Consider the following 56,058-nt stretch of genomic DNA (forward strand, 5'->3'; position numbering starts at 1 on the left):
GCGAAGCGCGGCTTGTATCGCGATCTGGCCGGAGGGCTGCCGTCGTAGCGCCGGGCTCTGCCCGGCGAGCGCGAAGCGCGGCTTCATCGCGATCTGGCCGGAGAGCTGCCGGGCAGAGCCCGGCACTACGGGGCGCGCGCAGCGCGCTTCGATTCGAGCTGGCCGAAGGGCAGCCGGCATTGGCGCGCCGGCGCGGCTGGGCCTACCATCGGCGGTCCCCACCCCCACCGCCCCTTCCCATGACCGCTCCCGCTCCCGCCGCGAACCGGCGCTGGTTCGTCGCTGGCGATTTCAACGGCTTCTTCGGCCTGGTCGTCGACAACCTCTCCATCCTTGGCTTCATCGCAATGGCCCTGATCGGCCTGTTCCAGTTCCCGGCCGATGTGGTGTTCACCCGCATGTTCCCCGGCACTGCGCTGGGCGTGCTGGTCGGCAACCTGCTCTACACCTTGATGGCGCGCCGCCTGGCCGCGCGCAGCGGGCGCGACGACGTCACCGCGATGCCGCTGGGACTGGATGCGCCGACGAGCATCGGCATGGCCCTGCTGGTGCTCGGCCCGGCGTTTCTGGGCTTCAAGCAGCAGGGCATGGACCCCAACGCAGCGGCCATCGCGACCTGGCAGCTGGGCATGGCCGCGCTGGTGATCATGGGCGTGCTCAAGCTGGTGCTGTCCTTCTTTGGCGAAGCGGTGACCCGTGCCCTGCCGCGTGCCGCGCTGCTGGGGTCCATTGCCGGCATCGCGCTGGTGTTGATGGGCCTGCTGCCGCTTCTGGAAACCCTGCGCTCGCCACTGGTGGGCTTCACCACGCTCGGGCTGCTGCTCTACGTCCTGATCGCCAAGGGACGCCTGCCGGTGCGCGGGCCCGGCGTGCTGCTCGCCTTCGTGTTCGGCACCGCGCTCTATTACGGGCTCGGTCTGGCCGGACTCGGCGTTCCCGGTTTCCAGGTGCCGGCCTGGGTGCCGCCGCAGGTGGTGCTGCCATTGCCGACGCTTGGCTTCATCGACGGCCTGCCCACCGCGATGACCTACCTGCCGCTGCTGCTGCCGTTCGGGCTGCTCATGGTGGTCGGGGGCATCAACGTTTCCGAAAGCGCACGCGCGGCCGGGGATGACTACCGCACCCGCGACATCCTGCTGGTTGAAGCCGTTGCGACCCTGGTGGCCGGTGTCTGCGGCGGCGTCGCCCAGACCACGCCCTACATCGGCCAGCCAGCCTACAAGCATATGGGCGCGCGCAGCGGCTATACGCTGCTGACCGGCCTGTTCGTCGGCATCGGCGGCATGCTGGGCGTCATCTCCGGTCTGGTGCAGTGGCTGCCGCTGGCGGTACTGGCGCCGATCATCGTCTATGTCGCCATCGACATCACCACCCAGGCATTCCAGGCCACCCCGCGCCAGCATGCCGGGGCGATGGTGCTGGGCTTTCTGCCGTCGGTGGCCTACCTGCTGACGATCAAGGCGCCAGGGTGGATCGGGCCCGAACAGCTGCCGGCACTGTTGTCCCAGGTCGACGGTCACGGGCTGCCGGAGCTGGCGGTGATCTTCGCACTGGGCAACGGCTTCATCATCACCGCCATGTTGTGGATTGCCACGGTGGCAGCGATGGTCGACGGCCGCCTGCGGCGCGCCAGCGGTTTCCTGCTCGTCGCTGCTGCGCTGACGCTGTTCGGCCTGATCCATTCGGTCGATCCGCGCGGCGGCATCTATCTACCGTGGTCGCTGCAGGGCCTGCCGCGGATCATAAGCTGGCAGTTCGCCGGAGCCTACGTGGCGCTGGCGTTGATCCTCTCGCTGCTGTCGTTGCAGAAGCAGCCGATGGACCGCAGCTGAACCGGCGAGGAACCGTCGCCGGGCCGCCGGGTCTCACTTACTTAACGTTCGTGAGGCAACGATGGCATGCGCAATGAGAAAACAGCGGTCTGGCCGTGGATGGCGGGGGTGGTACTGGTCGGCGGAGTAGGATTCCTGCTGCTGCGCGACCGTTTCGATACCGGCGCGTCTGGACGCGCCGATCCACCTGCGGCAGGCGCGCTGGCCGGCGGCGCAGCGGCGCCGGCCGCTGGCGCCGATCCGGCGGTGGCGCCCACACCGGTGCAACACCCGCTGGATATCGAGGCCGCGGCTGATCCCGCGCTGCCGCCCCTGCAGGACAGCGATGCAGCCGCGCTGGAGTCGCTGGCCGGGCTGCTGGGCGGCGAGGGCACGCTCGCGACGTTGCTGCGCGACCATGTCATCGCGCGGCTGGTCGGGCACATCAATCTGCTGGACAAGCCCAGCGTGCCGTCCAACGCGATCGCCGTCGCGCCATTGCCCGGTGGGCTGCAGGTTGACGCCGGTGCGGACGGGGAGCAGATCGCCGCAGCCAACGGCGCGCGCTACGCACCCTACGTGCAGGCCTTCACCGCCGTGGATGCTCAAGCACTGGCGCGCGCCTATCTGGGGTTCTACCCGCTTGTGCAGCAGGCCTACGGGGATCTGGGCGTGCGCGATGCATATTTCAACGATCGCCTGGTGGCTGTGATCGACCATCTGCTGCAGACTCCGCAGCCAGCGCGCCCCCTGGCCGTCACGCGTGACCCGCGCGGCCGCTACGCGTTCGTGGACCCTGCGCTGCAGGCGCGCTCGGTGGGACAGAAGGCCCTGCTGCGGCTCGACCTGGCCCAGCAACAGGCGGTGATGCAGCAGCTGCGTGCGCTGCGCGCGGCGATCACCCGCGGTTGAGCGCCGCGCGAAGGTGGCGGGGCAGGCCCCTGCCATCACCACGGGGGCTCGACAGGGCAGGGGCGATGCTGGCCGTTGGCTGACCAGTGCCGGACGCTCGTCGCAGACCCCCTTGAAACTGGCAGGGGCGCATCCGCATCTGATCGGTAGTGCCGGCGCGGCCGGCGTTTTCTGATTCGAGGGACTGACATGCGGATGGACAAGCTCACTTCGCGCTTCCAGCAGGCGCTGGCAGACGCCCAGTCGTTGGCCGTAGGCCGCGACAACACGATTGTTGAACCGGTGCACGTACTCCACGCCCTGCTGGAGCAGGCCGGTGGCAGCACGCGGCCATTGCTGGCACAGGCTGGCATCAATGTGCCTGTGCTGCGCGAGCGCCTGGACGAGGCGCTGGAGGCGCTGCCCAAAGTCACCGGCCAGGCTGGCAATCTTTCCATCGGCAATGACCTGGCACGCCTGCTCAACCAGACCGATAAACTGGCCCAGCAGCAGGGCGACGCGTTCATCGCCAGCGAGTGGTTCGTGCTGGCTGCGTTGGAAGACGGCGGTTCGCTGGGCATGGCGCTGCGCGCTGCTGGCGCCGACAAGGCACGCCTGCAGGCGGCCATCGACAAACTGCGCGGCGGCGAGAGCGTCCAGAGCGAGAACGCCGAAGAGCAGCGCCAGGCGTTGGAGAAGTACACCATCGACCTGACCGCGCGTGCCGAGAGCGGCAAGCTGGACCCGGTGATCGGCCGTGACGAGGAGATCCGCCGCACCATCCAGGTGCTGCAGCGCCGGACCAAGAACAACCCGGTGCTGATCGGCGAGCCCGGTGTGGGCAAGACCGCCATCGTTGAAGGCCTGGCCCAGCGCATCATCAATGACGAAGTGCCCGAGGGCCTGCGTGGCAAACGGGTGTTGTCGCTGGACATGGGCGCGTTGATTGCCGGTGCCAAGTTCCGTGGTGAGTTCGAGGAGCGCCTGAAGGGCGTGCTCAACGACCTGGCCAAGAACGAAGGTCAGATCATCCTGTTCATCGACGAGCTGCACACCATGGTCGGTGCCGGCAAGGCCGATGGCGCGATGGATGCCGGCAACATGCTCAAGCCGGCACTGGCACGTGGCGAGCTGCACTGCATCGGCGCCACCACGCTCGACGAGTACCGCCAGTACATCGAGAAGGATGCTGCGCTGGAGCGCCGCTTCCAGAAGGTGCTGGTCGGTGAGCCGAGCGTGGAGGACACCATCGCCATCCTGCGTGGGCTGAAGGAAAAGTACGCGCTGCACCATGGCGTGGAGATCACCGACCCGGCCATCGTTGCAGCGGCTACGTTGTCCAACCGTTACATCGCCGATCGCCAGCTGCCGGACAAGGCCATCGACCTGATGGACGAGGCGGCCTCGCGCATCCGCATGGAGATCGACTCCAAGCCTGAAGAGCTGGATCGCATCGAGCGGCGGTTGATGCAGTTGAAGATCCAGCGCGAGATGCTGAAGAAGGAGAAGGACGAGGCCTCGAAGCGGCGCCTGGCCGACCTGGAAGCGGACATCGATACGCTTGAACGCGAGTTCTCCGACCTCAACGAAATCTGGAAATCCGAGAAGGCGGCTCTGCAGGGCACCACGAAGGTCAAGGAACAGCTGGAGAAGGCCAAACTCGATCTGGAAGCGGCGCAGCGGCGGCAGGACTTCGCCAGGATGAGCGAAATCCAGTATGGCGTGCTGCCCAATCTGGAACGGCAGCTGCATGCCGCGCAGGAAGTGGAACGCAAGGATTTCAAGCTGGTGCAGGACCGGGTGACCGACGAGGAAATCGCCGAGGTCGTTTCGCGCTGGACCGGCATTCCGGTCAACAGGATGCTTGAGGGCGAGCGTGACAAGCTGCTGCGCATGGAGCAGATGCTGCACACCCGCGTGGTGGGCCAGGAGGAAGCGATCCGCGTCGTGTCCGATGCAGTGCGGCGTTCGCGCGCCGGCCTTTCCGACCCGGACCGTCCGAGCGGCTCGTTCCTGTTCCTCGGCCCGACCGGCGTGGGCAAGACCGAGCTGACCAAGGCGCTGGCCGATTTCCTTTTCGACTCGGCCGATGCCATGGTGCGCATCGACATGAGCGAGTTCATGGAGAAGCACAGCGTTGCGCGCCTGATCGGTGCGCCCCCGGGTTATGTCGGCTACGAGGAAGGCGGCTACCTCACCGAGGCCGTGCGTCGTCGGCCGTACAGCGTGATCCTGCTCGACGAGGTCGAAAAGGCGCATCCGGATGTGTTCAACATCCTGCTGCAGGTGCTGGATGATGGCCGCCTGACCGACGGGCAGGGGCGCACCGTGGACTTCCGCAACACGGTGATCGTCATGACCTCCAACCTGGGCTCGCACCAGATCCAGGACATGAGCGGCGATGACAGCCCGGAGGCCTACACCCAGATGAAGGCGGCGGTGATGGGGGTGGTCCAGGCGCATTTCCGCCCTGAGTTCATCAACCGGCTCGACGACATCGTGGTGTTCCATCCGCTGGACAAGCAGCAGATCCGGCAGATCGCGCGCATCCAGATGCGCGGGCTGGAAAAGCGGCTGGCCGAGCGCGGCCTGACGCTGTCGGTCAGTGATGCAGCCTTTGACCTGCTCGGCAATGTCGGCTTCGATCCGGTGTACGGCGCCCGTCCGCTGAAGCGGGCCATCCAGGCCCAGCTGGAGAACCCGCTCGCGCAGAAGATCCTCGGCGGGGAGTTCAGCAGCGGCGACACCATCGCGGTCGATGCCGCGGCGGGCAGGCTGGCGTTTGAACGCCGTTGAACCGCCTGCAGGCGCCCGTGCCCCATGCACGGGCGCCCCCGGCTGGCTACACGGCGACCGCTTCGCAGGTGGTGCGCCCGGGTGATTCGCGCACACAGGCTATGTCCTCTCCACGTGCCAGCGCACGCAGCTGCTGCGGCTCCAGGCTGTGCAGGCCCAGCCTGCGCAGTGTGCGGCTGCCCGAGGCCAGGGCGATGCGGTTGGCCTGAGCGGTCAGCTGGATCACCGCATCGATGGTAGGCGTCGCGACCCCCATGCGCCGCGCGAGTGCGCGCCACGGCGCCAGCACGTACGGCACGTCCTGCATCAGATAGCGGTGGGTGAGGCTCGCCGGCGCGCTCTTTCGCGAATTGTGCTCCACGCTCTCGCGGGCGAATTCGGCCAGCGAGCCGAAGCTTTGCCGGTAGTAGTCGTTCATCAGATCCAGCGCGGGCGACAGGGTGACCCCGAGACTGTCGGCGATCAGCAGACGCTCGGTATCCACCGACGCCATGACCCGGGCCACGCCGGCGGTCATACCTTCCCGGTAGAAGTGAAAGTCGCCGCCGGTGCTCTCGATGCGACCGGCATTCATCAGCACCGGGGTGGGGTGCATGACGCCGGTCACACAGCTCAGGCTGTTGGCCAGCACACTGGGCAGCCAGACCAGTGGCTGCGGGAACAGCGCTTCCACCGCCTGGCGCTGCTGCAGCCCCAGCGTGCCGAGTGCGGCGGCATACATCATGGCCTTGCGCCCTTTGATGTACACGGTGTGCCCGTTGGCACGGCACGAGAACGGCGAGGTGCTGGTTTCCACGATGGCCTGTGCATCCAGCCGATGGCGCGCGGCCAGCGCGAAGAAGTTGCCGGTGATGCAGACCAGCGTATGGCGGCGCAGGTCATGGCAGGCCAGAGATGTGATCAGTTCCTCGTGTGCGTAGGCGGGCAGGGTGATCAGCAGGCGGTCGGCATGTTCAAGGGCGCGCTGCAGGGAGGTGGTGGTGGCCGGTCGGCAGGTCGCCGAGCAGAGACCGTCGGCGCGCAGCAGCCCGGCGTGCTCGATGGCATCAAGCTGCCGCCGGTGGCAAGGATGGGCATGCAGCAGCACGTCGAAGCCGCGTGCGTGCAGATCGACCGCCAGTGCACAGCCACTGTGTCCGGCACCAAGGATGGAGATGCGTGGAAGCATGTCAGTCGCTCACCTGTGGGAAAGGAGCTCATCTTCATCAGCGTCCTGGCGGGCAGGCATCGGGGCACTGTGCTCCTGATGATCGGCGCAGTTCCGATTGCGTCGTCGGCAGGCCTAAAGCGTTGTCCGTTTTCGGACCGGAAGTGCCGCTTCCGTGATCGCCCGCCCGCATGGCCCGTGCGATGGCGCGCGTTCGAGTTGCCGCCGCCCATGTCGCGTTTGACCTTAAGGCCGCCCGGCGGCGCCGGCCGGGCCGGATGCAAGGCCATATGCGGCCTGAACAGGTCAATGTGTGCGCTGCGCGCCCACGCAACCGGCCGCAGCCGCAGCTGGTGGCGGGCAAGGCCTTGGGATGCAGCGCCTTATGCGGTAGCCGCTGTCGGGCAGGGCTGACAGACGTGGGTGCATCGCCGACGTCCCGCGCTGTTCGGTTCAGTCAGCGTGCATGGGGGCGCGCAGCCGGGCGATGATACTGCGCGTTCTCATGTCCCTGAAAGGAAGCCAGCGATGGCCCTGTTCCGTAGATCTTCATTGCTGCCGCTGTGGCTTCTGCTGACCGCTTCGTGCGCGGCTGTGGCGATGCCGCCGACCAAGGTGTCGGAACGGCTGGTCATGCCACCCACGCCCGGCTACGTCGCGCTTACCGAGTCGGTCAACCCGAGTGGCTCGCGCGTCATGCAGATGGTGCCGACCCATCAGTCTGCACAGAACTGGACCGATATGCTCAGCATCCACCAGGTGCTGGACCCATCGGGACAGGTGCCCGCGCCGCGCCAGTTTCTGACCCCCATCGAGGCCGGCTGGTTGAGGGCGTGCCCGGGGTCGACCAGCACCTGGCTGCGCGAGGGCGAGGAGGACGGCCATCGCTTCGCGCTGCTGATGCTGACCTGCCCGAACAACCCGGCCACGGGCAAACCGGAGCACGCCTGGTTGAAGGGCCTGCAGGGGGCGCACTCGCACTACGTGGTGCAGAAGGCGTTCCGCTATGTGCCACAGCGTGAGCAGACCCTGGAGTGGATGGCCTGGCTGCGTGGTACCGGCCTGTGCCGCCCGCGCGCCGATGGCCAGTGCCAGACCAGCGTGAGCGCTGCGCCCGCACGCTGAACCGTCCGCTCATGCCCGCGTGCCGGGTCCATATGGCCGTATGCCATCACCGGGCTGGTTGGCGTGTGCCAGGATGAAGATGCCTCTCCAAGGGCGTGGCAACGGGGTACCCGGCCGGTGCGGGCCGGCCGGGTACCCGTCCATCAGGTCGGCTCAGACCACCGGGATGCTGTCCTTGCCCAGCCCGCGATAGGGCGGCGTGGAGAGGATCATCTCGGCCAGTGAGTACGCGAGCTCGCGCTCGGCCATCACCGTGCCGTCGGCCCCGTGTTCCAGCAGATGCTTGACCTCCGCGTCGCTGTGCGCACGCGCCAGCAGGGTGAGGTTGGGATTGATCGCGCGCAGCTTGGCCAGCGCTTCGCCCGCCTCCAGCGGCTGCGGGATGGCCAGCACGGCGATCTTGGCGCGCTCAGGATGGGCCTCGGCCAGTACCTTGTCTGCCGCCGCGCTGCCACGGATGGCCGCGATGCCCTTGGCATGCGCGCTTTCCACGTGATCCTTGTTGTCATCGATGACCAGCACCGGCACGCCGCGATCGCTGAGTACCTGGGCAAGTTCACTGCCGACCCGACCGTAGCCGATCACGATGGCGTGTCCCTGCAGGTCGCGCGACGGACCAATGGCTTCCACCGGCTCGGCGGCCGCAGGCTGGCCCGCCAGCTGCCTGGCCTGCCAACGATCCAGCAGGCCGAATACCAGCGGATTGAGCATGATCGACACCAGCGCACCGGCCAGCACCAGCGACTGGCCGCTGGGTGGCAGGATCTTCAACGCAACGCCGAGGCCGGCGATGATGAAGGCGAACTCGCCGATCTGCGCCAGGCTGGCCGAGATGGTCAGCGCCGTGCTGGTGGGATGGCCGAACGCACGCACGATGAAGAACGCGGCGGCTGACTTGCCGACCATGATGATGGCGACGGTGGCCAGTACCTGCCAGGGGTGCTCAATGAGGATGTTCGGGTCGAACAGCATGCCGACCGACACGAAGAACAGGACCGCGAATGCATCGCGCAGCGGCAGCGAGTCATGGGCAGCCTTGTGGCTGAGCTCGGACTCGTTGAGCAGCATGCCGGCAAAGAACGCGCCCAGCGCGAACGACACGCCGAACAGCATGGCCGAGCCGAACGCCACGCCCAGCGCGATGGCCAGTACCGACAGGGTGAACAGCTCGCGCGACCCGGTACCGGCGATGCGCTCGAGCACCCACGGGATGACGCGCCGGCCGACCACCAGCATCACCGCGACAAACAGACCCAGCTGTACGAAGGTCCAGCCGATCTGCGCCAGCACACTGCCGACACTATGGTTCTGCTGGCTCGCATCCTCGCCGAACACGCCCGCCAGCACCGGCATCATCACCAGGGCCAGCACACACGCCAGGTCCTCGACGATCAGCCAGCCCACCGCGATCTTGCCGCGCAGCGTTTCCAGCAGCCGGCGTTCTTCCATCGCGCGCAGCAGCACAACGGTACTGGCGGTGGCCAGCGAGAACCCGAACACGATGCCATGGATTGCCGGCCAGCCCATCAGGCTCGCCACACCCCAGCCGAGCAGCGTGGCCACCGTGATCTGGCCGATGGCGCCGGGAATGGCGATGGCCTTGACCGCCATCAGATCTTTCAGCGAGAAATGCAGGCCGACGCCGAACATCAGCAGCATCACCCCGATCTCGGCCAGCTGGTTGGCCAGCGCCTGGTCGGCGACGAAGCCCGGTGTGAAAGGACCGACGACGATGCCGGCGACAAGGTAGCCGACCAGCGGCGACAACCGCAGTTTGTTGGCCAGGGCGCCGAACACGAAGGCGAGACCAAGGCCGACGGCGATCATGTTGATCAGGGCGGTGTCATGGTGCATCGGCACTCGCAGGCAGGAACGGGGGTGTTCCGATTTTCACCGATGGCGCCGGATCCGGCAAACCGGCAGCGCATGGGGGGGCAGCCAACGGCTGGGCCCCTGGTGGCTGGCGGTTGGAGCCAGAGCCGAAGCCGAAGCGGTTTCATGGGGAGGCCGGGCGGGTTGGGTTGCTGGGGATCGGCAAGAACTGCATCCATGCGTGCCTCGGCGAGCGCCATCCAGGCGCTCGACGTCCCCATCAACCCAACCCGCCCGGCCTTTGACAGGTCTGCGCGTGTGCCAGCCCCCGAAGATAAGAAGAAAATCAGAAACACGGCCGACCGAGGTCGGCCGCCAATCAGAATCAGAATCAAAAGCTGGATCCAGATCCAGATCCAGATCCAGATCCAGATCCAGATCCAGATCCAGATCAACATGGGTGACGACCGTTCGCCGGCGCTGCCAACCGTCGCCGGCATGTGTCGAAGGTGGGACGGGATGGGTTTGTGGGGGTGTGGAGCGCCAGGGGCCGGACGCATGCGTCCGGCGGGTTGGGCAGGAGCCCAACCCCGGTCTTGCCGTATGCGCAGGACGGCGCATACGCGCAAGGCGCGAGACAAGGCCCGCAGGGTGAGGGCGCTTTGCTTGCGAAGCACTGCTTCGCAAGCGCCCGAACGCACAGCCGCCATGCGGCTGGGCCGGACCCCGAAGGGGCAGTTTTTGCCGTCCCCCACAAGCCCATCCCGTCCCGCCAAACGCAGAACAGCGCAGAGCCGACGCTTCGGCTCTACGCTGTTGCTGTTGCTTGGGCTGTTGCTTGGGCTGTTGCTGCAGGCGGGTGCAGGGCCGCAGGCCCTGCAACCCAATCCAACTTACCAGGTGTACTTGATCCGGCCGTACACGTAGGCACCATTGAACCCGAACGGCGAATAGTTGCTGTAAGGCAGCATCCCCCACGTCGAGTTCTGCAGGTCGGCGGTGCGGTCCGGGTACTCGTCCAGCAGGTTGTCCGCGCCGAGCGTCAGTGTCCAGTTCTGGCTCGGCTTGTAGCTGGCCGATGCATCGAGCACCCACTTCGCATCGTAGGTCTGGTCACGTGCCGCGGTAGCCGAATTGCGCACCGTGAAGCTGCCGTAACGCGTAGCGGCCAGGCCGACCTCCCAGTGGTCCGAGCGCCAGGTCCCGCTCAACACCGATTTGTCGTGCGGGTAGCTGTCCTCGATGCGGCCCAGCTCGTCGCGGCCGATCAGCGACTGGGTGATGCCCAGCCCGGCGAACACCGCCGGCGAGCCGCTCACCTTCTTCACTTCGGTGTCGTTGTAGCTGTAGGCCGCCGTCAGTTCCAGGCTGCTGGCGGTGAAGGGCACGGTGTAGCTGGCCACCGCATCGACGCCGCGGGTGCGCGTGTCCAGACCGTTGGTGAAATAGGAGAAGGCAGTGACCTGCGGCAGGCCCAGGCCGCTGAGCAGGCTGGCCACCGCCGGGTTGCCGCTGACGGTGACGTTGGACGACAGCGCGATGCGGTCGTCGATGTCGATCTGGTAGGCGTCCACGGTCAGGTACAGGCGGTCCACCGGCTGCAGCACCAGACCCAGGCTGTAGGACGTTGAGGACTCGGCCTTCAGCGGTGCCGAGCCCAGCGCCTGCGCCGCGGCGCTGGCGGCCGGGAAGGTGCCGCGTTCGACGAACTCGCCGTTGACGATGGTGCTGGTCACCGCCTGGTAGCCCTGCTGGGCCAGTGCCGGCGCGCGGAAGCCGCTGGCCGCGGTGGCGCGCAGGGCCAGCTTGTCGGTGAATGCATAGCGCGCCGACAGCTTGCCCGAGACCTTGTCGCCGAAGTCCGAATAGTCTTCGTAGCGACCGGTGATGCCCGCCGAGAAGCGATCGGTCAGGTCGGCTTCCAGGCCGGCATAGACCGCGTAGTTGTCGCGGTCGGTGTGGACCTCGTTGATCGGGGTGAAGCCGGCAAAGCCCTGCGCACCGCTGCCGGTGTAGGAGCTGAGCTCGCCTGCGGTCTGGTCCCACTTCTCGCGACGGTATTCACCGCCGAAGGACAACGTGACCGGATAGGCCAGTCCCCAGTCCAGCGCTCGGGTGAAGTCGGCATTGAAGATGTCCTGCTGGTACTTCAACGCGCCATCGTAGAAGTCGCGCGGGCTGTCCACGCCCAGTGCGTAGTTGATCGAGTTGCGCGTGTTGAACTTCAGGCTGTTCTCACCGTGGTTGACGCTCACATCCCAGGTCCAGCCTCCGGCGGTGCTGCCTTTCACCCCGGCTACCACCGAGCGGTCCCTGGCATCCTGGTTGATCTGCGGCACGTAGCCGTCCGGGTAGATCTGCGCCAGCAGGGCGCTCTGACCACTGTGGTTGGGCGAGCGGTAAAACGCGAAGGAGGTGATGTCGCGGTTGCTCACCAGCGCATTGGCGTACGCGCTGACGTTGTCGGTGAAGGCGAAGCTGGCGTTGGCCGAGGCCGCGACCGTATCGACCTGCGGGTCGCCGACCACAAAGGTGGTTTCACCCACGGCGGGGAAGTTGCCGGTGTTCGGCGTGGTGCCGCGGTAGGGGCCCGCGCGGTTGCTCTCGTCCTGCTGGCTGATCTGGCCGGCCACATGCAGGCTGCCACGGCCCTGGCCGAAGCTCACACCGGCATCGCCGGAAAGCTGGTTGCGGTTGCCGTCGCCGGCCGAGTACTGGCCATGGTCGATGGCCAGGCTGCCGCCGCTGTCGCTGCCCTTGAGCACGATGTTGACCACACCGGCGATGGCATCGGAACCGTACTGGGCCGACGCGCCGTCACGCAGCACTTCGACCCGTTCGATGGCCGCGATCGGAATGGCATTGATGTCCACCGGTGCCGAGCCGCGACCGATCGTGCCGCTGACGTTGATCATGGCCGAGCTGTGGCGGCGCTTGCCGTTGACCAGCACCAGCACCTGGTCCGGTGACAGGCCGCGCAGCTGCGCGGGGCGCACGCCGCTGGTGCCATCTACCAGCGCAGGGCGCGGAAAGTTGAGCGAGGGCAGCGCGCGCGACAACGCCGTAGCCAGCTCGCCGGTGCCGGTAGCGGTGAGCGTCTCGGGCGTGATGATGTCGATCGGCGACTGCGACTCGGCCACGGTGCGGTCGGCCACGCGGGTGCCGGTGACGATCACCGTGTCGAGGGTGTTGGGGCTCTGCTGGGCCATCGCCGGTGCGGCGCCAGCGGCGAGGATGGCGATGACGGCGGAAGCGAGTGGACGGGTCTTGCGGTTCATCAGGACGTGGCTCCGGGGGCGGGGGAGACACCGGGGTGGGCGCGGACCAGCGCAAGGCCGGTCCTGGAGGCGCTGGCCACCACGGTGTCCATTATCGGAACATGCGCTGCTGGTACAGCTTGTCAAATCCCGCGAGCGGTAAGAAACCTTGTAGTAGCGGTGATCTGGCGCGCTGTTCACGCGGGGAGGGCAGTTCCCCGGAAGCGCGACCGGCGGCCAGGGAGGAGAGATGGACCGCCGGCACGTGCTCCGGGATACGTCAAGTATTCGTTAACGCTAGAATTACGTCGCAGGAACTGTGCTCACGAGCATATTCCATTCCGTTATATGGACTCCCCAGAATGATCTCCCTTCGTAATTTCGCCTTGCGCCGTGGCGAGCGGCTGCTGTTGTCCAACGTCGACCTGACCCTGCACGCCGGTTACCGCGTGGGTGTCGTCGGCCGTAACGGAGCCGGCAAGTCCAGCCTGTTTGCTGCGGTCAAGGGCGAGCTGGAAGCCGACAAGGGCGACGTCGATCTGCCCGGCAAGGTGCGCATCGCCAGTGTCGCGCAGGAAACGCCTTCCCTGCCTGATCCGGCCCTGAGCTTCGTGCTCGGCGGCGATGTCGAGGTGGCGGCCGTGCTCGCCGAAGAAGCGGCCGCAACCGCGCGCGAGGACTGGGAAGCAGTGGCCGAGGCCCATACGAAGATGGCCGAGCTGAATGCCTACGACGCCGAGGCGCGTGCCGGCAAGCTGCTGCACGGCCTGGGCTTCCCGGCCGAGACCCATTCGCGGGCGGTGTCTTCGTTCTCCGGCGGCTGGCGCGTGCGGCTGAATCTGGCGCGCGCGCTGATGATGCCCAGCGACCTGCTGCTGCTCGACGAACCCACCAACCACCTTGACCTGGATGCGGTGTACTGGCTGGAACAGTGGCTGCTGAAGTACCCCGGCACGCTGCTGCTGATCTCGCACGACCGCGAGTTCCTCGACAACGTGGCCACCCACACCCTTCATCTGCATGGCGGTGGCGCCAAGCTCTATACCGGCGGCTACACCGACTTCGAGCGCCAGCGTGCCGAGCAGCTGCGCCAGCAGCAGATCGCCCACGAAAAGGAACAGGCCGAGCGCGCCCATCTGCAGAGCTTCATCGACCGTTTCAAGGCCAAGGCATCCAAGGCCGCGCAGGCGCAGAGCCGGATGAAGCGGCTGGAGAAGCTGGCGGGCACCGAGGCGGTGCGCGCCGAGCGCGAGTTCCGCATCGAGCTTTCGCCGCCGGCCAAACTGCCGTTCTCGCTGATCCGTCTCAATCACGTCGAGGCCGGCTACGGCAGCGATGCCGTCATCCTGCACAACGTAGGCTTCGGCCTGGAAGCCGGTCAACGCATCGGCCTGCTGGGCCCCAACGGCGCGGGCAAGACCACCCTGGTCAAGACCCTGGTCGGCGAGCTGCAGCCCATTGCCGGTGAGCGCATGGCCCACCCGGACCTGCGCATCGGCTACTTCGCCCAGCACACGGTGGAGTCGCTGCATGAAGGCCAGTCGCCGATGGATCACATGCGCGAGATCGACAAGGAGGCAACCAACCAGTCGTTCCGCGATTTCCTCGGCAAGTGGAACTTCCCCGGCGACCGCGCGTTCGAGCCGGTGGACGGCTTCTCCGGTGGTGAACGCGCGCGCCTGGCGCTGGCACTGATCGCCTGGCAGCAGCCCAACGTGCTGCTGCTCGACGAACCGACCAACCACCTTGACCTGGAGATGCGCGAGGCACTGGCCGAGGCGCTGAGCGATTTCGACGGCGCGATCGTGATGGTCTCGCACGACCGCCACTTGATCGGTCTGGTCTGCGACACCTTCTGGCGCGTGGCCGATGGCGTGGTCGAGCCGTTCGACGGTGACCTGGACGAGTACGCGGCGTGGCTGCGCACGCGGCCGCAGGCACAGGGCACCAAGGTGCGCATGGAACAGGCGGCTGAGCCGGTGGTGGCGGTGAAGACCGCCCCCGTAGCGCAGGTGGTGTCGAAGAAGCCGGTCAATCCGCACAAGCTGGCCACGGCCGAGGCCAGGGTCGCCGAACTTGAAGCGAGCCTGGCCGAGCTGGACCGTCAACTGGCCGACCCGGCCAACTACGCCGATGCCACGCGCATGGCGGTGCTGGGGCGCGACCGCGAAACGACGGCCTCCCAGCTGGAAAAGGCCGAGGCGGCGTGGATGGAGCTGATGGGCTGACGGCGCCACGGCGCGGGCGATGGCTGTCGGTTGGTGACGACCGTTGGTCGTGGTAGGTGACGACCGTTGGTCGTCACGCTGTTGCCCCGGCTCCTGCGACGCGGTGCTCTGCTTTTGCCGCCGCAGGCTGCGAAACAGATAATGAGCGTCCGCAAGCAGGAGGTCACCCATGATCGCGCGCCGTCAATTTCTGCACTACACCGCGGCTGCGGCGACCGCGCCGCTGCTCGGATCGACCTCGGTGCAGGCTGCAGCGCCATCGTCGCCCGCGCGCACCTTTGCCACCGCCACCGGGTTTGCGGCGCTGGAACAGGCCTGCGCAGGTCGCTTGGGCGTGGCGGTACTGGCGGCCGGTGCCGAGGGCAGCGGACACGTGCTGGGCGGGCACCGGCTGGATGAGCGCTTCCCGCTGTGCAGCACCTTCAAGGCGTTGCTGGCGGCCAGCATGCTGGATCGCGCGGCGCAGTCGCCGGCGCTGCTCGAACGGCGCCTGTCCGTGACCGCTGCCGATCTTCTGGAGTACGCGCCGGTGACCCGGCGCCACGTCGGCAAGACCATGACGGTGCGTGACCTGTGCCGGGCCACGGTGACCACCAGCGACAACACCGCGGCCAATCTGCTGCTGGATGCGTTCGGCGGGCCGCCGGCACTGACGGCATTTCTGCGCGGCCTGGGCGACACCGTGACCCGGTGCGACCGTCGCGAACCCGAATTGAACCTGTTCACGCCCGATGATCCGCGTGACACCACGACGCCGCGGGCGATGGCAACCACGCTGGCACGGCTGGCCAACGGGGCGGTGCTGGCACCGGCCGCGCGTCAGCAATGGGCCGATTGGCTGATCGACAACCAGACCGGTGATGCCTGCCTGCGCGCCGGGCTGGGCAGCCGCTGGCGGGTAGGGGACAAAACCGGCGCCAACGGCGAAGGCGCGCGCCACGATGTGGCAGTGCTGTGGCCGCTCGGCGGTGGGTCCACCCACGTGGTCGTTGCCTACCTGCAGGCCGGCGGCATCAGTTTTGACGAGCGGGCCGATGTACTGGCCCAGGTCGGGCGCATTGCCGCGGCAATGATCGGGTAGCGTGCGGACCGGAGCACCGACGGGGTAGCAGCGGGGCAGAGCCCCGCTCTACGTGGGGGACGGTCAGTTGGCTTGATCGCTGGCCTGTACGGCGTCGAGGAAGTCACGGCCCCAGCGGTCCACGTCGTAGTACTCGACGATGCCCTGCAGCTGGCGCAGGCGGCCGACCGCTTCTTCTTCCGGCATCGACAGCGCCTGCATCAGCCCAGCGGCCAGATCAGCCGGATCGTGTGGATTGGTCAGCACGGCGCCCTTCAGTTCGGCGGCGGCACCGGCGAACTCGCTCAGCACCAGTACGCCGCTGGACCCTTCGATGCCCTGGGTGGCGACAAACTCCTTGGCCACCAGATTCAAGCCGTCGCGCAGCGGGGTGATCCACATCACCTGGGCGGCGGCATAGTGCGCCACCACCTGCTCGAACGGCAGCGCCTGGGCGAAGAAGCGCACGGGGGTCCAGTCCAGCCGCGAGAAGCGCCCGTTGATCCGACCCACCGCCTGCTCGATCTGGTTCTGCAGCGTGCGGTACACAGTCATCTCGCGCGCGGCCGGCACACAGACCATCAGCAGGGTGACCTTGCCCTGCTGCTCGGGATGCTGTTCCAGCACGCGCTCGAAGGCCTCCAGCTTGGCCAGTGTGCCCTTGGTGTAGTCCAGCCGCTCCACCGAGAGCACCAGCTTGCGCGCACCGATTTCGCGGCGCAGCTTGAAGATGTCGTTGCGCACGTCGCTGCGCGCCAGCACCTGCCGGATGCGGCCGATATCGGTGCCGACCGGGTGCGCACCGAGGGCCACGTCACGGTCGCCGACACGCAGGCGGGTGGTCATCGTGTCCAAGCCCACCGCACAGCCGAAGGTGAGGAAACGCGGTGCACAGTTCTCCCATGCCAGCCGCTCGGCGGGCATCGCACCGCGCACCACGTCCACGAAGTTTTCCACCTGGCGCGGAATATGGAAGCCGATGTAGTCACAGCACAGCAGGCTGCCGATGATCTCGCGGCGCCAGGGCACCACGTTGAACACATCGGCCGAGGGGAAATAGGTGTGATGGAAGAAGGCGATCTTCACGTCCGGGCGCAGTTCGCGCAGGTAGGCCGGCACCATCCACAGGTTGTAATCGTGGATCCAGACGGTGGCGCCATGCGCCGCTTCGGCGGCGGTGGACTCGGCAAAACGCCGGTTGACCTTGAGAAACACCTGCCAGTCGTCTTCGCGGAAGCGCGCGCGTTCCCAGAACACATGCAGCATCGGCCAGAACGCCTCCTTGGAGAAGCGCTTGTAGAAGATGTCCACCTCCTGCCGGCTGAGCGGTACGCGCGCGGCGCGCAGGGTCGGGTACTGCTCCGGATCGACCTGCAGGTGACGCTGGAACGGACGGTGTCTGGGGTCGTCGATGCCCCAGGCAATCCAGCTGCCTTTCTGTCCACCTTTGAAGAAGCTCAGCAACGAGGGAATGATGCCGTTGGGCGAGCGTGGCGGACGCTGCACCAGCTTGCCGTCCTCGATCGCCTCGTCAAACGGCAGGCGGTGATAGACCATCAGCAGTTCAGCGCCCTCGGCGCGCGTGGTGTCGCGCGGCCGCAGGTGCGGGTCATCCTTGGACAGCAGGCCGAAGTGGGCGATGGCTTCGAGGATGCCGCCACAGCCTGGCGCCTGTGCATGCAGGGTGCGCGGCTGGCCTTCGGTGGCCTGCAGCAGCGCCGGTTCGGAACGGCCGACGCAGACGCCACGGAAGCCGGCCACGTACATGGAAAGATCATTGAGGGTGTCACCGGCCACCAGGATGCGCTCGCGCGGCAGTTCCAGCTGGCGGGCCAGTGCGGCCAGGGTGCGCCCCTTGTCGGTGCCAGGCGGCAGGATGTCCAAGTAGCGCTCTGCCGAGTACAGCACATCGCAGCCCAGGCGCGCGGCAGTCTGCTCGATCTGCGTACGCAGCGGTGCCAGCGTCTGCGGGTCGCAGAAATACGAGCAGCGTCGCTCCTGCGGTACGTCCTGGCGCTGCAGTGCAGTGAACGGCCGCATGGCTTCGGCGACGACCTGCTCGCCGGGCCAGTGCGCGTCGATCATCGACTGCAGGGGTTGCAGCGGCTGCAGGGTGTGGCCATCGACGATCGTCGCGCCGACGTCGCAGACGATGTAGTCCGGGCGCGGAATGGAGGGGTCGGAGAGCAGCGGCATCACCGCTTCCAGGCCACGGCCGGTGATGAAGATCAGGGAGATGCCAGGATGGCGGTCAATGAGGCGATACAGGCGTTGACGCTGTTCGCTGCTGCCAGCCAGGAAAGTGCCATCAAGATCGGTGGCCAGGACCAGCTGGGGATCGGCCGCGCTCGGCGCGGCGGAGGGGGCGGGGGGCAGGGTGGTTACTTCAACAGTCAATGCACTTCCTTTTCTTCGTGGATGGGAGATTCGGTTTCAGGCATCAGTTCCAGGGCTGACGGCGTGGTACGCAGCATCGGGCGGAACGGCGCCGGGTGCGGGCGCAGGCGTGTGTGGCGCAGCAGGCGCATGCCCACGAACGCGGCCAGGCACAGCAGCACGGTGGCGAAGTACAGCGGCAGCGCCGGGGCGCCAACGCGGTCCATCAAGGTGCCGGCCAGCGCAGGGCCAATGGCTGCACCCACGCCATGCACCAGCAGCAGGCTGCTGCAGCCGGACAGCAGATCCTCGCCGGGCAGGTAATCGAGCATGTGAGCGACGGCGAAGGGGTACAGCGCGAACACCAGCCCGCCGTAGCAGAACACGAGCCCGAACATCAGGTGCAGCTGCTGCTGGATCGGCGGCAGTGCGGCGAACACGGCCACCACCGCAGCTGCCAGGCTCAGGCACAGCAGGCCGATGCGCCGATCGTGGCCGTCGCTGATGCGCCCCAGCGGCCACTGCAGCAACGCGCCGCCGGCGATGGCCACCAGCATGAACAAGGGCACGCCGTCGTCGCGTACACCAATCTGCACCGCAAACACCGGCAGCAGGCCCCAGAAGGCCCCCATCGCCAGGCCGGACAACCCCGCCGCAACGGTGGCCACCGGCGCCACCGCATACAGCCGGGCCAGCGTCAGCCGCGGCACGCTGGGCACCTCCGGCTGCTGCAGCCGTGTGGCGGTGACCGGCAGCATGGCCGCGCAGATCAGCAGCGCGATGACCGTGAACAGCGTGGCCGCAGCGGGGCTGCCGATCATCAGCAGCACCTGGCCCAGTGCGAGCGCGGACAGGTTGACCATCATGTACAGCGAGAACACGCGGCTGCGCCGCTGCGGGTCGGGCTCAGCGTTGAGCCAGCTTTCAATGACGGTGTACAGGCCCACCAGTGCGATACCGGTAACCACCCGCAGCAACCCCCAGCCCCATGGCGAGACCCACAGCGGATGCAGCAGCACGGCCATCGTGGCCAGGGCTGCATGGAAAGCAAAAGCCCGGCTGTGGCCGATGCGGCGGATCAGCGGCGGCGCGGTAAAGGTGCCGATGAAGAAGCCGGCGAAGTAGCCGGACATCACCCAGCCCAGCGCATTGGCACTGAAGCCTTCGGCGCCGCCGCGAACGGCCAGCAGGGTGCCGAGCAGACCGCTGCCGGTAAGCAGCAGCCCGACGCCGAGCAGCAGGGCAGTCAGCCGCAACATGGGTGCGACCTTCGTGGGGAAGGTTGAGCAGACACGTTTCCTACCTTAACACAGCGTCGTAAACGCCCCGTGTGCAGTACGCCATGCGGGGTCTGTTGCGGCGGTCATCGCCGGCGGCTGCACGTCGTAAACCCTGCAACAGGAAAACCCTGTCGGCATCGCAATTTGCGCACACCGGCCAAGCTGGCTAGGGTGTGGCCATGAACATGTTCCGATTTGCTCCGATTCTGATGCTGGCGCTGGCTGGTTGTTCGGCTGGTTCCAAGGACAGCGCCGAGCGCGCGCTGGCCAACGCGCCGGCCGACGCCTTCCTGGCCGCCGTCGCCGCCCATTGTGGCAAGGCGTATGAAGGCACGATCGTGGAAGACAACCCGGTGTCGCAGACGGCACCTGATCCGTTCGCCGGCAAGAAGCTGGTCATGCATGTGCGCGGCTGCGAGGATCCGTCGCGTGAGCTGCGCATTCCGTTCCATGTCGGTGATGACCATTCGCGCACCTGGGTACTCAGCCGGACCGACCACGGCCTGCGGCTCAAGCATGACCATCGCCACGAAGACGGCAGCATGGACGCGATCACCCTGTACGGCGGCGACAGCCGCATCCCCGGCACGGTGCAGCGTCAGGAGTTCCCGGCGGATGCCGATTCGGTGGCGATGTTCCGCAAGGCGGACATGCTGGCGTCCACGCAGAACACCTGGGCGATGGAGATCGAGCCGGACCGGGAGTTTGTCTACGAGCTCACCCGCCCGGACGGGCGGCGCTTCCGCGTCGTGTTCGACCTGACCCGCGAAGTGCCGTTGCCGCCGGCGCCATGGGGCGCGGGCACGCCCTGACCGGCAGATGCAGAGCTGACCCCACGGTCGGCTGCTCTCCGGTCAGATCGGAGTAGCCCTGCCGCTGCGGTCGTAGAGCCGACCCTATGGTCGGCTGCTCTCTGGTCAGGTCACGATAGCCCCACCGCGCTGCGCTCGAAAGCCGACCGTGGGGTCGGCTCTACCCCCGCCAAACCGCGCAGGACGCGCCGCGCGCGGTGCTACCGGGTGCCGAAGCGGGCGCGGCAGCCGCCGCTGACCCACAGTGCATTGTCCCGGTAGCCCCAGTTGCGGCCTTCCATGCAGGCCGTGGCGGAGAGCTGCTGTACCAGCACCGGTCGGCCCTGCCGCGCATCCCAGGCGCAGGTGCGCTGGCGCTTGTTGTCGCTGGCACAGGTCACGCTGTAATCGTTGCGGCCGCCTGCTCCGGGGCCCCAACCGCCATGCCCGCGTGCCGGGCCGAATTCGGCGCGGCAGCCGCGGCTCACCCATACCTGTCCGTTGCGTGCGCCCCAGCTCTGCCCTTCGGTACAGGGCGATCCGGAAAGCTGGCGCACCAGGCGCGCGCCCGGCCAGCCCGTGCTGCAGACCCGCTCGCGGTTGTTCTGGCTTTCGCAGCGCACCACGGCGTCGCTACCGGGTCCGTTGCCGGGTCCGTGCCCGTCGCCGTTCCAGTCACCGTTACCATTGTGCCCGTTCCAGTGACCTCCGTGCTGCCCGCCCTGGCCGCGCAGCGAACTGGCGATGTCCTGCCTGATGCGGGCAAAACCCCAGCCCGAATCCACCTGCGCCAGGTAGAACTGCAGCTGGTCGTCGGGAATGCGACGGTTGTTGGACTGGTCCGCATACTCCTGTCGGATCACCCGGGCACGGTCGTTGGGTGAAAGCTGGGCGAGGTTTTCCGGCGCGTAGGCGCGCGTGCTGATCTGGGCGGAGGCGAGGGGAGCGGTGCAGGCAAGCGCGGCGGCCAGGCAGGCCGTGGTCCAACGATTCATGGCGGCAACCCCAACAAGGTGGTGGTGGGCGACTATAGGGACCACCACGATCAAGCCGATGTGTAGACCAACCCAGGCCCCGGACGGGCGGGGGGGATTTGCTCCGGCCGGGGCTGGGCCGCAGAATACGGAGGTTTCCGGCCCCGGTTTGGCGGCCGGCGTTCTCCAGCGGAGCTTTTTCCCCCATGCGTACCCACTTCTGCGGCCTGGTCGATGAGACCCTGATTGGCCAGACTGTCACCCTCGCCGGCTGGACCGACGTGGCCCGTAACCAGGGCGGCGTCTGCTTCATCGACCTGCGCGACCATGAGGGCATCGTGCAGGTGACGGTCGAGATCGACAACGCAGAGGTGTTCGCGGTGGCCGCTGGGCTGGGCTATGAAGACGTGCTGCAGGTTGAGGGCGTGGTGCGCGCGCGCCATGCGGTCAACGAAAAGATGGCCACCGGCAAGGTGGAAGTCATTGCCAGCCGGATCACCGTGCTCAACAAGGCGGCGCCGCTGCCGTTCCACGCGCACGAGAACCCGGGCGAGGAAACCCGCCTGAAGTACCGTTACCTGGACCTGCGCCGCCCGGAAATGCAGCGCATGCAGCGCACCCGCATCAAGCTGGTGCAGGCTCTGCGCCGCCATCTGGACGGGCGCGGTTTCCAGGACATCGAGACCCCGATCCTGACCAAGGCCACCCCGGAAGGTGCGCGCGACTTCCTGGTGCCGGCGCGCATGCATCCGGGCGAGTTCTACGCGCTGCCGCAGAGTCCGCAGCTGTTCAAGCAGATCCTGATGGTGGCCGGCTTCGACCGCTACTATCAGATTGCCCGCTGCTTCCGCGATGAGGCCCTGCGTGCCGATCGCCAGCTGGAGTTCACCCAGCTGGACATGGAGTTCGCCTTCGTCCGCGAGCGCGACGTGCAGGATTTCGTCGAGGACATGATCCGCTCGATCTTCAAGGAAGTGGTGGACGTCGAGCTTGACGCCAGCTTCCCGCGCATGACCTGGGCCGAGGCAATGCGCCGCTATGGCTCGGACAAGCCGGACCTGCGCATCGCGCTGGAACTGGTGGACGTCGCTGAACTGGTCAAGGACAGCGGCTTTGCCGTGTTCACTGCCGCAGCCAACGATGCCGACGGCCGCGTCGCGGCACTGCGCATCCCCGGCGGCGGCAGCCTCTCGCGCAAGCAGATTGACGAGTACGCTGCGCATGCGGCCAAGTACGGTGCCAAGGGTCTGGCTTACATCAAGATCGCCGACAACGGCGAGGTCAGCTCGCCGATCCAGAAGTTCTTCGACGAAGCGGCGTTCCAGGCGCTGCTGGCCCACGTCGGTGCCGGCAACGGCGACATCGTGTTCTTCGGTGCCGGTGGCTATAACAAGGTCTCCGACTTCATGGGCGCCCTGCGCCTGAAGGCGGGCAAGGACTTTGGCCTGGTCGCCGACGGCTGGCGTCCGCTGTGGGTCACCGACTTCCCGATGTTCGAATGGGACGAGGAGGAGCAGCGCTACGTGGCCCTGCATCATCCCTTCACGGCGCCGGCGGTGGATGACATCGCCGACCTGCGGGCGCATGCGCGCACTGCGGTGTCGCGCGGCTACGACATGGTGCTCAACGGCAACGAGATCGGCGGCGGTTCGATCCGTATCCACCGTCCTGAAATGCAGAGTGCGGTGTTCGAGCTGCTGGGCATCGGTGCCGAAGAAGCCCAGGCCAAGTTCGGCTTCCTGCTCGACGCGCTGAATTACGGCGCGCCGCCGCACGGCGGCATTGCCTTCGGCATCGACCGTATCGCCGCGCTGATGGCCGGCACCGAGTCGATCCGCGACGTCATTCCGTTCCCCAAGACCACCGGCGCCCAGTGCCTGATGACCGACGCGCCGTCGCCGATCGCCGATCCCCAGTTGGCCGAGGTACACATCCAGGTTCGCCCCAAAACCCCCTGAGCAGGAGCTGCTGCTGATGACCGGATTCGCGTTTTCGCTGGAGTGGGAAAAGCTGGGCAATGAAGGGTCCGAGCCCGGACTGGTTACCGAGCGCGCCCGCGTGTTCGGTGGTTGGCTGGTGCGTGTGGGCAGCAGCCCGGCGACCATGGCCCTGACCTTCGTCGTTGATGGCGAAGGCCGCTGGGACGGCGAGGACTTCGGCGTCGAGGATTACGAAGACGACGAGGACGAGTACGAAGAGGACGAGGAAGAAGAAGGCGACGAGGACGAGGAAGACGAGGAAGAAGACGACGACGACGACGTCGAGGAAGACGACGCCCAGGCCGGCAAGGCCTGATTGCCCCGTCGCCGCCATGTACGCCATCCGCCGTGCCACCGTCGAGGACGCGCCGACCCTGTCGGCGCTCGCCGCGCGCACCTTCACTGAAACCTTCGGGCATCTCTACCGCAGCGAGGATCTGCAGCACTTCCTGCAGACCTCCTATGACGTGCAGCGCCAGCGGGTGATCCTGCAGCATCCGGATTACGCGGTGTGGCTGCTTGAGCTGGACGGGGTGGCCATCGGCCACGCCGCGGCCGGCCCGTGCGGGCTGCCGCATCCGCAGGCGCAGGCCAGTGACGGTGAGCTCAAGCGGCTGTATCTGGTCAAAGCGCAGCAGAGCTGTGGCTGGGGCAGCCGACTGCTGGAAACAGCACTGGCCTGGCTGGAGCGCGACGGGCCACGCACGCTGTGGCTGGGCGTGTGGTCGGCGAACTTCGGCGCCCAGCGTTTCTATGCGCGCTATGGCTTTGAGAAGGTCGGCGAGTACCTGTTCCCGGTCGGCGAGAGCAAGGATCTGGAGTTCATCATGCGCCGCACGCCGCGAGCGGACTGAACCGACTTGGGCTTTTTCCACTTGCCAGGCCTGCCAGCCGATCGTGATTCGACCCTGCCCCAGGTGCTGCTGCTGCATGGCATCTGGAATGCCCGCGCGTGGGTCGGCCCATTGGCCTGGCGGCTGCGCGCGCGCGGTTTCCAGGTCCAGGTGTTTGGCTATCCCAGCGTCTTCGGCGGGCCGGATATTGCCGTGCCCCTGCTGCTGCAGCGCCTGCAGCGGATGGCGCAGAGCGGCCCGCTCGCGCTGGTCGGCCACAGCCTCGGCGGCCTGCTCGCGCTGGAGGCCTTGCGCCGTCAGCCGCAGCTGCCGGTGTCGCGGGTGGTCTGCCTGGGCTCGCCACTGCGTGGCAGTGGCACCGCGCGCTCGCTGGCCGAGCATGGCTGGGGCGCGGCCCTGGGCCGCAGTAGCGACCTGCTGCTCGATGGGCTGCCGGACTGGCAGGGACGTGCCGAGGTCGGGCTGATCGCTGGCACGCTGCCCCATGGGCTGGGCAGTCTGCTCGGTGCGCTGGACGAGGCCTCGGATGGCACCGTGGCGCTGGCCGAAACCCGGCTGCCGGGCCTGGCCGACCACTGCCAGGTGCCCTGCAGCCACAGCGGGCTGGTGTTCTCGCTGGATGCCGCCCGCCAGACGGCGCAGTTCCTGCGTCATGGCCGCTTCTACCGCCCTGACGCCGCCGGGCCGGGGTAGCCGACCCATGGTCGGCTCACCGCGCGCAAGCGCGGCGAGGTGTTCGCGATCTGGCCGAAGAGCAGCCGGGCAGCGCCCGGCTCCACGCGGTGCTGGCACGCGATCAGGTAGAATCCGCTCCCTGTTCCTGAAGCAGCCAACGGTAGCACCCATGGGTAGAGGCCCCTCCATCGAAGCCCGCAAGAACGCGTCCGACGCGAAGCGTGGCAAGATTTTCACCAAGATCATCCGTGAGATCGGCGTGGCCGCGCGCGGCGGTGGAGGCGACCCCAACAACAACCCGCGCCTGCGCGTTGCCATGGACAAGGGCCTGGCCGTGAACATGTCCAAGGACGTAATCGAACGGGCGATCAAGAAGGCCACCGGCGAGCTGGAAGGCGTGGATTACGAGGAAGTGCGCTACGAGGGCTATGCGCCCGGCGGCGTGGCGGTCATCGTCGACTGCCTGACCGACAACCGCGTGCGTACCGTGGCCGACGTCCGCCATGCCTTCAGCAAGTGCGGCGGCAACATGGGCACCGAAGGCTCGGTGGCGTTCATGTTCAAGCGCCTGGGCGTGCTCAGCTTCGCCCCCGGCGCCGACGAGGAAGCCATCACCGAAGTCGCCATCGAGGCCGGTGCCGACGACATCGTGGTCTATCCTGACGACGGCTCGATCGATGTCGTGACCGCGCCTGACGCGTTCAACGCGGTCAAGGACGCCATGGAAGCGGCCAAGCGGGTGCCCGACCATGCCGAAATCACCTTCCGCGCCGACAATGACATCAAGGTCGAGGGCGATACCGCCCTTCAGGTGAAGAAGTTGCTGGACATGCTCGAAGACCTCGACGATGTGCAGGACGTGTATTCGAACGCTGATCTCGGCGCCGACGCGTATTCCTGAGCATCAGCATGACCCGCATTCTCGGCATCGACCCCGGCTCGCAGCGCACCGGGGTCGGCATCATCGACGTCGATGCCGCTGGCCGGGTCCTGCACGTCCATCATCAGCCCCTGGTTCTGCTGGGGGCTGACGACTTTCCGCAGCGGATGAAGCTGCTGGTGCTCGGCCTGGCCGAGCTGGTGGCGCAGTATCAGCCGCATGAGGTGGCCATTGAAAAGGTGTTCATGGCCCGCAACCCGGACTCGGCACTGAAGCTGGGCCAGGCCCGGGGTGCGGCGATCTCGGCCGTGGTGCTGCGCGACCTGCCGGTGCACGAATATGCGGCCAGTGAGATCAAGCTGGCGGTAGTAGGCCGTGGCGGTGCGGAAAAACAACAGGTCCAACACATGGTCGGGCTCATGCTCAACCTGAAAACCAAGCTGCAGGCCGACGCTGCTGATGCGCTGGCCGTGGCCATCACCCACGCCCATGTAAGGGCGACGGCCAACCGGCTGGGCCTCAACGCCCGGCAGGCGTGGAGCCGCAAATGAGGAGCACTGCTGCATGATCGGTCGACTGCGCGGAATCGTCGCCTACAAGGCACCGCCGTGGCTGGTGGTGGACGTCAATGGCGTGGGCTACGAGCTTGAAGCCCCGATGAGCACGTTCTATGACCTGCCCGATATCGGTCGTGAAGTGATCCTGCATACACATTACGCGCAGAAGGAGGACAGCGTTTCGCTGTACGGCTTCCTGCGCGATGCCGAGCGCAGGCTGTTCCGCGACGTGCAGAAGGTCAGCGGCATCGGTGCCAAAATTGCCCTGGCAGTGCTGTCGGCGGTGAGCGTGGAAGAGTTCGCGCGCATGCTGCAGGCGGGCGACATCACCGCACTGACCCGCATTCCCGGTATCGGCAAGAAGACCGCGGAACGCATGGTGCTGGAGCTGCGCGACCGCGCCGCCCTGCTCGGCGGAGCACCGGGCACGGTAGTGGCCGGCCCGGTGGCCGCCGACCCGATCTCCGAGGCCACCGTGGCGCTGCAGCAGCTCGGCTACAAGCCGGCCGAAGCGTCGCGCATGGCGCGCGATGCCCATGCCGACGGCGACGATGTGGCCGTGGTGATCCGCAAGGCCCTGCAGTCCGCGCTGCGCTGAGCAGCGCACCGTCCGCTTCCTTCCCCTTCCCAGCCCAACCGACCCCATGTCCAGCCCCTCGTCAGAGCAACACAGCAGTGCACACGGCGGTCACGGGCACGGCCCGGCGGCCGGCGGCATGGCCCTGGTCATCGGCGCCATCGGCGTGGTGTTCGGGGACATCGGCACCAGTCCGCTGTACACCCTGAAAGAAGCGTTCTCGCCGCACTATGGGCTCAACAGCGACCATGACACGGTCCTGGGCGTGTTGTCGCTGGCGTTCTGGGCACTGAGTCTGGTGGTCACCCTGAAGTACGTGACCATCATCATGCGCGCCGACAACGACGGCGAGGGCGGCATCATGGCCCTGATGGCGCTGACCCAGCGCACCTTGGCCAAGGGCTCGCGTTCAGCCTACGTGGTGGGCATTCTCGGCATCTTTGGTGCCTCGCTGTTCTTTGGCGACGGGGTCATCACCCCGGCCATCTCGGTGCTCGGTGCGGTCGAGGGCCTGGAGGTCGCAGCGCCCGGGCTGCATGCCTTCATCCTGCCCATCACCATCGTGGTGCTGCTGGCGGTGTTTGCCGCACAGCGCTTTGGCACGGCCAAGATCGGCAAGGCATTCGGTCCCATAACCTCGGTCTGGTTCCTGTCGCTGGCTGCCATCGGTCTGTGCAACATCGTCGATGCGCCGGAAGTGCTCAAAGCCTTCAACCCCTACTGGGCGGTGCGCTTTTTCATGGAGCACAGCTGGCAGGGGGTGTTCATCCTTGGGGCCGTGGTGCTGGCGGTGACCGGTGGCGAGGCGCTCTACGCCGACATGGGGCACTTCGGCGCCAAGCCCATCCGGCATGCCTGGTACTTCTTCGTACTGCCGTGCCTGGTGCTGAACTATCTGGGGCAGGGCGCGCTGGTGCTCAACCACCCCGAACTGGTGCGCAACCCGTTCTTCGAGTCGGTGCCGGAATGGGCGCTCTACCCGATGATCGTGCTGGCCACCATGGCCGCGGTCATCGCCTCGCAGTCGGTCATCACCGGTGCGTTCTCGGTCTCGCGCCAGGCCATGCAGCTGGGCTACATCCCGCGCATGCGCATCAAGCACACCTCGCACGACACCATCGGGCAGATCTACATCCCGGGCATCAACTGGGGTCTGGCCGTAATGGTGATCGGCCTGGTGCTGGCCTTCCGCAGTTCGTCCAATCTGGCGGTGGCCTACGGCATCTCGGTGTCGGCGACGATGCTGATCGACACCCTGCTGCTGGCACTGGTGGCCCGCTCACTGTGGCCGCGGTCGCGGCACTGGATCCTGGCACTGTGCGTGGTGTTCTTCATCATCGACGTCGGCTTCGTGGTTGCCAACGGCGCGAAGCTGCTGCAGGGTGCCTGGTTCCCGGTGGTGCTCGGCATCATGCTGTTCACCCTGATGCGCACCTGGCGGCGTGGCCGCGCGCTGCTGCGCGATGAGATCCGCAAGGACGGCATCCGGCTGGATACGTTCCTGCCCGGGTTGATGCTGGCCCCGCCGGTGCGGGTGCCCGGCACGGCCGTGTTCCTGACCGCCGACCCCAACGTGGCCCCGCACGCGCTGATGCACAACCTCAAGCACAACAAGGTGCTGCATGAGCGCAACGTGTTCCTGCACGTGGAGACCCTGCCGATTCCGTATGCGATGGAAGGGCAGCGTCTGAAGATCGAATCGGTGGGCGACGAGTTCTACCGGGTCCATGTGCGTTACGGTTTCATGGAGACCCCGGATGTGCCGCTGGCACTGATGCGCTCGTGCGACCACGGTGGCATCTACTTCGACCCGATGGACACGACCTTCTTCGCCAGCCGCGAGACCATCGTCGCCACGGCCAACCGCGGCATGCCGATCTGGCGTGACAAGCTGTTCGCGCTGATGCACCGCAATGCGGCACCGGCAACCGGGTTCTTCCGCATTCCGGGCAACCGGTTGGTCGAGCTCGGCGCCCAGGTCGAGATCTGACCGGCCAACGGCTTGGCCCCTCGTGGCTGGCTGCTGGATCCTGGTTCTTCGGTGGGCCGGGCGGGCTGGGTTCGTGGGGGACGGCAAGAGCTGCCCCTTCGGGGTCCGGCCCAGCCGCATAGCGGCTGGGCGTTCGGGCGCTTGCGAAGCAGTGCTTCGCAAACAAAGCGCCCTCACCCTGCGTGCCTCGTTTCGCGGCATCCTTGGCGCTCCACGCCCCCACAAACCCAGCCCGCCCGGCCCTCGACAGTTTCCGTGCGCGTCAGCCACGGGAAACAAGAAAATTGAGCAACAGCAACAGCAACAGCAACAGCGTGACGACCAGCGGTCGTCACCTACCAGAAGCGGTGCGCGCGGCATCCCGGAAGGCCGGCTTTTCCCGCATAATCGTGCAATGACCGACGATCGCATCATCGGCGCCGGCGCCACCCGCGAGGATGACGCCGCCGACGCCAGCATCCGCCCCAAGCGCCTTGCCGACTACCTCGGCCAGGCGCCGGTGCGCGAGCAGATGGAAATCTACATCCAGGCCGCCAAGGCCCGCGGTGATGCGCTGGACCATGTACTGATCTTCGGCCCGCCCGGGCTGGGCAAGACCACCCTGAGCCACGTCATCGCCAATGAGCTGGGCGTGGCGCTGCGGGTGACCTCCGGTCCGGTCATCGAGAAGGCCGGTGACCTGGCCGCGCTGCTGACCAACCTGCAGCCCCATGATGTGCTGTTCATCGACGAGATCCACCGCCTCTCTCCTGTGGTGGAGGAAGTGCTGTATCCGGCCATGGAAGACTTCCAGATCGACATCATGATCGGCGAGGGCCCTGCGGCGCGCTCGATCAAGATCGACCTGCCGCCGTTCACCCTGATTGGTGCGACCACGCGCGCGGGGCTGCTCACCGCACCGCTGCGCGATCGCTTCGGCATCGTGCAGCGGCTGGAGTTCTACAGCGCCGAAGAGCTGACCCGGATCGTGCGCCGTTCGGCGGCCATCCTCGGCATCGACTGCACCGCCGACGGTGCCGGTGAGATCGCGCGGCGCTCGCGCGGCACACCGCGTATCGCAAACCGGCTGCTGCGTCGTGTGCGCGATTACGCCCAGGTCAAGGCCGGTGGGCACATCGACCAGGACGTCGCGCAGGCGGCAATGCTGATGCTCAAGGTCGACCCGGAAGGCTTCGACGAGCTGGACCGGCGGTTCCTGCGCACGCTGGTGGACTATTTCGAAGGCGGCCCGGTCGGTGTCGAGTCGATGGCGGCGGCCCTGTCCGAAGAGCGCGGCACGCTCGAAGATGTGGTCGAGCCGTTCCTGATCCAGCAGGGCTTTGTGGTGCGCACCGCACGTGGCCGGATGGCCACCCACCGCGCCTACACGCATATGGGTCTGAAACCCCGCGCGACGCCAGCAGATCTTTTCACCGGGCAGGTCGAGCCATGAGTACACTGCGGTTCAGTTGGCCGACACGCATTTACTGGGAAGATACCGACGCTGGCGGCGTGGTCTACCATGCGCGGTACGTTGCCTTCATGGAACGGGCACGCACCGAGTGGATGCGCGCGCTGGGCTTCGGCCAGGAGCGCATGCAGCGCGAGCACGGCATGGTGTTTGCCGTGCGTGCGATGCAGATGGATTTCATCAGACCGGCGCGGCTGGACGACGCGCTGGAGGTCACCGCCACGCTGGTGCAGTGCAAGCGCGCCAGCATGGTCTTCGAGCAGCAGGTGCTGCGCGGCGACCAGGTGCTGTTGACCGCACAGGTCAGGATCGCTGCGCTGGATGCAGGCAGTTTCCGCCCGCGCGGCATGGACGATGCGTTGCTGGCCGTACTCAAGCCCCACCAACACCCCCAATTTACTGATCAGGCAGACTGAGGAACAACGGATGATCGCAATGCTTCTGGCCCTGCAGGCCACGGTGGTCGAGGCGCTGCCGCAGGATGTGACCAGCGCCGCCACCGAGACCGCCGCACAGGCCACCCGCAGCGGCATCAACTACTGGGAGCTGATGACCAAGGCCAGCATCCCGGTCATCCTGATCGTGCTGCTGCTGCTGGCCGGCTCGTTCATCAGCTGGGTGATCATCTTCCGCAAGGCGCGGGTGTTCTCGCAGGCCTCGCGCGAAGCCGACGAGTTTGAAAGCCGCTTCTGGTCGGGTGCCGACCTGGGCAAGCTGTACAGTGCGGCGACCGATCGCAACCGCAACGTCGGTGGCCTGGAGGCCATCTTCGAGTCCGGCTTCCGCGAATACACCCGCCTGCGCGACCGCCGCGGTCTGGACGGCCGTGCACTGCTCGAAGGCGCCCAGCGCGCCATGCGCACCAGCTACACCCGTGAGGTGGACCGTCTGGAGCGCAACCTGGAACTGCTGGCCAATATCGGCTCGACGGCCCCTTATGTAGGCCTTGTCGGCACGGTGTTCGGCATCATGGTGACCATGCACGACATGATCAACAGTGGTGAACAAGCCGGCATCGCGTCGGTTGCGCCGGGCATTTCCGAAGCGCTGTTTGCCACCGCCATCGGTCTGTTCGTGGCCATCCCGGCGGTGTGGGCGTACAACCGCTTCACCACCCGGGTCGAGCGCATGGCCGTGCGCTTTGAAACCTTCGCCGACGAGTTCAGCTCGATCCTGCAGCGCCAGACCGGCATCGACGACTGAGCCCACGCCAGGAGCCCGCCATGAGTGCCATTGGCCGCCGCAAGCGCCGCAAGCTCAAATCCGAGATCAACGTCGTGCCGTACATCGACGTGATGCTCGTCCTGTTGATCATCTTCATGGTCACCGCCCCGTTGCTGACCCTGAGCTTCGAAGTCGACCTGCCGCGCTCCAACGCCAAGGCGCTGGAGAGCAAGCAGGACCCGATCGTGGTGTCGGTCCGCGAAGACGGCCAGCTCAGCCTGAAGCTGCCTGACGACAAGGAGCCGGTCGCGATGGCCGCCACCGAACTGCAGACCCGGCTGGGTGCCATCGCCTCGCAGGACAAGAGCCTGAGGGTGATCGTGGCGGCCGACCGTGCCGTGGCCTATGAGAAGGTCGTTGCGGCGATGGACGTGCTCAAGCGCGCGAACGTGGAAAAGGTTGGCCTGGCCACCGATGCACAGTGATGCCCTGCCGCCGCCGCACAGCGAAGAGCCCGGCTGGGGTGGACCGGTCGGCCTCGCGCTGGCTGTCCACCTGCTGGTCGCGCTGATTTTCATCGTCGCCTGGCTGTGGTCGCCCGAGCGCAATACCGAAGCCGCCGCGGGCGATCCAGCCGTGCAGGCCGACATGGCGCTGTCCAGCGCCGAGGCGGCCGCCGCGCGCCAGGCGCTGCGCCAGTCAGACCGGCTGGAAACGCTGCCCGAGCCGGTACCCGAGCCCATTCCCGAGCCGGTGCCGGAAGACACCGTGCCGCCGCCGCAGCCGCTGCCCGAACCGCGCCCGATGGACGCGCCCACGCCACAGCAGCAGCAGGCACAGGAACGCATCGCGCAGCCGGACAAGGTCGACCAGGAGGCGGTCAGCGCGTTGGCCATCTCGCAGGAGAAGGCGCGCCAGGAGCAGGAAGCCAGACGTCGCCAGGAACAGATCGACCTGACCGAGCGCAAGCGTCAGGAAGAAGCCGAGCAGAAGGCCCGACTCGCCCGGCAGCAGGAGGCCGAGCAGAAGCGCGTGGCCGACCAGGAGCGCCGCGCCGCCGAGGCCAACGAAGAAGCGCAGAAGCAGAAGCGCATCGCCGAGCTGCGCGCCAAACGCGAGGCGGCCGAACGTGAGGCCAAGCAGGCCGAAGCACGGCTGCGCCAGGTGACTGCCGCGCGTGCTGCCGCTGCCAATGCCGGCTCGACCGGTGCGGCGACGCCGGCCAGCGGGGCCGGCGGCACCAGCGATGATCTCTCGGCCAAGTACGCGGCGGCCATCCAGGCCAAGGTCACTGCGGCCTGGATCCGGCCCGAGAACATTCCCTCCGGCCAGCGCTGCCAGATCACCATCACCCAGCTGCGCGGCGGGCGGGTGCTGTCGGCGCAGGTAAGCGGCAACTGCCCTTACGACGATGCGGGCAAGCGCTCCATCGAAGCTGCTGTGCTCAACGCGCAGCCGCTGCCGTATGCCGGTTTCGAGTCGGTGTTCAACCGTACGCTGACGCTGAATTTCCGCCCCGACTGAGCCGGGGCAGCGCGCGGCGCACGCCTCGGCGGCGCCGCCCGTCATGAAGATCACGTGATGGAACACGCGGCAGTTACTCGGTTTTCACACGGGTCTGGTTCATGATTGCGAAACCGTTCAAGACGGTTCTGCTATCCATCGCTGTGGTTCCCCGACTGAGCATTCCATGAAGATATTGTCCCGCTGGACGGTCGCCCTTGCGGCCTTGTTGCTTCCTCTTGCCGCGCTGGCCCAGCAGAAGGGCCTGGAGATCGACATCGTCGGCGGCAGCGCCTCGGCCACGCCGATCACCGTCGTGCCGATGCCGTACGAAGGCTCGGCCGGTGCGCCGCAGACCGATGTGGCTGCGGTGATCCGCGCCGACCTGGACCGCTCGGGCCAGTTCCGTACGCTGCCCGAAGCCCAGATCGTCGAGCGCCCGACCCGCGGCGGTGACATCCAGTTCCCGACCTGGCGCGCGCTGAAGCAGAACTACATCGTGGTCGGCCGCGTGCTTGATGCCGGTGCCGGTGCGTTCCGTGTGGAGTATGAGCTTTACGACGTGCCCAAGGGCGAGCGCCTGCTCGGCCTGGCAATGACCGCACGTGGCAACGCGATGCGCGATGTCGCCCACCAGATGGCCGACGCCATCTACGAAAAGATCACCGGTGTACGCGGCGCCTTCTGGACCCGCATCGCCTACATCACCGCCAGCGGGCGGGGTGATGCGATGCGCTACGCGCTGATGGTGGCTGACTCCGATGGCTACAACCCGCAGACCATCGTGCGTTCGGCCGAGCCGCTGCTGTCGCCGTCGTGGAGCCCGGACGGCAACAAGCTGGCCTATGTGAGCTTTGAACGTGGCAACTCGGCGATCTACATCCAGAACATCGCCACCGGCGGCCGTGAGCTGATCACCAGCTTCCGCGGGATCAACAGCGCGCCGGCCTTCTCGCCCGACGGCAGCAAGCTGGCCCTGACGCTGTCCCGTTCGGGCAACCCGGAGATCTACGTGATGGACCTGGGCAGCAAGCAGCTGACCCAGCTGACCAATCACTTCGCCATCGATACCGAACCGACCTGGGCACCGGATGGCAGCGCGATCTACTTCACCTCCGACCGCGGCGGCCGTCCGCAGGTGTACAAGGTGGGCGCCACCGGTGGCAGCGCCGAGCGCGTGACCTTCCAGGGCAACTACAACGCCAAGCCCTCGATTTCCTGGGATGGCAAGAAGATCGCCGTGGCACAGGGCAGTGGCAACAACTACAAGATCGCGGTGATGGACAGCTCGCTGGGTTCGGCAAGCTGGAGCACGCTGTCGCCGGGTTCGCTGGATGAGTCGCCCAGCTTCGCGCCGAATGCGTCGATGATTCTGTATGCCGCCCGCGAGGGTGGACGTGGTGTGCTGTATGCGGTGTCAGCCGATGCACGGGTGCGTCAGCGCCTGGTGTTGGCCGACGGCGACGTGCGTGAGCCGGCGTGGTCGCCTTACCGTACCAAACGCTAAAAGAGTGTTAATATTTTCACGTTTTCTTTCATACACCGGCCATAGGAGCCAAAAGGTATTGCCATGAACAAGACCACCCGAGTTCTGCTTGTTTCCCTGCTGTCCGTGGCCGTCCTGGCCGGTTGCTCGAAGAAGGTGAAGGAAGAGCCGGCAGCGCCGGTCGACACCGGTTCGACCACCCAGCCGACCGCTCCGGCCACCTCCGGCCTGTACGGCCCGGGCGATCTGGATACCGATGCCTGCCTGCGCCAGCGCGTTGTTTACTTCGACCTGGACAAGGAAGACGTGAAGCCGGAATTCCAGGCCATCATGGCCTGCCACGCCAAGTACCTGCGTGACCGTCCGTCCTCGCGCATCACCCTGCAGGGCCACACCGACGAGCGTGGTTCGCGCGCGTACAACCAGGCCCTGGGTGAGCGTCGTGGCAACGGCGTGAGCTCGGCGCTGCAGGCCAACGGTGGTTCGGCTTCGCAGCTGACCGTCGTGTCCTACGGCGAAGAGCGTCCGGTCTGCAATGACTCCAACGAGTCGTGCTGGTCGCAGAACCGTCGCGCCGAAATCGTCTACACCGCGCAGTAATCCATGCGCATCGGCATCAAACTGATGCTGGTCGTGGCGGCAGCCTTCGCGGCTGCCGCCCCGGTGCATGCGCAGCGCCAGAGCCTGGCCGACCGTGTCGGCGTGCTCGAGCAGCAGATGTACAACAACAGTTCCAACCAGGATCTGTTGAACCAGGTGACCCAGCTGCGCCAGCAGATCGAGCAGCTGCAGGGCACCGTGGAACAGCTGCAGCATGACAATACCCAGCTGAAAAAAGCCAACCAGGACGCGTTCCTGGATCTGGACGAGCGTCTGAACCGCCTGGAAGGCGGCGCAGCTCCGGTGCTTCCGCCGACTGCAGCGTCCGCTCCCACGCCGGCTTCGGCGCCCGTCGCCCCCCCGGCAGCGGCCACTTCCGAGCGGCCGCCCTCGGTGCACGCCGACGCCGGTGCAAAGGCTGCCAGCGCCGACGAACGCACCACCTACAACGTGGCCTTCGATGCGCTCAAGGCCGGCAAGTACGCCGACGCCACGCAGCTGTTCATGAGCTTCCTTGAGCTCTACCCGAGCGGCGTATACGCGCCCAACGCGATGTACTGGCTGGGTGAGAGCTACTACGCGGTCGGCAACTACGAGATGGCGAAGAGCCAGTTCCGCGACCTGATCGGCCGCTACCCGACCCATGACAAGGCATCCGGCGCACTGCTCAAGCTGGGCCTGTCCCATTACGCGCTGGGCGATGTGGACCAGGCCCTGCAGACACTGGACGGTGTCGCTGGCCAGTACCCCGGCTCGGACGCTGCACGCACCGCGCAGGATCGCGCCAACGCCATCCGCCTGGGCCAGCACTCGCGCTGACCCCGGCAGCGGGCCGCTGTACAATGATCTGCCGGGCGATGCCCGGCAGTTTCGTTTCCGCCACCGTCCCGGCCCCGCCGCGCCAGCCATCAGCCTGGCCCTGCCGCCGGGAGCCGAATGCCGCCCTGGCCTGGATTACCTGTAATGAGCACCCTCAGCCCCGCCGAAGCGGCCGCGCTTCCCAGCGACATCGTGCAATCGCCGCTGCCGCGCCTGAAGATCACCGAGATTTTCACCTCGCTGCAGGGGGAGTCGGACAGCGTGGGCTGGCCAACCGTGTTCGTGCGTCTGACCGGCTGTCCGCTGCGCTGCCTTTACTGCGATACAACCTATGCCTTCCATGGCGGCACCTGGTGGGACATCGGCGATATCGTCGCCGAGGTACTGCGCCAGGGCGTGCGCCACGTCTGCGTGACCGGCGGCGAGCCGCTGGCGCAGAAGCGCTGCCTGATCCTGCTGCAGAAGCTCTGCGACGCCGGCCTGGATGTCTCGCTGGAGACCTCCGGCGCACTGGATGTATCAGCGGTCGATCCGCGCGTGTCGCGCGTGCTGGATCTCAAGACCCCGGGCTCCGGCGAGGTGTCGCGCAACCGTCTGGCCAACCTGCCGCTGCTGACCGCGCGCGATCAGGTCAAGTTCGTGATCTGCAACCGCGCCGACTATGAGTGGGCCAAGGGCATGCTCGCCGAGCACCCGCTGGCGGAGCGCTGCATGGTGTTGTTCTCACCCAGCAAGGGCGAGATCAGCGCGCGCGAGCTGGCCGACTGGATCGTCGCAGACCGGCTGCCGGTGCGTTTCCAGATGCAGCTGCACAAGATTCTGTGGAACGACGAGCCGGGCCGCTGAGCCCTGCCTGCTGCGAGCCACGTTGATGTACCCACCGGCGCGGGACAGCGTGCTGGCTTTGTTCTCCCCAACCGGAAAAGACACCATGAAGAAGGCAGTCGTGCTTCTCTCCGGCGGCATGGATTCAGCCGCCGTCATCGCCATGGCCCAGGAGCAGGGTTTTGCCGTGCATGCGCTCAGCGTGCGCTATGGCCAGCGCCATACCTCCGAGCTGGACGCCGCCGCACGCGTGGCTGCCGCGATGGGTGTGGTCGCGCATAAAACCGTGGACGTGGACCTGCGCAGCATCGGTGGCTCGGCGCTCACCGATGACATCGCCGTGCCCGAAGCGGGCGGCGGCGGCATTCCGGTCACCTATGTGCCGGCGCGCAACACCATCATGCTGTCGCTGGCGCTGGGCTGGGCCGAAGTGCTGGGCGCGGCGGACATCTTCTGCGGCGTCAACGCGGTGGACTATTCCGGCTATCCGGACTGCCGGCCGGAGTTCATCGCCGCGTTCCAGACGTTGGCCAACCTGGCCACCAAGGCCGGCGTCGAAGGCGCCGGCATCCAGGTGCATGCGCCGCTGCAGTTCCTGAGCAAGGCGCAGATCGTCAGCGAGGGCGTGCGCCTGGGCGTCGACTTCGGCCTGACCGTTTCCTGCTACAGCGCCGACGCGCGCGGTGCCGCCTGCGGCCAGTGCGATGCGTGCCAGCTGCGCGCGCAGGGCTTTGCCGACGCCGGCGTGCCCGATCCGACCCTGTACGCTTGAGTGCGGCAAGCGCGCTGTCAACGGCGCTGACGTCAACGTGCGCCGACTACGTGCACCGACTACGTGCACGGCGGCGCGTAGTGGGGTAGAATGCTCGCCCTTCGGCACTGTCCGAAGGCAGTTGGGCCGTTAGCTCAGTCGGTAGAGCAGAAGACTTTTAATCTTTTGGTCGAAGGTTCGAATCCTTCACGGCCCACCAATGCAGAAAAAGACGGCGCTGCCGTCTTTTTTTTGCCTGCGCTCGGCCGGCCAGTCGTTGCAGCTGGCCGGACAGGGGCGCCTGGTCGCCTCGCGACGCGCCGTGCAGATAGCCTTCGCAATGGCACCAGCGCCAGAAGGCGCGCAGCGTAGGCGACACGCGCAGTGGAGCACTCCGACGCTGGTGCAGGTGCAGGTACATCGCCACATGCCGTCGCCGCAGTGTGGCGGTGGTCAGCACCGAGCGGGAAAGCACCGACAGCAGTGCATCGATCTCCTGCCGCAGCGCACGTCGCTGGGCCTTTGGCAGACGCGCGACGATCTCGTGCCGGTAGCGTTCGACCGCCTGACGCAGCGTGGGTGGCTCGCACGCGGGAAGGTCGACAAGGCCGGTCAGCACTCGCCACCGTTGGACGGCGACGCCATAGTCGTTGCCCAGCGGCGTCTCCCGCCGTGGCCGCTTGCCATGGTCGAAGTAATAGTACGTCGCGCCGGATTTCTGCGGGCGTATGCGCAGGTGGGGCAGGGCACCGGGCTTGCCGGGCAGGCGGGCCATCAGCGTGAACGGCCCAGAGGCCGACAGCGCGTTGCGGTGGCACGCGGGAACAGGGAACGCATGGGGTACTCCGTGCAGCTGGGCCGGCAGGTCGGCTGCAGCAACTACACTGGCACCCGTCCGGAAACTTCACCCGAAGTTTAGTTTCCGTGCGCTTGGAGATGAATCAGGAAATCTTCAATTGATCGATCCGCACGCTTTCGTGCCGCGTGCGACAGGGTGGTGGGGAGGGCGCGTCCGTTGCGGAGCGGCCGCCGCGCTGTTGGCGACAGGCTCGGCGGCGAGAGTGCGGAGTGAACCGCCTCAGCGTGCGGTGCGCAGGGCGGTCAGCACGCGTCGGCCGGCGGTGGTCAGCTCGGCCGGATCCAGGCCGTCGGCCCAGTACTCGATGATCTCGGCGGTGATCAGGTCGACCAGCTCATCGAAGCGTTCGGCCGGAATCGGTTCGACCACATTGGCCTCGATGTGGCGGAGCAGCTGGATGGCGGCTGCCATCAGGCGACGCTGGCGCTCGGCCAGCTGCAGTGGATTGAGTGAGGTCACCGCCGTGCTGAGATAGCGCGGCTCCACGCCTTCCATGATCCAGGTGGAGCTGATGCCCAGCACCTTCTGCACGGTATTGGCGCCGGCGGCGGAGACGCCGCGCGTCTCCCAGTTGTTCACCGCCTGCGGGGAATGGCCCACCTTGCGGGCGAGCTCGGACTGGCCCGTGATGGGAGGCTGGAGTTCGGCGGCCGCTTCGTACAGGCGGCGCATGGTGGCGTGCTGTTGTCGCATGGCCGCATTGTCCGGCTGGTGAGAGGCAGACTGTTAAACGCTCAGTGATTCCATCAGTTAAACCTATGGTTGATGCGGAGCGCAACCCGGCGCGCGGTTGGCGTCAACGGCTCGTATGCACCGATCAGGTCAGATAGCGGGCGAATCAGTCCATCGTCCGTTGCCAGGCCAGGCCAGGCCAGGCCAGGGCGGCAGCGGCCTCGTCGTAGCGCGGGGTCGAGTCGTTGTGCAAGCCATGGCGGGTGCCCGCGTAGACGTGCGCCTGGTAGCGCGTGCCGGCCGCTTCCAGCGCCGCCTCATAGGTGGGCCAGGTCGCATTGACATCGGCGTCGTTCTCGGCGGAATGCAGCAGCATTGGGGCCTTGATGCGGGGCACGTCGTCCGGCGGGCCAGCGCGTAGCCCGGGCTCAAGGCAGCCAGCAGTGATGCGCCGCCGAGACCGGCCACGGCGGCACCGGCTGCGCGCTCGAGGAAGTCGCGGCCACTGACGCGGTCATGCGCATACCCATCATGCAGCTCCAGCAGCTCAGCGGGAAAATCCCTGGCGGTCAGTCGTTGCATGGCTGGTTCCGGCGTGGGCTACCGGCACGCGCGCGCGCCGGCAGGCGCGACCTGAATCCACCATTGCTGTTCCGGGTGTCCGGCTGCCGCGCGCCGGTGACCTCAGCGGACGAAGCCGCCGCTGGCCAGATACAGGTGCAGCTCGACGTCGGAGGTGATGCCCAGCTTGCGCATGGCGCTGGCCTTCTGGTGGCTGATGGTGGCCACGCTGCGGTTCTGCTGTGCGGCTATTTCACTGACCGAGTGGCGGGCGGCGATCATGCGCAGCACATCCGCCTCGCGGGGCGACAGGTCGTCGGCCTGGCGTGCCTTGAGCTGGGTGAGATCAAAGTGGCCGAGTGCATCGCGCAGCGAGCGCCCGACGTAACGTTTGCCGCGTACCACGCTGGACATGGCATCGGGCAGTTCTTCCATCAGCGCGGATTTGTCCAGCAGCCCCATCACGCCGGCGCCCAGCGCGAGCTGCATGACCCGCAGGCTGGTGGTCATGGTGAACAGGACAACGCGCACCTCGGGATGCCGCCGTCGCAGCGTGGCCAGCATCGGCAGCCCGTCAGGCTGCTCGCCCGGCATGTTCAGGTCGGTCATCACCACATCGCAGGTAACCTTGGCGAGCAGCTCCAGCAACGACTCCGGCGAGGCCGCTTCGGCGACCACGTTGTAACGCTTGTTTTCCGTCAGTACCGAACGTGCCCCGATCCGGATGACGGGATGATCGTCGGCGATGATGATGCGAGGTGTGAGGCTCATGCTTGTGCTGCCGCCTGCGGCACGTTCAGGCACGGAAACCGGCTTGAACGAGGCCACGTTCACCCCGAGGGGAGCGGGTGATGCTGGGAGGCACTGTGTCGCCTTTGTCATGTGCCGGATATCTCGATTTGCATTCGCCGATCGGGGGGCTGCGGTAGCACCCGAGCAGGCGGGAGGCGGGCCGTTTGCAAGCATGCATGGAGGGTCCTCGGGGCGGCGGCCCACGATGGGGCATCGGCGTGCATCCTAGGTGCAGGGCGAAACCGTCTCTATAAGAAGACTTGCAACTGTTGCATCACCACGGGTCCGAGAGCGGCTTCTGCCCGTGAAGGCAGTGTCATCACGCGTTTTTTGCGGCACATCGTGTCGCTGGCACGTGCTCCATCACCGGCCCCTCCCGGCGTGGGGTGGTTGAAAGCGACATGTATCCAGCGCGCTGCGTGCGCGCAGGGATGTACTAGAGTGGGCGACCGTTCGAACTGGAGTAGGCTGATGAACTGTCCCGCCTGCGCAACCCCGTCGCTGCAGGCCCATCAGTGCCAGGGCATCGAGGTTGCCGCGTGCACAGGCTGTGGTGGGGTATGGCTGCCACGCACCGCGCTGGAGGCATTGAACCCGCCTCCAGCGACTGCGTCCGCGCAGGCCGGTGGACCTGCGGCCAGCCCCGGGTCATTGACCCTGCGCCATCGCGACACGCGCCATCTGGGCCAGCGTGCGGCTCGCACGGACATACGCGCCGGGCGCCAGGCAGCCACCTTCATGGCCGACCTGCTCGATCTCTGAGTCCGCCGGTTCCGTGCAACCCCGGGGCGGGCCCATGCGCGGCCGGCAAGCAGACTTCAGGCGGCCTCGCGCTGTCCCGGCGGCAGGCTGGGATCGACATCGTTGAAGCAACGGCGGATGGCGTCCAGCAGCTCGCTCATGCAGTAGGGCTTGGGCAGGAAGTGCATGCCGTTGCCGAGTTCGGGCAGCACGCGGTGCGGCTCCAGGCCCGAGGTCACCAGAATCGGCAGGTGCTGGTAGGAGGCGCGCACGCGCTTGGCGATCTCCAGTCCGCTGATGGCACCCAGGCAGACGTCGGTGAACAGCAGGTCGAAGCGTTCACCGGCCCCCAGCAGACCAAGCGCGGCTTCGGCGGAACTGACCGCGACCACTTCGCAGGCCTGGCTTTCCAGCGTCAGCCGGCTCAGTTCGAGGGTTTCTTCGGCATCTTCGATCAGCAGAACGCGAGGCTGCACATGGCGTCGGGACAACAGCATGGAACGATGGCTCCGTACAACGGGGAATGGCGCCGGTCCAGGCCTGCGCACCCACCGACCGGTGTCGGTGGGGCGCAAGTATGCCGAGGGGGGAGGTGAGCCCGGCGTGCAGGCCCGAGGACGGGCATGTTACCGCCCCCAGTCTGCCGCCCCGCTAGAACCACAGCCGCACGCCGGCCAGCCAGCGGGTATCGCGGGCATGGTGGCCGGTAGACCGGGCTGCATCGCCAAAATGCCGCTCATGGCTGACACCGATATACGGGGCGAAGCGGCGGCTGACCTCATAGCGCAGCCGCAGACCGGCTTCGACCTTGTTCAGACCGGCGCCGATGCCGCGTAAAGGCTCTGAGCGGGTAGCTGCCGTGGCCTCCAGCAGGGGCTGCAGGATCAGCCGGTTGCTCAGCAGGACCTCGTACTCCACCTCGGCTTTGGCCATCACCTGGCCACCCGCGCCGACGTACACGGTGGCCGAGGTTTCGAACTTGTACGGTGCCAGCCCCTGTATGCCGAATGCGGCCCAGCTGCGGCCATCGCCAGGCAGCAGATCCTGGCGTACGCCGACCAGCAGGTCCCACCACGGCGACACGGCGCGCCCGTACAGCAGTTCCACGTCGGCTGAGCGGGTGTGCCCGTCACGGCGCTCGCCTTCGCTGCGCAGCCAGACCCGGTCCAGATCGGTGCCGAACCAGCCGCTGAGCTCCCAGTTCTGTCCGGTGCCCTGCTGGCCTTCCCAGTGCTCGAGGCGCTCGACCCGCAGCAGGCTGTTGAGGGGCGAGGCGTGGAGCATGGCGCCATGATCGATCGGCGGAAACGCGGCCGCGCGGTCGGCGTCAGTAAGCACAGGGATCGGCGCGCGTGGCGCAGGCATGGTGGCGGCATGGCCTGCATGGGGTGGCGCCATCGAGGCGTGGTCCATCCTCGAATGGTCCATGGTCGAATGGTCCATCATCGAATGGTCTGGCTGCGCAGGTGCCCCCGCTGCGTCGCTGGCCGGCTCGCGCGAGGCCAGGGGCGCGCCGTGGCCGTGGTGAGCATGCGACTGGGCGGCGGCCGCTGGTGGCAGCAGCAGGACGCTGGCGAGCAGACCGGTTTTCAGCAGAGTGCGCGTCATTCTTCGATCCTCACTTCGCGCATCATCCCGGCTTCCATGTGGTACAGCAGGTGGCAATGGAACGCCCAGCGGCCCAGTGCGTCGGCCCGCACGCGGTAGCTGCGGCGGGTGCCTGGCGGCACGTCCACTGTGTGCTTGCGCAGCTGGAACGCGCCCTGTGCATCTTCCAGATCACTCCACACCCCATGCAGGTGGATCGGGTGCTGCATCATGGTGTCGTTGACCAGCACGATGCGCATGCGCTCGCCGTACTTCAGCCGCAGCGGCTCGGCGCTGGCAAAGGGAATGCCATCGAAGGACCAGGCGAATTTTTCCATGTGTCCGGTCAGATGCAGTTCCACCTCGCGACCCGGCTCGCGCCCGTCAGGGTCGTCGAACAGACTGCGCATGGCGCCATAGGTCAGGACGCTGCGTCCGTTGTCGCGCAGTCCGATGCCCGGATCGTCCAGGCGTGGCTGGGTGGCATTGCTCTGCATGTCCACCAACGGGTTGCCGCGTTCGCTGGCCGGATGCTGGACGCTGGGCCCGGTGCCGCCATGCCCACCATGACCCCCATGCCCCGCGTGCCCGCCGGAGGGTGTCGCCATCGCGGCCACGCCGGCGTGGTCATGCCCGCCATGAGCGCCCATGTCGTGGGCCATGTCGGCCATGGTCAGCAGCGGACGGGGATCATTGACCGGAACCGGCGCCTGCAGGCCATGACGTACCGCCAGCGTACCGGCGGCAAAGCCGGTGCGGCCCATGTCCTGGCAGAACACGGTGTAGGCATCCTGGCCGCTGGGTTCGACCAGCACATCGAAGGTCTCTGCCGGGGCGATGCGGAACTCGTCGACGCTGACCGGATGGATGTACTGGCCGTCGGCCGCCACCACCGTCATCTTCAGCCCGGGAATGCGCACATCGAAATAGGTCATCGCCGCGCCGTTGATGAAGCGCAGCAGGATCTTTTCGCCGGGGCGGAACAGTCCAGTCCAGTTGCCTGCGGGCGTGGTTCCGTTCATCAGGTACGTGTAGGTGTGCGCATTGATGTCGGAGATGTCGGTGGGTGTCATCCGCATCCGGCCCCACATACCGCGGTCGGCCAGTGCGGCTGACCAGCCGTCGCGCCGCACATCGCGCAGGAAGTCGGGCAGGGTGCGCCGGTAGTAGTTGTCGTGCTCGGCCAGCTTCTTCATGCGGCGGAACAGTGCGCCCGGGTCCAGGTCGGTCCAGTCGGAGAGCAGCACCACATGCTCACGGTCGTAGCGGTAAGGCGGCGGCTGCAGCGGATCGATGATCAGCGCGCCGTACAGCCCGGCCTGTTCCTGGAACATGGAATGGCTGTGATACCAGTAGGTGCCCGACTGGTTGAGGGTGAACCGGTAGTGCCAGGTCTGCCCGGGTGCGATCCCGTTGAAGCTCAGGCCGGGTACCCCGTCCATGTTGGCGGGCAGCAGAATGCCGTGCCAATGAATGGAGGTGGGGTGGTGGGCGAGTGTGTTGCGCACGTGGATGTCCACCGTCTGGCCTTCGCGCCAGCGCAGGATCGGCGCGGGCAGGCTGCCGTTGACGGTGATGGCCGGTCGCGTGCGGCCGGTGAAGTTCACCGCCGACTCGCCGATGGCCAGGGTAAGGTGCTGCTGTTGCAGGACCTGCGGGGCGGCGGCCAGCGCGCGGCCGCGGCCGGCAGCTGCGGAGGCGCGGGCGGGCAGGCCGGCCGCGCCCAGCCCGGCGACCACGCCACCGGCGGCCAGACCCTGCACGAACAGGCGGCGGGACGGCAGCGCGGGACGGCGGCCGTCGGAAGAGAAAACGCTCATCAGAAAAACTCCAGACGCAGGAGGGCGCTGGCCGACTGGCCAGCATCACGGGGCGCGCCACGGCGCGCAGCACCGGCTCAGGCGATGGGAGGACGCGAAATCTGCGGCAATGCCGGTGAGGGCCGGTCCGGGCCGTGAGCACCCTGTGGCACGACCGTGCCATAGGGCCCGGCAGGCAACAGCGCGATGCCGAGCACCAGTGCCGGCTGCTGCGCGCAGCTGCGCAGGCAGTCCTTGATCTGACAGTGGTCGGCGGCAGCCGACTCCAGTCCCCCGTGCGCTTGAGCAGACCCGTGCACGACCGGCGCTGCGTCGTGACACGGTGGTTGCACCGGTCGGTGATCGGCTGCGTGCACTTCAGCGGCTGCGGCGACACGGGCGGCCATCGGTGCGGCCACCGCGATGTTCAGCCCGTTCAGGACGAGGCTGATCATCAACAACAGGCGCAGCAGCAGCGACGGCAATGGCATGGCGCTACCTTACCTGCAACCCGCTCAGGATGCACGGGGGAGGGCGCTCGTGCCGCCAGACTTGCCCGGCTGCCTTGCTGCCCCATCGCCGCGCGGCGGTCAGCCCTGCTCGGCGACGATGTCGATCAGGCGCGGCCCGTAGCGGGCCAGCTTGCTGCCGCCGATGCCGCCTACCCGTGCCAGCTCGTCCAGCGAGGTCGGGCGCTGCTCGGCGATGTTGCGCAGCGTGCTGTCGTGGAAGATCACAAACGCGGGCACGTTCTGCTCGCGCGCCAGCTCGGCACGCAGGCCGCGCAGCGCGTTGAACAGGGCCAGATCCTGCGGCAGCACCGACAGCCCGGTGCGCTGCGCGCTGCGCTCGCGGCCACTGGGGCTGGCCGGATTCTCGCGGCGCATGCGGATCGTGCGCTGACCCTTGAGCACCTCGCGGCTGGCTTCGGTCAAGCGCAGACCACCGTGGTTCTCGCTGTCCACCTGCAGCAGGCTCGCCGCCACCAGCTGGCGGAACACGCTGCGCCAGGTGCGGCTGTCCAGGTCGCGGCCGATGCCATAGGTGCTCAGCTTGTCGTGGCCGACCTGACGGATCTTGTCGTTCTCGCTGCCGCGCAGGATGTCGATCAGGTGACCCACGCCGTAGCGCTGGCCGCTGCGGAACACGCAGCTCAGCGCCTTCTGCGCCGGTACGGTGGCATCCCAGGCCGCCGGCGGCGAGAGGCAGTTGTCGCAGTTGCCGCAGGGCTCAGGGTAGGTTTCACCGAATCCGGCCAGCAGCACCTGGCGTCGGCACTGCATGGACTCGCAGTAGCCCAGCAGATGGTCCAGCTTGGCGCGCTCGAGCTGCTTGCGTTCCTCACTGGCCTCGCCCTGTTCGATCATCTGCTTGAGCAGCACCACATCGCCCAGCCCGTAGCACAGCAGGGCTTCGGCCGGCTCGCCGTCACGGCCGGCACGTCCGGTTTCCTGGTAGTACCCCTCCATCGACTTGGGCAGGTCGGTGTGGGCGACGAAGCGCACGTCGGGTTTATCGATGCCCATGCCGAAGGCGATGGTGGCGCACATGACGATGCCGTCCTCGCGCAGGAACCGGCGCTGGTTGGCCGCGCGCACCTCGGCCGGCAGGCCGGCATGGTAGGGAAGGGCGTTGAATCCTTGGCCGCTCAGGTAGTCAGCGGTTTCCTCAACCTTGCGTCGGGACAGGCAGTAGATGATGCCGGCCTCGTCGCGGTGTCCGCGCAGGAAGTCGGTGAGCTGCTTGCGCGCATTGTCCTTCTGCACCACGGTATAGCGGATGTTCGGGCGATCGAACGAGCTGACGAAGTGGCGGGCCTGGGTCAGATCGAGCCGCTCGGCGATCTCGCGCTGGGTTGGCGGGTCGGCGGTGGCCGTCAGGGCGATGCGCGGCACGTCCGGCCAGCGCTCGTGCAGCACGGTGAGCTGGCGGTATTCGGGGCGGAAGTCGTGCCCCCACTGCGAGACGCAGTGTGCCTCGTCGATGGCGAACAAGGCGATCCGGCTGCGCGCCAGCAGCGACAGGAAGCGCCCGGTGAGCAGCCGTTCCGGCGCGACATACAGCATGTCCAGCTCACCGGCGAGCAGGGCGCGCTCGACGCGCCCGGCCGTTTCCGCATCGAGCGTGGAATTGAGGTATTCGGCCCGTACACCGAGCTGGCGCAGGGCCTCGACCTGGTCCTGCATCAGCGCGATCAGCGGCGAGATGATGATCCCGCAGCCATCGCGCAGCAGGGCCGGGACCTGGTAGCACAGCGACTTGCCGCCACCGGTGGGCATGAGCACGAGGGCATCGTGCCCGGCGGCCACATGCTCCACGATGTCCTGCTGGGGACCACGGAAGTTGTCGTAACCAAAGACGCGGGCGAGCAGGTCAAGCGCGGGACGGGAAGCCATCACCCTAGTTTACCCCGCCGGGGGTGCGGCCGGGCTGCCGCCCGGCACCCGCAGAAGCGGGAGCAACAGCAACAGCAACAGCAATCGCAACAGCAACCGCAACCGCAACCGCAACGGCGGCCTCCTGGTGGGGCCGGGTAGCAGGGGCTTGCAGGAGACGCCGTAAACCCATCCATGGGGGCTTGGTCGCCGCATCCATGCGGCTCACACTCCTGCAAGCCCCTGCTACCCGACCCAGGACAGAATCCTGGCGACTGCAGCGTCACTTTCCGATGGTTCGACGGCTGTTCTCACAGAGTTCATGGCGCTGAAAGAGAGAAGGGGGCCGGCGTTTTCCTGCGGAAAACGGGCAACAGCAAAGGCGTGACGACCAACGGTCGTCACCTACCGAGGGCAACAGCAAAGGCGTGACGACCAACGGTCGTCACCTACCAAGGGCAGGAGCGAAGGCGTGACGACCAACGGTCGTCACCTACCACGGGCGCTCAGCGGTGCTGGGCCAGCAGCCAGGTCCACATGGCCGGGTCGGCGTAGGTGGCGTCCCAGGCGTTGTGGTTGCCGTCGGGATACTCGGTGTACCGTGCGTCGCGGGCGCCTGCGGCCTGGAAAGCGGCGTGAAGTCGGCGATCGTCATCAGGAAGAACGACGTCATCCTTGGCACCATGGAACATCCACACCGGTACCTGCTTCAGCCGCTGCGCGAGCGCGGCATAGGGATCGGCTTCGTTGGCCACCGCTTCCACGAACAGGGTCTGCCGCTCCGGACGCGGGGCGCGCACCGCGCCGCATACCGGCACCAGCGCGGCAAAACGCTGCGGCTCGGCCAGGGCGATGTTCCAGCTGCCGTAGCCGCCCATCGACATGCCGGTCAGGTACTGGCGGTCCGGATCGCCCCCGAACTCCTTGATCGCCGCGTCCAGCGCCGCCAGCGCCACGGCGTTGTTGTGCCCGGCCCATTCCTCGTCGTCCGGCACCTGCGGCATCACCACCAGCGCGGGAAACTCGCTGGCATGGGCGCGCAGGTACGGACCGAGGCCCGCTTCGGTCTGCCTGCTGCCATCACGGCCACGTTCACCCGAGCCATGCAGGAACAGCACCACCGGCAGCAGGCCCTCCTTGCGCGCGCTGGCGGCGGGCACGAACACCTGGTACTGGCTGCTTTGGCCGTTGACGGTGACCACACGCGACTGGAACGTGCCGGCCTCTTTCGGAGCGCTGGTGCGGTTGCAGGCACCCAGCAGCATCAGCAGGGCCAGCAGGGGCAGGGAACGGGCAAGGCGGCGGAGCATGGTCGGGCTCTTCGGGTCGGGAACGTCAGCATGCTATCGCCGCTGTGCAAGGGCCGCATCGTGCAGCGCATCAGCCTGCGCGTGGCGCGCTGGCGAGAATCTCCAGCTGCTCGCGCGCCTCGGCATTGCCGTCGGCCGCAGCGGCCTGCACCTGGGCCAGGTCGGGATGCATTACCACCAGCAGCGGATTCTCGCAGACCGGGCAATCGTACTCGGTGGCCTCTTCGTCCAGCTCCATCACCATCGCACGCGAGCTGCCCTTCCATTCACAGGCGGCGCAGGTGTGCAGCTGCTCGCGCCAGCCGGGGGTGAAGTAGTTTTCGATGGTGGTGGCCATGGTGGGCTCCGGTCAGTGCAGCAGGATCAGGGTGGCCAGGCCGAGGAAGCTGAAGAACCCCATCACGTCGGTCACCGCGGTCACCACCACCGTGCCGGCCACGGCCGGGTCGACGTTCATGCGCTTGAGCAGCAGGGGCAGCAGCACACCGGACAACGCGGCGGCCATGAAGTTGATGATCAGCGCCAGCGTGATCACGATCGACAGCAGCCAGCTGTGGAACCACGCAAACGCGATCGCGCCGACAAGCGTGCCGATCAGCGTGCCGTTGATCAACGCCACGCGCGTCTCCTTCCACAGCAGGATGCGTGCGTTGCTGGCGCCGACCTGGCCCAGTGCGATACCGCGCACCATCAGGGTCAGCACCTGCACGGCGGCGTTGCCACCCACACCGGCGACAATGGGCATCAGCACGGCCAGCGCCACCACCTTCTGCAGGGTCACCTCGAACTGGCCGATGACCGTAGCGGCCAGGAAGGCCGTGCACAGATTGATGCCCAGCCAGACCACGCGGCCACGCACGGCGCGCTTGATCGGCGAGAACAGGTCTTCTTCTTCGTCCAGACCGGCCGCGCCCAATGCCTGGTGCTCGGCCTGCGAGCGGATGATATCGACCACGTCATCGATGGTGATGCGGCCGAGCAGGATGTTGTTGTCGTCCACCACCGGTGCCGAGACCCAGTCATGGTCGGAGAACTGACGGGCCACTTCCTCATCACTCTCACCCACATCGATGGCCGGCTGCTCATCGTCGATCAGACGGTTGATGGGAGTAGTGTCTTCATGGGTGACCAGCGCGGCCAGCGACACGCGGCCCAGATACTGGTGACGGCGGCTGACCACGAACAGGTGATCGGTATGGTCGGGCAGTTCGCCGCGCAGGCGCAGGTAACGCAGCACCACATCGACGTTGACGTCGGCACGCACGGTGACCACGTCGGGATTCATCAGGCGGCCGGCGCTGTCCTCGGGGTAGGACAGGACCTGTTCCAGGCGCTCGCGGTTTTCCCGGTCCATCGACTTGAGGACCTCGTCGATGACCGTGTCCGGCAGGTCTTCGACCAGGTCGGCCAGGTCATCGATGTCGAGGTCTTCGACCGCGGCGATGATCTCGTCCGGGTCCATGTCGGCCAGCAGGCTTTCACGCACTTCGTCGCCGACATGGACCAGCACCTCACCGTCGTCTTCGGGGTCGACCAGGCCCCACACCACCTCGCGCTTCCCGGGCGGAAGCGACTCAAGCAGGTTGCCGATCTCGGCCGGGGCGAGCGTGTTGACCAGGCGGCGTACCGGACCCAGCCGGCCGCTGTCCAGCGCATCGGACAACAGCCGCAGCTGGCGCGCAGTCTTGTCGTGGCGTACGGCTTCGGCCATCGCAGCTCCCGCGGAAGAAAAGAAAGTGGCCGCGCTTGAGCAAGGATGCCGTAAATGCGGTGGTCAGCGCGTCATTATCGCAAGGCTGTGTGACCGGCGATAGGCCGCCGGGTCCATGCTCCGGTAGAGCCGACCCCACGGTCGGCTGCGCGCGCAGCGCCGCGGATCAGCGCGACCGGACCAGAATCGAGCCGGGCAGCGCCCGGTCAGGCGTTGGCGGTCAACGCCAGCCAGCGCTCGATGCCGCGTCGGTCGCGCGCGGCCAGCAACTTGCCGGCACGTGCACGCAGGGCACCCAGGTCTGCCTCGCGTACCGCGCGCCGCACTTCCAGTAGCGTACCCGGGTGCAGGCTGAACTCGGTAAGGCCCAGTGCCAGCAGCAGAGGGGTCAGCCGCGCGTCACCGGCGATTTCACCGCAGACGGCCACCGGCAGGCGATGCCGTTGCCCGGTCTCGATCACCATTGACAGCAGCCGCAGCACCGCCGGGTGCAGCGGGGAATACAGCTCGCCCAGCGCCTCGTTGTTGCGGTCCGCTGCCAGCAGATACTGCACCAGATCATTGGTGCCGATGGAGAGGAACTCCACCTGGTCGATGAACGTCTCCAGCGCGATGGCGGCGGCGGGGACTTCGATCATCGCGCCGAGCGGTACGTGCTCGGCCACTTCATGGCCCTGCGTACGCAGCTCGGCGGTCAGCCGGCTCATGCGCCGGCGCACCGCCAGCAGTTCGTCGCGGCTACTGACCATCGGCACCAGCACGCGCAGCTTGCCGTAGGCCGACGCACGCAAAATCGCGCGCAGCTGGGTGTCGGCGACCTTGGGGCGTGCCAGTGACAGGCGCACGCCGCGCAGGCCGAGGGCCGGGTTTTCTTCATTGCCCAGCACCAGCCCGGTGCGGTCCGCCTTGTCGGCGCCCAGGTCGAGCGTGCGGATGGTGACCGGCCGCCCGCTCATGCCCAGTGCGGCATCGCGGTAGGTCTGGAACTGCTCGTCTTCGCTGGGCAGCTCGTTGCGTTGCAGGAACAGGAATTCGGTGCGGTACAGGCCCAGCCCCTGCGCGCCGAAGGCATGCGCCTGGGTGACATCCTCCAGCGACTCGGCGTTGGCCATCAGGGCGATGTCCACCTGGTCGCGGGTGCGGCTGGGTTTGCTGCGCAGGCGGCCGAGCTCGCGCTGTTCCCGCGCGTGCTCTTTCAGACGGATGCGATAGTCGCGCAGGTTGTCGGCCTGCGGGTTGACGGTGATGCTGCCGTCGCTGCCATCGACAATGAGCACATCGCCATCAACGATGCGGCTGAGCACGTGGGGCGCGTTGACGATCAATGGCAGATGCAGGCTGCGGGCGAGAATGGCGCTGTGCGAGAGCGCGCTGCCGGCCGCGCTGACGATGGCCACCACGCCCTGTGCCTGCAGTTGGGCCATTTCCGAGGGAGCGACGGTGTCGCAGACCAGGATCTCCCCGGCCATGCCTTTCACCGCCGGCGGCTGGTTGCCGGGCAGGAACGCGTGGATGCGGCCGATGACATGGTCCAGATCGTCCATGCGGCTCTTCAGGTAGGCATCGTCCATGCCATCGAAGACCTTGGCCAGGCGGTCGCGCTGCAGGCGCAGCGCGTAGCCGGCACTGTACGGGCCGCTGCGGATCAGCTCATCCAGACCGTAGAGCAGTTCCGGGTCGTCCAGCAGCAGGGCGTGCAGGTCGAGGAATTCACCGGCGGCCTGTTCAAGGGCACCCTGCAGTCGCTGGCGCAGGTCATGCATTTCAGCGCGGGCCGACTCGATGGCGCGATGAAGCCGGTCAAGTTCGGCTTCGACCTGGGTTGGCGCGACACGCTGTTCGGCCACTTCCAGTTTGTGCGGCAGACGCACGCGTGCACGCCCCAGCGCCGTACCCCGCGCAGCGCCGTGGCCGGACAGCAGCTGCACCGGCCGCAGGCCGGTGGGTGCCAGTCCAGCACGCGCGCGCGGCATGCTCAGCTGTCCTCGTCGAAACGACGCTCGAACAGGGATACCACCGCATCCATGGCAGCGGCTTCATCTTCGCCACTGATGCGGATGGTCACCGGCGTGCCCTGGCCGGCAGCCAGCAGCATGACGCCCATGATGCTCTTGGCGTTGATCTCCCGGCCTTTGGCGGCCATGGTGACGTTGCAGCGGAACGGTGCCAGTTCCTGCACCAGCTTGGCTGTCGCGCGCGCATGCAGGCCCAGGCGGTTGCTTACGGTGAGTTCTCGTTCAAGCATCGTCGAAAATTGCTCCATTTCGGGCGCCCGCTGCCGCGGTCGCCTGCAGTTGATCCAGTCCCTGTTCGGGATAGTTCATGACCCGCAGCATCATCGGCAGGTTCAGTGCCGCAACCCGACGCGCCGGCGTTCCCAGACGTGCCAGCTGCGCGGCCAGGTTGCTGGGGCTGGCGCCGTACAGGTCGGTCAGGATCAGCACGCCGTCGCCCCCGTCCACCCGCCGCAACGCGGCCGAGGCCAGCGGAAGCAACGCATCCAGGTCTGCATCGAACGGTACTTCGAACGCTTCAGTCTTCAGCGGCAGATGCCGCAGGAGCCGGGTGGCCACCTCAAGCAGCGCGGGCCCGATTCCCGGGTGTGTCACAAGGAGAATGCCACAGGTCATGTCTGAACGTTAACAGGTCGGTATGACCCTGCGATAGCAGTATGTAGAAGCCGCACTGTTCCGTATTCAGGAACAGCTGGGCAGCCGTGGTCTGGGGGGGGGGGGGGGCGCCACGGAAGCGGGATCGAAAAGGCAGGGGCCCGGAGCGGCGCACCGCCGGTGCCGTGGTAGGTGACCACCGTGGGTCGTCACGCGTTCGGGGCGCCGCAGAAGCCAGAGCAGGAGCGTGACGACCAACGGTCGTCACCTACCACGGCTGGAGGAGCGACAGCGGCGTGGGGGTGTCATCCACCCGAAGCGAAGCGTGGCGACTCACTCCAGTTCGCGGTGATACGTTGCCACGTCTTCCCAGCCCTGTTCGCGGGCATGTCGTGCCATCCGTTCGGCCAGGAATACCGAGCGGTGTTTGCCGCCGGTGCAACCAAAGGACACGGTTACGTAGCTGCGGGTGTCGCTGCCCAGCTTCGGCAGCCAGGTGTCGAGAAAATCGACCAGTTGTGCCACATACGTCTGCACCTCCGGTTCGGCTTCGAGGAAATCGCGTACGCCACCCTCGCGCCCGCTCAGCGGTCGCAGGTCCGGGTTCCAGTGCGGGTTGGGCAACACCCGCGCGTCGAACACAAAGTCCGCCTCGGCCGGCACGCCGCGCTTGTAGGCGAACGATTCGAACAGCAGCGACAGCCGGCTGCTGTGCCCGAGCGTGTACTCGGTGACCAGGCGTCGGCGCAGCTGGTGCACATTCAGATGTGTCGTGTCGATCACCGCGTCGGCGGCCTCGCGCAGCGGCGCGGTCAGTTCGCGTTCGCGCGCGATGGCTTCGGGCAGCGACAATCCCATCTGGCTCAAGGGGTGGCGCCGGCGGGTATCGGCATAGCGTTTGAGCAGAGACTCGTCGCTGGCCTCGAAGAACAGCAGCTGCGCCTGTACGCCGGCGTCCAGCGCCTGCTGCCGCCAGTCGCCCAGCTGCGTCAGATCGCTCTGTCCGCGCACATCGATGCCGACCGCCAGACGCCGCGGCGCCGCCTCCGCTTCGCCCAGCACACTGCGGACGAAAGCCGGCAGCAGGCGGATCGGCAGGTTGTCCGAGCAGTAGTAGTCCTGGTCTTCAAAGGTTTTCAAGGCAACGGACTTGCCCGAGCCGGACAGGCCGCTGATGATCATCAGGGTCGAGGCAGGACGGGTAATACTGTTCATGGCGGACTCTTTGCGGCGGTGGTGAACGGGGGCTAGGGCGTGCGGCGCTCGAGCAGATTGCTGTGGCGTGCGATGAACATCGCAGCCGGATCGATGCCCTTGGTGCGCAGGATATGCAGACGGGTCGCCGCTTCGGTCAGTACCGAGAGGTTGCGTCCGGGCATCACCGGAAGCGTGATCAGCGGCACGTCCAGATCCAGCACGTGGCGCGTGCCGGAATCGCCGGTCAGGCGCTCGTAACCATGGGGCGTGGGCTCGGTCATCGGCTTGGTGAGGTGAACGATCAGCCGAAGATACTTGTTCTTCTTTACCGCTGTATCACCGAACATCTCGCGCACGTTGAGCACGCCCAGGCCCCGCACTTCCAGCAGATCCTGCAGCAGCTCGGGGCAGGTGCCGTCGAGCACGTCCGGGGCGATCTGGGTGAACTCGGGGGCGTCATCGGCCACCAGCCGGTGTCCGCGACTCAACAGCTCCAGTGCCAGCTCGCTCTTGCCCGACCCTGCCTCGCCGGTGATCAGCACGCCGATGGAGTAGATCTCCATGAAAACGCCATGCAGGATCACCCGCGGCGCCAGGGTGCGGGCCAGATGGTAGGAAAGATGGTTGAGCAGCTCATGCCCACGCTTGGGCGACACCCACAGCGGCGTCTGCGATTCGTCTGCCGCCGCGCGCAGGTCTTCCGGGCAGGGCTGGTTGCGGGTGATCACCAGCGCCAACGGGTGCGAATGCATGATCTTTTCGATCACTTCCCAGCGCTGCCGTGAGTCCAGCGAGTCCAGCCAGGACAGCTCCTCTGAACCCAGGATCTGCACCTTGTTGGGGTAGATCGCGTTGAGGTAGCCGGCCAGCGAAGGACGGCGCGAAACCGTATTGCCTGCTTCAAGCTCGCGCTTTTCGCCTTTCTGTCCAGCGACCCAGCGCAGAGCCAGACGCTCGCGCTGCTGGTCGAACAGTTCACGTGCGGTGATGCTGGTATTCATGCGGCGCTGGCCGGTGGAGGGAAGGCAATGATCTGGTGCAGCTGCTCAGCAGTCTGCGCTTCGCGCAGCGCTTGGCGGATGCCCGGCTCGGAGAACAGCTCGGCCAGCTCGGACAGCAGCATGAGGTGCTGATGGGTGTAATGGGTTGGCACGGCGATGGCGAACACGAGATCCACCGGCTCATCGCCGCCGAAATCCACCGGTGCCTCCAGCCGCAGCAGGGCGCCACGGGGACGGTCCAGCGCGGGAGCGCGGCCGTGCGGGATGGCGATGCCATGGCCGATGGCAGTACTGCCCAGCGCTTCGCGCGCGCGCAGGTTTGCATGCAGTTGTTCAGCGTTGGCCTGCTCGCACGCCAGCAGCTGGGCGGCGGCGAGCAGGACGCTATCCCGGTCAGCCGCCGTGCAGATCCGGGTCCGCACGGCAGCCATAAGGTCGGTCAGGGGCATATCAACAAGCAGACGATGGCATCAGTCGCCATTGTCGCTCACCGGCACCGGTGCGTGCTGCTGTTTCTTTTCCTTGTGCTTGATTACCAGTCGGTCGAGCTTGTCAGCCAGCACATCGATGGCGGCGTACATGGTCTGTCCGCTGGCCTCGGCATGCAGCGTCTGGCCGGGGATGTTCAGGCTGGCATCGACGTGGTGTTCGGTCTTCTGCAGCTTGAGGGTGACGCGCGCCTCGCAATGCTGGTCGTAGTGCTTGCCGATCCGGGCGAGCTTTTCTTCAACATAGCTCTGCAGAGCCGGGGTCACTTCGACATCTTTGCCAAACGTTTCGATGCGCATCGGTTTCCTCCTGATGGGGTTTTGCCAATGAACCTCTCCGCCGGCGCGTGGGCGTCAAGCGATTCTGACTCTCTCGTGGGAGGCGGAAATGTTCATGGCTTCACGATACTTCGCAACGGTCCTTCGCGCCACCGGGATACCTGCGTTTTTGAGCAGGTCAGCCAGCTTGGCGTCAGAAAGCGGTTTTCGCGGGTTCTCGTTGTCGATGAGGCGGCGCAGCATCGCCTGGATCGCGGTGCTTGAAGCTTCGCCACCCCCGTCGGTGTCGATGCCGGAGGCGAAAAACGTCCGTAATGCGATCGTGCCGCGCGGTGTGCGCACGTGTTTGCGGGCGATGGCACGGGAGATGGTCGACTCGTGCAGGCCCAGCTCACCGGCCACCTCACGCAGGGTGAGCG

General features: G+C 67.0%; 53 protein-coding genes and 1 tRNA gene (1 of these 54 running past the window's edge). 28 read left to right on the top strand and 26 right to left on the bottom strand.

The window, feature by feature from the left end:
* On the bottom strand, positions 1-180 hold a 180-nt coding region (locus tag RZA67_RS03605), incomplete at its 3' end, for a hypothetical protein (RefSeq protein WP_317211219.1).
* 59 nt (positions 181-239) lie between these two features.
* Between RZA67_RS03605 and RZA67_RS03610 the strand changes: the two genes are divergently transcribed.
* The 3 genes from RZA67_RS03610 to clpB all read left to right on the top strand — a co-directional run bounded on the left by RZA67_RS03610 (position 240) and on the right by clpB (position 5,498).
* On the top strand, positions 240-1,832 hold the full coding sequence (locus RZA67_RS03610) for a hypothetical protein (RefSeq protein ID WP_317211220.1): 1,593 nt from the start codon (positions 240-242) through the stop codon (positions 1,830-1,832).
* A 66-nt stretch (positions 1,833-1,898) separates the two neighbouring features.
* The gene (locus tag RZA67_RS03615; RefSeq protein WP_317211221.1) at positions 1,899-2,723 is read left to right on the top strand and encodes a DUF3014 domain-containing protein; all 825 of its coding nucleotides are present in this window, start codon (positions 1,899-1,901) and stop codon (positions 2,721-2,723) included.
* A gap of 189 nt (positions 2,724-2,912) precedes the next feature.
* The gene (gene clpB, locus RZA67_RS03620) at positions 2,913-5,498 is read left to right on the top strand and encodes an ATP-dependent chaperone ClpB (protein WP_317211222.1); all 2,586 of its coding nucleotides are present in this window, start codon (positions 2,913-2,915) and stop codon (positions 5,496-5,498) included.
* Positions 5,499-5,544: 46 nt separating this feature from the next.
* On the opposite strand, the gene RZA67_RS03625 is transcribed toward clpB, so the two are convergent.
* The gene (locus tag RZA67_RS03625) at positions 5,545-6,666 is read right to left on the bottom strand and encodes an NAD/NADP octopine/nopaline dehydrogenase family protein (protein ID WP_317211223.1); all 1,122 of its coding nucleotides are present in this window, start codon (positions 6,664-6,666) and stop codon (positions 5,545-5,547) included.
* Positions 6,667-7,173: 507 nt separating this feature from the next.
* On the opposite strand from RZA67_RS03625, the gene RZA67_RS03630 reads away from it, so the two are divergent.
* Positions 7,174-7,770 carry a hypothetical protein gene (locus RZA67_RS03630; RefSeq protein ID WP_317211224.1) on the top strand — a complete coding sequence of 199 codons (597 nt, stop codon included), beginning with the start codon at positions 7,174-7,176 and terminating at the stop codon, positions 7,768-7,770.
* A gap of 153 nt (positions 7,771-7,923) precedes the next feature.
* On the opposite strand, the gene ybaL is transcribed toward RZA67_RS03630, so the two are convergent.
* The gene (gene ybaL / locus RZA67_RS03635) at positions 7,924-9,624 is read right to left on the bottom strand and encodes a YbaL family putative K(+) efflux transporter (protein ID WP_317211225.1); all 1,701 of its coding nucleotides are present in this window, start codon (positions 9,622-9,624) and stop codon (positions 7,924-7,926) included.
* A gap of 851 nt (positions 9,625-10,475) precedes the next feature.
* Positions 10,476-12,860, bottom strand: a complete 2,385-nt coding sequence (locus RZA67_RS03640) for a TonB-dependent receptor (RefSeq protein WP_317211226.1) — start codon at positions 12,858-12,860, stop codon at positions 10,476-10,478.
* Positions 12,861-13,201: 341 nt separating this feature from the next.
* Between RZA67_RS03640 and RZA67_RS03645 the strand changes: the two genes are divergently transcribed.
* Both RZA67_RS03645 and bla read left to right on the top strand, forming a co-directional pair.
* The gene (locus RZA67_RS03645; RefSeq protein WP_317211227.1) at positions 13,202-15,067 is read left to right on the top strand and encodes an ATP-binding cassette domain-containing protein; all 1,866 of its coding nucleotides are present in this window, start codon (positions 13,202-13,204) and stop codon (positions 15,065-15,067) included.
* A gap of 169 nt (positions 15,068-15,236) precedes the next feature.
* Positions 15,237-16,148, top strand: coding sequence for a class A beta-lactamase (gene bla, locus RZA67_RS03650; protein WP_317211228.1), 912 nt, complete (start codon positions 15,237-15,239; stop codon positions 16,146-16,148).
* A 63-nt stretch (positions 16,149-16,211) separates the two neighbouring features.
* Here bla and ggpS read toward each other — a convergent pair whose 3' ends face one another.
* Together ggpS and RZA67_RS03660 are read right to left on the bottom strand one after the other, a co-directional pair.
* Positions 16,212-18,458, bottom strand: coding sequence for a glucosylglycerol-phosphate synthase (gene ggpS, locus RZA67_RS03655; RefSeq protein ID WP_317213798.1), 2,247 nt, complete (start codon positions 18,456-18,458; stop codon positions 16,212-16,214).
* A gap of 62 nt (positions 18,459-18,520) precedes the next feature.
* Entirely contained in the window at positions 18,521-19,762 is a 1,242-nt protein-coding gene (locus RZA67_RS03660; protein WP_317211229.1) for an MFS transporter, read from the bottom strand.
* A gap of 200 nt (positions 19,763-19,962) precedes the next feature.
* Between RZA67_RS03660 and RZA67_RS03665 the strand changes: the two genes are divergently transcribed.
* Entirely contained in the window at positions 19,963-20,595 is a 633-nt protein-coding gene (locus tag RZA67_RS03665; protein WP_317211230.1) for a hypothetical protein, read from the top strand.
* A gap of 200 nt (positions 20,596-20,795) precedes the next feature.
* Here RZA67_RS03665 and RZA67_RS03670 read toward each other — a convergent pair whose 3' ends face one another.
* On the bottom strand, positions 20,796-21,569 hold the full coding sequence (locus RZA67_RS03670) for a DUF3011 domain-containing protein (protein ID WP_317211232.1): 774 nt from the start codon (positions 21,567-21,569) through the stop codon (positions 20,796-20,798).
* Positions 21,570-21,754: 185 nt separating this feature from the next.
* On the opposite strand from RZA67_RS03670, the gene aspS reads away from it, so the two are divergent.
* The 20 genes from aspS (at position 21,755) to RZA67_RS03770 (ending at position 38,577) form a co-directional block, all read left to right on the top strand.
* Entirely contained in the window at positions 21,755-23,506 is a 1,752-nt protein-coding gene (gene aspS / locus RZA67_RS03675) for an aspartate--tRNA ligase (RefSeq protein ID WP_317211233.1), read from the top strand.
* 16 nt (positions 23,507-23,522) lie between these two features.
* Positions 23,523-23,843 carry a DNA primase gene (locus tag RZA67_RS03680; protein WP_317211234.1) on the top strand — a complete coding sequence of 107 codons (321 nt, stop codon included), beginning with the start codon at positions 23,523-23,525 and terminating at the stop codon, positions 23,841-23,843.
* Between the two features lie 16 nt (positions 23,844-23,859).
* The gene (locus RZA67_RS03685) at positions 23,860-24,381 is read left to right on the top strand and encodes a GNAT family N-acetyltransferase (protein ID WP_317211235.1); all 522 of its coding nucleotides are present in this window, start codon (positions 23,860-23,862) and stop codon (positions 24,379-24,381) included.
* A gap of 66 nt (positions 24,382-24,447) precedes the next feature.
* Entirely contained in the window at positions 24,448-25,074 is a 627-nt protein-coding gene (locus RZA67_RS03690; protein WP_317213799.1) for a thioesterase domain-containing protein, read from the top strand.
* A 151-nt stretch (positions 25,075-25,225) separates the two neighbouring features.
* On the top strand, positions 25,226-25,957 hold the full coding sequence (locus RZA67_RS03695; RefSeq protein ID WP_317211236.1) for a YebC/PmpR family DNA-binding transcriptional regulator: 732 nt from the start codon (positions 25,226-25,228) through the stop codon (positions 25,955-25,957).
* Between the two features lie 8 nt (positions 25,958-25,965).
* Positions 25,966-26,487: a crossover junction endodeoxyribonuclease RuvC gene (gene ruvC / locus RZA67_RS03700; RefSeq protein ID WP_317211237.1), complete on the top strand. Its 522-nt coding sequence runs from the start codon at positions 25,966-25,968 to the stop codon at positions 26,485-26,487.
* A 13-nt stretch (positions 26,488-26,500) separates the two neighbouring features.
* The gene (ruvA, locus tag RZA67_RS03705; RefSeq protein WP_317211238.1) at positions 26,501-27,091 is read left to right on the top strand and encodes a Holliday junction branch migration protein RuvA; all 591 of its coding nucleotides are present in this window, start codon (positions 26,501-26,503) and stop codon (positions 27,089-27,091) included.
* A gap of 118 nt (positions 27,092-27,209) precedes the next feature.
* Positions 27,210-29,060, top strand: a complete 1,851-nt coding sequence (locus RZA67_RS03710) for a potassium transporter Kup (protein ID WP_317211240.1) — start codon at positions 27,210-27,212, stop codon at positions 29,058-29,060.
* A 394-nt stretch (positions 29,061-29,454) separates the two neighbouring features.
* Positions 29,455-30,492 (top strand): Holliday junction branch migration DNA helicase RuvB, encoded by a 1,038-nt coding sequence (ruvB, locus tag RZA67_RS03715; protein WP_317211241.1) that lies wholly within the window; start codon positions 29,455-29,457, stop codon positions 30,490-30,492.
* Entirely contained in the window at positions 30,489-30,926 is a 438-nt protein-coding gene (gene ybgC / locus RZA67_RS03720) for a tol-pal system-associated acyl-CoA thioesterase (protein WP_317211242.1), read from the top strand. The genes ruvB and ybgC overlap by 4 nt, the downstream gene beginning before the upstream one ends.
* A gap of 10 nt (positions 30,927-30,936) precedes the next feature.
* Positions 30,937-31,713: a protein TolQ gene (tolQ, locus tag RZA67_RS03725; protein ID WP_317211243.1), complete on the top strand. Its 777-nt coding sequence runs from the start codon at positions 30,937-30,939 to the stop codon at positions 31,711-31,713.
* A 20-nt stretch (positions 31,714-31,733) separates the two neighbouring features.
* A complete protein-coding gene (tolR, locus tag RZA67_RS03730) occupies positions 31,734-32,159 on the top strand; it encodes a protein TolR (RefSeq protein WP_317211244.1) in 426 nt (141 codons plus the stop codon).
* The gene (tolA, locus tag RZA67_RS03735; protein ID WP_317211246.1) at positions 32,149-33,198 is read left to right on the top strand and encodes a cell envelope integrity protein TolA; all 1,050 of its coding nucleotides are present in this window, start codon (positions 32,149-32,151) and stop codon (positions 33,196-33,198) included. Before tolR ends, tolA begins: the two co-directional genes overlap by 11 nt.
* Before the next feature lie 166 nt (positions 33,199-33,364).
* Positions 33,365-34,684 (top strand): Tol-Pal system beta propeller repeat protein TolB, encoded by a 1,320-nt coding sequence (gene tolB / locus RZA67_RS03740; RefSeq protein ID WP_317211247.1) that lies wholly within the window; start codon positions 33,365-33,367, stop codon positions 34,682-34,684.
* Positions 34,685-34,747: 63 nt separating this feature from the next.
* Complete coding sequence (gene pal, locus RZA67_RS03745) at positions 34,748-35,263, top strand: peptidoglycan-associated lipoprotein Pal (protein ID WP_317211248.1); 516 nt, start codon at positions 34,748-34,750, stop codon at positions 35,261-35,263.
* A gap of 3 nt (positions 35,264-35,266) precedes the next feature.
* A complete protein-coding gene (gene ybgF / locus RZA67_RS03750; RefSeq protein WP_317211249.1) occupies positions 35,267-36,082 on the top strand; it encodes a tol-pal system protein YbgF in 816 nt (271 codons plus the stop codon).
* Positions 36,083-36,226: 144 nt separating this feature from the next.
* Entirely contained in the window at positions 36,227-36,928 is a 702-nt protein-coding gene (queE, locus tag RZA67_RS03755) for a 7-carboxy-7-deazaguanine synthase QueE (RefSeq protein WP_317211250.1), read from the top strand.
* Between the two features lie 85 nt (positions 36,929-37,013).
* Positions 37,014-37,679, top strand: a complete 666-nt coding sequence (gene queC / locus RZA67_RS03760; protein ID WP_317211251.1) for a 7-cyano-7-deazaguanine synthase QueC — start codon at positions 37,014-37,016, stop codon at positions 37,677-37,679.
* 123 nt (positions 37,680-37,802) lie between these two features.
* A tRNA-Lys gene (locus RZA67_RS03765) sits at positions 37,803-37,878 on the top strand.
* Positions 37,879-38,577, top strand: coding sequence for a hypothetical protein (locus RZA67_RS03770; protein ID WP_317211252.1), 699 nt, complete (start codon positions 37,879-37,881; stop codon positions 38,575-38,577).
* 159 nt (positions 38,578-38,736) lie between these two features.
* Here the strand turns inward: RZA67_RS03770 and RZA67_RS03775 are convergent, their stop codons facing one another.
* From RZA67_RS03775 to RZA67_RS03785, 3 genes are all read right to left on the bottom strand, one after another.
* The gene (locus RZA67_RS03775; RefSeq protein WP_317211253.1) at positions 38,737-39,210 is read right to left on the bottom strand and encodes a hypothetical protein; all 474 of its coding nucleotides are present in this window, start codon (positions 39,208-39,210) and stop codon (positions 38,737-38,739) included.
* A 145-nt stretch (positions 39,211-39,355) separates the two neighbouring features.
* On the bottom strand, positions 39,356-39,565 hold the full coding sequence (locus RZA67_RS03780) for a dienelactone hydrolase family protein (protein ID WP_317211254.1): 210 nt from the start codon (positions 39,563-39,565) through the stop codon (positions 39,356-39,358).
* A gap of 308 nt (positions 39,566-39,873) precedes the next feature.
* Positions 39,874-40,521, bottom strand: a complete 648-nt coding sequence (locus RZA67_RS03785) for a response regulator transcription factor (protein ID WP_317211256.1) — start codon at positions 40,519-40,521, stop codon at positions 39,874-39,876.
* 492 nt (positions 40,522-41,013) lie between these two features.
* Here RZA67_RS03785 and RZA67_RS03790 point away from each other — a divergent pair, with 492 nt between their 5' ends.
* On the top strand, positions 41,014-41,304 hold the full coding sequence (locus tag RZA67_RS03790; protein ID WP_317211257.1) for a zf-TFIIB domain-containing protein: 291 nt from the start codon (positions 41,014-41,016) through the stop codon (positions 41,302-41,304).
* Between the two features lie 56 nt (positions 41,305-41,360).
* Here the strand turns inward: RZA67_RS03790 and RZA67_RS03795 are convergent, their stop codons facing one another.
* From RZA67_RS03795 to RZA67_RS03870, 16 genes are all read right to left on the bottom strand, one after another.
* Complete coding sequence (locus tag RZA67_RS03795; RefSeq protein WP_317211258.1) at positions 41,361-41,780, bottom strand: response regulator; 420 nt, start codon at positions 41,778-41,780, stop codon at positions 41,361-41,363.
* A 154-nt stretch (positions 41,781-41,934) separates the two neighbouring features.
* Positions 41,935-42,891, bottom strand: coding sequence for a copper resistance protein B (locus RZA67_RS03800; protein ID WP_317211260.1), 957 nt, complete (start codon positions 42,889-42,891; stop codon positions 41,935-41,937).
* A complete protein-coding gene (locus RZA67_RS03805; RefSeq protein WP_317211261.1) occupies positions 42,888-44,690 on the bottom strand; it encodes a copper resistance system multicopper oxidase in 1,803 nt (600 codons plus the stop codon). Before RZA67_RS03805 ends, RZA67_RS03800 begins: the two co-directional genes overlap by 4 nt.
* A gap of 77 nt (positions 44,691-44,767) precedes the next feature.
* The gene (locus tag RZA67_RS03810; RefSeq protein WP_317211262.1) at positions 44,768-45,160 is read right to left on the bottom strand and encodes a CopL family metal-binding regulatory protein; all 393 of its coding nucleotides are present in this window, start codon (positions 45,158-45,160) and stop codon (positions 44,768-44,770) included.
* A 99-nt stretch (positions 45,161-45,259) separates the two neighbouring features.
* Positions 45,260-47,065 carry a DNA helicase RecQ gene (recQ, locus tag RZA67_RS03815; protein ID WP_317211263.1) on the bottom strand — a complete coding sequence of 602 codons (1,806 nt, stop codon included), beginning with the start codon at positions 47,063-47,065 and terminating at the stop codon, positions 45,260-45,262.
* 485 nt (positions 47,066-47,550) lie between these two features.
* The gene (locus tag RZA67_RS03820) at positions 47,551-48,354 is read right to left on the bottom strand and encodes a prolyl oligopeptidase family serine peptidase (RefSeq protein ID WP_317211264.1); all 804 of its coding nucleotides are present in this window, start codon (positions 48,352-48,354) and stop codon (positions 47,551-47,553) included.
* 70 nt (positions 48,355-48,424) lie between these two features.
* A complete protein-coding gene (locus RZA67_RS03825; protein WP_317211265.1) occupies positions 48,425-48,691 on the bottom strand; it encodes a hypothetical protein in 267 nt (88 codons plus the stop codon).
* A gap of 12 nt (positions 48,692-48,703) precedes the next feature.
* Positions 48,704-50,065 carry a magnesium transporter gene (mgtE, locus tag RZA67_RS03830; RefSeq protein ID WP_317211267.1) on the bottom strand — a complete coding sequence of 454 codons (1,362 nt, stop codon included), beginning with the start codon at positions 50,063-50,065 and terminating at the stop codon, positions 48,704-48,706.
* Between the two features lie 206 nt (positions 50,066-50,271).
* The gene (ptsP, locus tag RZA67_RS03835) at positions 50,272-52,038 is read right to left on the bottom strand and encodes a phosphoenolpyruvate--protein phosphotransferase (protein WP_317211269.1); all 1,767 of its coding nucleotides are present in this window, start codon (positions 52,036-52,038) and stop codon (positions 50,272-50,274) included.
* A 2-nt stretch (positions 52,039-52,040) separates the two neighbouring features.
* A complete protein-coding gene (locus tag RZA67_RS03840) occupies positions 52,041-52,310 on the bottom strand; it encodes an HPr family phosphocarrier protein (protein WP_317211271.1) in 270 nt (89 codons plus the stop codon).
* On the bottom strand, positions 52,303-52,695 hold the full coding sequence (locus RZA67_RS03845; RefSeq protein ID WP_317211272.1) for a PTS fructose IIA subunit family protein: 393 nt from the start codon (positions 52,693-52,695) through the stop codon (positions 52,303-52,305). The genes RZA67_RS03840 and RZA67_RS03845 overlap by 8 nt, the downstream gene beginning before the upstream one ends.
* Positions 52,696-53,007: 312 nt before the next feature.
* Positions 53,008-53,889 carry an RNase adapter RapZ gene (gene rapZ, locus RZA67_RS03850; protein WP_317211274.1) on the bottom strand — a complete coding sequence of 294 codons (882 nt, stop codon included), beginning with the start codon at positions 53,887-53,889 and terminating at the stop codon, positions 53,008-53,010.
* 32 nt (positions 53,890-53,921) lie between these two features.
* On the bottom strand, positions 53,922-54,872 hold the full coding sequence (gene hprK, locus RZA67_RS03855) for an HPr(Ser) kinase/phosphatase (RefSeq protein WP_317211277.1): 951 nt from the start codon (positions 54,870-54,872) through the stop codon (positions 53,922-53,924).
* Complete coding sequence (locus RZA67_RS03860; RefSeq protein WP_317211279.1) at positions 54,869-55,321, bottom strand: PTS sugar transporter subunit IIA; 453 nt, start codon at positions 55,319-55,321, stop codon at positions 54,869-54,871. The genes hprK and RZA67_RS03860 overlap by 4 nt, the downstream gene beginning before the upstream one ends.
* A gap of 21 nt (positions 55,322-55,342) precedes the next feature.
* The gene (gene raiA, locus RZA67_RS03865) at positions 55,343-55,660 is read right to left on the bottom strand and encodes a ribosome-associated translation inhibitor RaiA (RefSeq protein ID WP_317211280.1); all 318 of its coding nucleotides are present in this window, start codon (positions 55,658-55,660) and stop codon (positions 55,343-55,345) included.
* 54 nt (positions 55,661-55,714) lie between these two features.
* Positions 55,715-56,058, bottom strand: partial view of an RNA polymerase factor sigma-54 gene (locus tag RZA67_RS03870; RefSeq protein ID WP_317211281.1) — the end only. It continues 1,093 nt past the right edge of the window; 344 of the gene's 1,437 nt are visible here — the last part of the coding sequence; the start codon falls outside the window, past its right edge — the gene reads right to left on this strand; its stop codon occupies positions 55,715-55,717.

Source organism: Stenotrophomonas sp. C3(2023), assembly GCF_032911385.1.
GTDB lineage: Bacteria > Pseudomonadota > Gammaproteobacteria > Xanthomonadales > Xanthomonadaceae > Stenotrophomonas.

What these genes read in the sequence shown, in the direction of transcription:
- RZA67_RS03610 (WP_317211220.1), top strand. Translation starts at nt 240, where the DNA reads ATGACCGCTCCCGCTCCCGCCGCGAACCGGCGCTGGTTCGTCGCTGGC.
- RZA67_RS03615 (WP_317211221.1), top strand. Translation starts at nt 1,899, where the DNA reads ATGCGCAATGAGAAAACAGCGGTCTGGCCGTGGATGGCGGGGGTGGTA.
- clpB (WP_317211222.1), top strand. Translation starts at nt 2,913, where the DNA reads ATGCGGATGGACAAGCTCACTTCGCGCTTCCAGCAGGCGCTGGCAGAC.
- RZA67_RS03625 (WP_317211223.1), bottom strand. Translation starts at nt 6,666, where the DNA reads ATGCTTCCACGCATCTCCATCCTTGGTGCCGGACACAGTGGCTGTGCA.
- RZA67_RS03630 (WP_317211224.1), top strand. Translation starts at nt 7,174, where the DNA reads ATGGCCCTGTTCCGTAGATCTTCATTGCTGCCGCTGTGGCTTCTGCTG.
- ybaL (WP_317211225.1), bottom strand. Translation starts at nt 9,624, where the DNA reads ATGCACCATGACACCGCCCTGATCAACATGATCGCCGTCGGCCTTGGT.
- RZA67_RS03640 (WP_317211226.1), bottom strand. Translation starts at nt 12,860, where the DNA reads ATGAACCGCAAGACCCGTCCACTCGCTTCCGCCGTCATCGCCATCCTC.
- RZA67_RS03645 (WP_317211227.1), top strand. Translation starts at nt 13,202, where the DNA reads ATGATCTCCCTTCGTAATTTCGCCTTGCGCCGTGGCGAGCGGCTGCTG.
- bla (WP_317211228.1), top strand. Translation starts at nt 15,237, where the DNA reads ATGATCGCGCGCCGTCAATTTCTGCACTACACCGCGGCTGCGGCGACC.
- RZA67_RS03660 (WP_317211229.1), bottom strand. Translation starts at nt 19,762, where the DNA reads ATGTTGCGGCTGACTGCCCTGCTGCTCGGCGTCGGGCTGCTGCTTACC.
- RZA67_RS03665 (WP_317211230.1), top strand. Translation starts at nt 19,963, where the DNA reads ATGAACATGTTCCGATTTGCTCCGATTCTGATGCTGGCGCTGGCTGGT.
- RZA67_RS03670 (WP_317211232.1), bottom strand. Translation starts at nt 21,569, where the DNA reads ATGAATCGTTGGACCACGGCCTGCCTGGCCGCCGCGCTTGCCTGCACC.
- aspS (WP_317211233.1), top strand. Translation starts at nt 21,755, where the DNA reads ATGCGTACCCACTTCTGCGGCCTGGTCGATGAGACCCTGATTGGCCAG.
- RZA67_RS03680 (WP_317211234.1), top strand. Translation starts at nt 23,523, where the DNA reads ATGACCGGATTCGCGTTTTCGCTGGAGTGGGAAAAGCTGGGCAATGAA.
- RZA67_RS03685 (WP_317211235.1), top strand. Translation starts at nt 23,860, where the DNA reads ATGTACGCCATCCGCCGTGCCACCGTCGAGGACGCGCCGACCCTGTCG.
- RZA67_RS03695 (WP_317211236.1), top strand. Translation starts at nt 25,226, where the DNA reads ATGGGTAGAGGCCCCTCCATCGAAGCCCGCAAGAACGCGTCCGACGCG.
- ruvC (WP_317211237.1), top strand. Translation starts at nt 25,966, where the DNA reads ATGACCCGCATTCTCGGCATCGACCCCGGCTCGCAGCGCACCGGGGTC.
- ruvA (WP_317211238.1), top strand. Translation starts at nt 26,501, where the DNA reads ATGATCGGTCGACTGCGCGGAATCGTCGCCTACAAGGCACCGCCGTGG.
- RZA67_RS03710 (WP_317211240.1), top strand. Translation starts at nt 27,210, where the DNA reads ATGGCCCTGGTCATCGGCGCCATCGGCGTGGTGTTCGGGGACATCGGC.
- ruvB (WP_317211241.1), top strand. Translation starts at nt 29,455, where the DNA reads ATGACCGACGATCGCATCATCGGCGCCGGCGCCACCCGCGAGGATGAC.
- ybgC (WP_317211242.1), top strand. Translation starts at nt 30,489, where the DNA reads ATGAGTACACTGCGGTTCAGTTGGCCGACACGCATTTACTGGGAAGAT.
- tolQ (WP_317211243.1), top strand. Translation starts at nt 30,937, where the DNA reads ATGATCGCAATGCTTCTGGCCCTGCAGGCCACGGTGGTCGAGGCGCTG.
- tolR (WP_317211244.1), top strand. Translation starts at nt 31,734, where the DNA reads ATGAGTGCCATTGGCCGCCGCAAGCGCCGCAAGCTCAAATCCGAGATC.
- tolA (WP_317211246.1), top strand. Translation starts at nt 32,149, where the DNA reads ATGCACAGTGATGCCCTGCCGCCGCCGCACAGCGAAGAGCCCGGCTGG.
- tolB (WP_317211247.1), top strand. Translation starts at nt 33,365, where the DNA reads ATGAAGATATTGTCCCGCTGGACGGTCGCCCTTGCGGCCTTGTTGCTT.
- pal (WP_317211248.1), top strand. Translation starts at nt 34,748, where the DNA reads ATGAACAAGACCACCCGAGTTCTGCTTGTTTCCCTGCTGTCCGTGGCC.
- ybgF (WP_317211249.1), top strand. Translation starts at nt 35,267, where the DNA reads ATGCGCATCGGCATCAAACTGATGCTGGTCGTGGCGGCAGCCTTCGCG.
- queE (WP_317211250.1), top strand. Translation starts at nt 36,227, where the DNA reads ATGAGCACCCTCAGCCCCGCCGAAGCGGCCGCGCTTCCCAGCGACATC.
- queC (WP_317211251.1), top strand. Translation starts at nt 37,014, where the DNA reads ATGAAGAAGGCAGTCGTGCTTCTCTCCGGCGGCATGGATTCAGCCGCC.
- RZA67_RS03770 (WP_317211252.1), top strand. Translation starts at nt 37,879, where the DNA reads ATGCAGAAAAAGACGGCGCTGCCGTCTTTTTTTTGCCTGCGCTCGGCC.
- RZA67_RS03775 (WP_317211253.1), bottom strand. Translation starts at nt 39,210, where the DNA reads ATGCGACAACAGCACGCCACCATGCGCCGCCTGTACGAAGCGGCCGCC.
- RZA67_RS03780 (WP_317211254.1), bottom strand. Translation starts at nt 39,565, where the DNA reads ATGCTGCTGCATTCCGCCGAGAACGACGCCGATGTCAATGCGACCTGG.
- RZA67_RS03785 (WP_317211256.1), bottom strand. Translation starts at nt 40,521, where the DNA reads ATGAGCCTCACACCTCGCATCATCATCGCCGACGATCATCCCGTCATC.
- RZA67_RS03790 (WP_317211257.1), top strand. Translation starts at nt 41,014, where the DNA reads ATGAACTGTCCCGCCTGCGCAACCCCGTCGCTGCAGGCCCATCAGTGC.
- RZA67_RS03795 (WP_317211258.1), bottom strand. Translation starts at nt 41,780, where the DNA reads ATGCTGTTGTCCCGACGCCATGTGCAGCCTCGCGTTCTGCTGATCGAA.
- RZA67_RS03800 (WP_317211260.1), bottom strand. Translation starts at nt 42,891, where the DNA reads ATGACGCGCACTCTGCTGAAAACCGGTCTGCTCGCCAGCGTCCTGCTG.
- RZA67_RS03805 (WP_317211261.1), bottom strand. Translation starts at nt 44,690, where the DNA reads ATGAGCGTTTTCTCTTCCGACGGCCGCCGTCCCGCGCTGCCGTCCCGC.
- RZA67_RS03810 (WP_317211262.1), bottom strand. Translation starts at nt 45,160, where the DNA reads ATGCCATTGCCGTCGCTGCTGCTGCGCCTGTTGTTGATGATCAGCCTC.
- recQ (WP_317211263.1), bottom strand. Translation starts at nt 47,065, where the DNA reads ATGGCTTCCCGTCCCGCGCTTGACCTGCTCGCCCGCGTCTTTGGTTAC.
- RZA67_RS03820 (WP_317211264.1), bottom strand. Translation starts at nt 48,354, where the DNA reads ATGCTCCGCCGCCTTGCCCGTTCCCTGCCCCTGCTGGCCCTGCTGATG.
- RZA67_RS03825 (WP_317211265.1), bottom strand. Translation starts at nt 48,691, where the DNA reads ATGGCCACCACCATCGAAAACTACTTCACCCCCGGCTGGCGCGAGCAG.
- mgtE (WP_317211267.1), bottom strand. Translation starts at nt 50,065, where the DNA reads ATGGCCGAAGCCGTACGCCACGACAAGACTGCGCGCCAGCTGCGGCTG.
- ptsP (WP_317211269.1), bottom strand. Translation starts at nt 52,038, where the DNA reads ATGCCGCGCGCGCGTGCTGGACTGGCACCCACCGGCCTGCGGCCGGTG.
- RZA67_RS03840 (WP_317211271.1), bottom strand. Translation starts at nt 52,310, where the DNA reads ATGCTTGAACGAGAACTCACCGTAAGCAACCGCCTGGGCCTGCATGCG.
- RZA67_RS03845 (WP_317211272.1), bottom strand. Translation starts at nt 52,695, where the DNA reads ATGACCTGTGGCATTCTCCTTGTGACACACCCGGGAATCGGGCCCGCG.
- rapZ (WP_317211274.1), bottom strand. Translation starts at nt 53,889, where the DNA reads ATGAACAGTATTACCCGTCCTGCCTCGACCCTGATGATCATCAGCGGC.
- hprK (WP_317211277.1), bottom strand. Translation starts at nt 54,872, where the DNA reads ATGAATACCAGCATCACCGCACGTGAACTGTTCGACCAGCAGCGCGAG.
- RZA67_RS03860 (WP_317211279.1), bottom strand. Translation starts at nt 55,321, where the DNA reads ATGCCCCTGACCGACCTTATGGCTGCCGTGCGGACCCGGATCTGCACG.
- raiA (WP_317211280.1), bottom strand. Translation starts at nt 55,660, where the DNA reads ATGCGCATCGAAACGTTTGGCAAAGATGTCGAAGTGACCCCGGCTCTG.